At 62.4% G+C, this 46,747-nt stretch carries 45 protein-coding genes and 1 tRNA gene; 14 read left to right on the forward strand and 32 right to left on the reverse strand.

Features of this window, described 5'->3' with window-relative positions; all coding sequences use genetic code 11:
- Window positions 1-88 precede the first annotated feature (88 nt).
- From AC1RQP_RS39670 to rpmH, 5 genes are all read right to left on the reverse strand, one after another.
- Window positions 89-457 (reverse strand): DUF423 domain-containing protein, encoded by a 369-nt coding sequence (locus AC1RQP_RS39670; RefSeq protein ID WP_492943210.1) that lies wholly within the window; start codon window positions 455-457, stop codon window positions 89-91.
- Window positions 457-1,110, reverse strand: a complete 654-nt coding sequence (gene yihA, locus AC1RQP_RS39675) for a ribosome biogenesis GTP-binding protein YihA/YsxC (protein ID WP_492943139.1) — start codon at window positions 1,108-1,110, stop codon at window positions 457-459. The genes AC1RQP_RS39670 and yihA overlap by 1 nt, the downstream gene beginning before the upstream one ends.
- Window positions 1,111-1,265: 155 nt before the next feature.
- The gene (gene yidC / locus AC1RQP_RS39680) at window positions 1,266-3,116 is read right to left on the reverse strand and encodes a membrane protein insertase YidC (RefSeq protein WP_492943141.1); all 1,851 of its coding nucleotides are present in this window, start codon (window positions 3,114-3,116) and stop codon (window positions 1,266-1,268) included.
- 16 nt (window positions 3,117-3,132) lie between these two features.
- Window positions 3,133-3,519 carry a ribonuclease P protein component gene (rnpA, locus tag AC1RQP_RS39685; RefSeq protein WP_061879588.1) on the reverse strand — a complete coding sequence of 129 codons (387 nt, stop codon included), beginning with the start codon at window positions 3,517-3,519 and terminating at the stop codon, window positions 3,133-3,135.
- Between the two features lie 26 nt (window positions 3,520-3,545).
- Window positions 3,546-3,680, reverse strand: a complete 135-nt coding sequence (gene rpmH / locus AC1RQP_RS39690; protein ID WP_008542748.1) for a 50S ribosomal protein L34 — start codon at window positions 3,678-3,680, stop codon at window positions 3,546-3,548.
- A gap of 406 nt (window positions 3,681-4,086) precedes the next feature.
- On the opposite strand from rpmH, the gene AC1RQP_RS39695 reads away from it, so the two are divergent.
- Window positions 4,087-5,529, forward strand: coding sequence for a sensor histidine kinase (locus AC1RQP_RS39695; RefSeq protein WP_061879716.1), 1,443 nt, complete (start codon window positions 4,087-4,089; stop codon window positions 5,527-5,529).
- A gap of 266 nt (window positions 5,530-5,795) precedes the next feature.
- Window positions 5,796-5,872, forward strand: a tRNA-Arg gene (locus AC1RQP_RS39700).
- A gap of 116 nt (window positions 5,873-5,988) precedes the next feature.
- Here the strand turns inward: AC1RQP_RS39700 and AC1RQP_RS39705 are convergent.
- From AC1RQP_RS39705 to AC1RQP_RS39730, 6 genes are read right to left on the reverse strand one after another with little or no spacing between them, the layout of a single operon-like run.
- The gene (locus tag AC1RQP_RS39705) at window positions 5,989-6,798 is read right to left on the reverse strand and encodes an ABC transporter ATP-binding protein (protein ID WP_492943143.1); all 810 of its coding nucleotides are present in this window, start codon (window positions 6,796-6,798) and stop codon (window positions 5,989-5,991) included.
- Window positions 6,795-7,586, reverse strand: coding sequence for a pyrimidine utilization protein D (gene rutD / locus AC1RQP_RS39710; protein WP_492943145.1), 792 nt, complete (start codon window positions 7,584-7,586; stop codon window positions 6,795-6,797). Before rutD ends, AC1RQP_RS39705 begins: the two co-directional genes overlap by 4 nt.
- A gap of 32 nt (window positions 7,587-7,618) precedes the next feature.
- Window positions 7,619-8,416, reverse strand: a complete 798-nt coding sequence (locus AC1RQP_RS39715) for an ABC transporter permease (RefSeq protein WP_063816662.1) — start codon at window positions 8,414-8,416, stop codon at window positions 7,619-7,621.
- Between the two features lies 1 nt (window position 8,417).
- Window positions 8,418-8,804 carry a pyrimidine utilization protein C gene (rutC, locus tag AC1RQP_RS39720; protein ID WP_492943147.1) on the reverse strand — a complete coding sequence of 129 codons (387 nt, stop codon included), beginning with the start codon at window positions 8,802-8,804 and terminating at the stop codon, window positions 8,418-8,420.
- A complete protein-coding gene (gene rutB / locus AC1RQP_RS39725; RefSeq protein WP_239627815.1) occupies window positions 8,801-9,535 on the reverse strand; it encodes a pyrimidine utilization protein B in 735 nt (244 codons plus the stop codon). The genes rutC and rutB overlap by 4 nt, the downstream gene beginning before the upstream one ends.
- A gap of 5 nt (window positions 9,536-9,540) precedes the next feature.
- Window positions 9,541-10,551, reverse strand: coding sequence for an ABC transporter substrate-binding protein (locus AC1RQP_RS39730; protein WP_492943149.1), 1,011 nt, complete (start codon window positions 10,549-10,551; stop codon window positions 9,541-9,543).
- A 142-nt stretch (window positions 10,552-10,693) separates the two neighbouring features.
- Between AC1RQP_RS39730 and AC1RQP_RS39735 the strand changes: the two genes are divergently transcribed.
- Entirely contained in the window at window positions 10,694-11,635 is a 942-nt protein-coding gene (locus tag AC1RQP_RS39735; RefSeq protein ID WP_492943151.1) for a LysR family transcriptional regulator, read from the forward strand.
- 95 nt (window positions 11,636-11,730) lie between these two features.
- On the opposite strand, the gene AC1RQP_RS39740 is transcribed toward AC1RQP_RS39735, so the two are convergent.
- The 11 genes from AC1RQP_RS39740 to AC1RQP_RS39790 form a co-directional block, all read right to left on the reverse strand.
- Window positions 11,731-13,413: a recombinase family protein gene (locus tag AC1RQP_RS39740; RefSeq protein WP_492943153.1), complete on the reverse strand. Its 1,683-nt coding sequence runs from the start codon at window positions 13,411-13,413 to the stop codon at window positions 11,731-11,733.
- 79 nt (window positions 13,414-13,492) lie between these two features.
- Complete coding sequence (locus tag AC1RQP_RS39745; protein WP_492943154.1) at window positions 13,493-13,618, reverse strand: hypothetical protein; 126 nt, start codon at window positions 13,616-13,618, stop codon at window positions 13,493-13,495.
- A 133-nt stretch (window positions 13,619-13,751) separates the two neighbouring features.
- Complete coding sequence (gene mobF / locus AC1RQP_RS39750; protein ID WP_492943156.1) at window positions 13,752-16,397, reverse strand: MobF family relaxase; 2,646 nt, start codon at window positions 16,395-16,397, stop codon at window positions 13,752-13,754.
- Window positions 16,398-16,487: 90 nt separating this feature from the next.
- Window positions 16,488-18,257, reverse strand: a complete 1,770-nt coding sequence (locus AC1RQP_RS39755) for a type IV secretion system DNA-binding domain-containing protein (RefSeq protein WP_492943158.1) — start codon at window positions 18,255-18,257, stop codon at window positions 16,488-16,490.
- Window positions 18,258-18,268: 11 nt separating this feature from the next.
- Window positions 18,269-18,871: a hypothetical protein gene (locus tag AC1RQP_RS39760; protein ID WP_492943160.1), complete on the reverse strand. Its 603-nt coding sequence runs from the start codon at window positions 18,869-18,871 to the stop codon at window positions 18,269-18,271.
- Entirely contained in the window at window positions 18,864-19,712 is an 849-nt protein-coding gene (locus tag AC1RQP_RS39765) for a P-loop NTPase family protein (protein ID WP_492943162.1), read from the reverse strand. Before AC1RQP_RS39765 ends, AC1RQP_RS39760 begins: the two co-directional genes overlap by 8 nt.
- A gap of 124 nt (window positions 19,713-19,836) precedes the next feature.
- On the reverse strand, window positions 19,837-21,030 hold the full coding sequence (locus AC1RQP_RS39770; RefSeq protein ID WP_492943164.1) for a hypothetical protein: 1,194 nt from the start codon (window positions 21,028-21,030) through the stop codon (window positions 19,837-19,839).
- 107 nt (window positions 21,031-21,137) lie between these two features.
- The gene (locus tag AC1RQP_RS39775; RefSeq protein WP_492943166.1) at window positions 21,138-21,797 is read right to left on the reverse strand and encodes a hypothetical protein; all 660 of its coding nucleotides are present in this window, start codon (window positions 21,795-21,797) and stop codon (window positions 21,138-21,140) included.
- A 2-nt stretch (window positions 21,798-21,799) separates the two neighbouring features.
- A complete protein-coding gene (locus AC1RQP_RS39780) occupies window positions 21,800-22,312 on the reverse strand; it encodes a hypothetical protein (protein ID WP_492943168.1) in 513 nt (170 codons plus the stop codon).
- Window positions 22,313-22,338: 26 nt separating this feature from the next.
- Entirely contained in the window at window positions 22,339-23,076 is a 738-nt protein-coding gene (locus tag AC1RQP_RS39785; RefSeq protein ID WP_492943170.1) for a hypothetical protein, read from the reverse strand.
- A gap of 27 nt (window positions 23,077-23,103) precedes the next feature.
- Entirely contained in the window at window positions 23,104-23,559 is a 456-nt protein-coding gene (locus tag AC1RQP_RS39790) for a DUF3846 domain-containing protein (protein WP_492943172.1), read from the reverse strand.
- A 169-nt stretch (window positions 23,560-23,728) separates the two neighbouring features.
- On the opposite strand from AC1RQP_RS39790, the gene AC1RQP_RS39795 reads away from it, so the two are divergent.
- On the forward strand, window positions 23,729-24,295 hold the full coding sequence (locus AC1RQP_RS39795; RefSeq protein WP_492943174.1) for a hypothetical protein: 567 nt from the start codon (window positions 23,729-23,731) through the stop codon (window positions 24,293-24,295).
- On the opposite strand, the gene AC1RQP_RS39800 is transcribed toward AC1RQP_RS39795, so the two are convergent.
- Window positions 24,267-25,298, reverse strand: a complete 1,032-nt coding sequence (locus AC1RQP_RS39800; protein WP_492943176.1) for a hypothetical protein — start codon at window positions 25,296-25,298, stop codon at window positions 24,267-24,269. The two genes, AC1RQP_RS39795 and AC1RQP_RS39800, sit on opposite strands and share 29 nt — an antisense overlap.
- 137 nt (window positions 25,299-25,435) lie before the next feature.
- On the reverse strand, window positions 25,436-26,524 hold the full coding sequence (locus AC1RQP_RS39805; protein ID WP_492943178.1) for a DUF8359 domain-containing protein: 1,089 nt from the start codon (window positions 26,522-26,524) through the stop codon (window positions 25,436-25,438).
- A 405-nt stretch (window positions 26,525-26,929) separates the two neighbouring features.
- Here AC1RQP_RS39805 and AC1RQP_RS39810 point away from each other — a divergent pair, with 405 nt between their 5' ends.
- The 6 genes from AC1RQP_RS39810 (at window position 26,930) to AC1RQP_RS39835 (ending at window position 35,494) form a co-directional block, all read left to right on the forward strand.
- The gene (locus AC1RQP_RS39810) at window positions 26,930-28,144 is read left to right on the forward strand and encodes a DUF3846 domain-containing protein (protein ID WP_492943179.1); all 1,215 of its coding nucleotides are present in this window, start codon (window positions 26,930-26,932) and stop codon (window positions 28,142-28,144) included.
- Window positions 28,145-28,539: 395 nt separating this feature from the next.
- Complete coding sequence (locus tag AC1RQP_RS39815; RefSeq protein WP_492943181.1) at window positions 28,540-29,736, forward strand: DUF932 domain-containing protein; 1,197 nt, start codon at window positions 28,540-28,542, stop codon at window positions 29,734-29,736.
- 151 nt (window positions 29,737-29,887) lie between these two features.
- Entirely contained in the window at window positions 29,888-32,011 is a 2,124-nt protein-coding gene (locus AC1RQP_RS39820) for a ParB/RepB/Spo0J family partition protein (RefSeq protein WP_492943212.1), read from the forward strand.
- A gap of 66 nt (window positions 32,012-32,077) precedes the next feature.
- Window positions 32,078-33,124 carry a DUF7146 domain-containing protein gene (locus AC1RQP_RS39825; RefSeq protein ID WP_492943183.1) on the forward strand — a complete coding sequence of 349 codons (1,047 nt, stop codon included), beginning with the start codon at window positions 32,078-32,080 and terminating at the stop codon, window positions 33,122-33,124.
- 340 nt (window positions 33,125-33,464) lie between these two features.
- On the forward strand, window positions 33,465-34,400 hold the full coding sequence (locus tag AC1RQP_RS39830; RefSeq protein ID WP_492943185.1) for a DUF2493 domain-containing protein: 936 nt from the start codon (window positions 33,465-33,467) through the stop codon (window positions 34,398-34,400).
- A gap of 773 nt (window positions 34,401-35,173) precedes the next feature.
- The gene (locus AC1RQP_RS39835; protein ID WP_492943187.1) at window positions 35,174-35,494 is read left to right on the forward strand and encodes a DUF736 domain-containing protein; all 321 of its coding nucleotides are present in this window, start codon (window positions 35,174-35,176) and stop codon (window positions 35,492-35,494) included.
- A gap of 339 nt (window positions 35,495-35,833) precedes the next feature.
- Here the strand turns inward: AC1RQP_RS39835 and AC1RQP_RS39840 are convergent, their stop codons facing one another.
- From AC1RQP_RS39840 to AC1RQP_RS39850, 3 genes are all read right to left on the reverse strand, one after another.
- Window positions 35,834-36,862, reverse strand: coding sequence for a diguanylate cyclase (locus tag AC1RQP_RS39840; RefSeq protein WP_492943189.1), 1,029 nt, complete (start codon window positions 36,860-36,862; stop codon window positions 35,834-35,836).
- Window positions 36,863-37,404: 542 nt separating this feature from the next.
- On the reverse strand, window positions 37,405-38,676 hold the full coding sequence (locus AC1RQP_RS39845; protein ID WP_492943191.1) for a diguanylate cyclase domain-containing protein: 1,272 nt from the start codon (window positions 38,674-38,676) through the stop codon (window positions 37,405-37,407).
- Between the two features lie 15 nt (window positions 38,677-38,691).
- On the reverse strand, window positions 38,692-38,919 hold the full coding sequence (locus AC1RQP_RS39850; RefSeq protein ID WP_492943192.1) for a hypothetical protein: 228 nt from the start codon (window positions 38,917-38,919) through the stop codon (window positions 38,692-38,694).
- 383 nt (window positions 38,920-39,302) lie between these two features.
- Here AC1RQP_RS39850 and AC1RQP_RS39855 point away from each other — a divergent pair, with 383 nt between their 5' ends.
- Complete coding sequence (locus AC1RQP_RS39855; protein ID WP_492943194.1) at window positions 39,303-39,503, forward strand: hypothetical protein; 201 nt, start codon at window positions 39,303-39,305, stop codon at window positions 39,501-39,503.
- Window positions 39,504-39,518: 15 nt separating this feature from the next.
- Entirely contained in the window at window positions 39,519-39,926 is a 408-nt protein-coding gene (locus AC1RQP_RS39860; protein WP_492943196.1) for a hypothetical protein, read from the forward strand.
- A gap of 214 nt (window positions 39,927-40,140) precedes the next feature.
- Here AC1RQP_RS39860 and AC1RQP_RS39865 read toward each other — a convergent pair whose 3' ends face one another.
- Window positions 40,141-40,347 (reverse strand): hypothetical protein, encoded by a 207-nt coding sequence (locus tag AC1RQP_RS39865; protein WP_492943198.1) that lies wholly within the window; start codon window positions 40,345-40,347, stop codon window positions 40,141-40,143.
- Between the two features lie 1,387 nt (window positions 40,348-41,734).
- Between AC1RQP_RS39865 and AC1RQP_RS39870 the strand changes: the two genes are divergently transcribed.
- The gene (locus tag AC1RQP_RS39870) at window positions 41,735-42,325 is read left to right on the forward strand and encodes a hypothetical protein (RefSeq protein ID WP_492943200.1); all 591 of its coding nucleotides are present in this window, start codon (window positions 41,735-41,737) and stop codon (window positions 42,323-42,325) included.
- Between the two features lie 49 nt (window positions 42,326-42,374).
- Window positions 42,375-42,998: a hypothetical protein gene (locus AC1RQP_RS39875; protein WP_492943202.1), complete on the forward strand. Its 624-nt coding sequence runs from the start codon at window positions 42,375-42,377 to the stop codon at window positions 42,996-42,998.
- A 60-nt stretch (window positions 42,999-43,058) separates the two neighbouring features.
- On the opposite strand, the gene AC1RQP_RS39880 is transcribed toward AC1RQP_RS39875, so the two are convergent.
- The 4 genes from AC1RQP_RS39880 to AC1RQP_RS39895 all read right to left on the reverse strand — a co-directional run bounded on the left by AC1RQP_RS39880 (window position 43,059) and on the right by AC1RQP_RS39895 (window position 46,607).
- On the reverse strand, window positions 43,059-43,298 hold the full coding sequence (locus tag AC1RQP_RS39880) for a PilZ domain-containing protein (protein ID WP_492943214.1): 240 nt from the start codon (window positions 43,296-43,298) through the stop codon (window positions 43,059-43,061).
- A gap of 493 nt (window positions 43,299-43,791) precedes the next feature.
- Window positions 43,792-44,328, reverse strand: a complete 537-nt coding sequence (locus AC1RQP_RS39885; RefSeq protein WP_492943204.1) for a hypothetical protein — start codon at window positions 44,326-44,328, stop codon at window positions 43,792-43,794.
- A 419-nt stretch (window positions 44,329-44,747) separates the two neighbouring features.
- Window positions 44,748-45,764: an IS110 family RNA-guided transposase gene (locus AC1RQP_RS39890; protein WP_492943206.1), complete on the reverse strand. Its 1,017-nt coding sequence runs from the start codon at window positions 45,762-45,764 to the stop codon at window positions 44,748-44,750.
- Window positions 45,765-46,100: 336 nt separating this feature from the next.
- Window positions 46,101-46,607 (reverse strand): IS110 family RNA-guided transposase, encoded by a 507-nt coding sequence (locus tag AC1RQP_RS39895; RefSeq protein ID WP_492943208.1) that lies wholly within the window; start codon window positions 46,605-46,607, stop codon window positions 46,101-46,103.
- Window positions 46,608-46,747: the final 140 nt, after the last annotated feature.

Consider the following 46,747-nt stretch of genomic DNA (forward strand, 5'->3'; position numbering starts at 1 on the left):
CCATCCATCCGGTCTACCGTGTTACCTATCTATCCGGTCTGGACATCGCGCCACCTTCTCCCACAAGGGGAGAAGGAAGAAAGTGGCACTATTCTCTGGAAATCGCCACCGCCGCCACGCTAACCGCCAGCCAGCTCGCGATCATCACCATTCCACCCGTCGGCGCTGCGTAGGGAAACAGCGCGTGACCCGCATATTGCCGCAAGGTGAGGTCGCCCGCGAACAGCGCGGCGCCGATCACGAAGCCGAACGCCGCAACGAGTCCAATTCCGCCGTGCAGAAGGCCGCGCGCGAGCAGCGCGACGGCGGCGAGTATGGCAGTTGCATGAAACAGCAGCATCGCGCTGGCCGATGCCAGCCGGCTCGCATCGGCGCCATGGGCGGAGGCGGCGGCCAGCGCGACCCCGGCAGCGCCCATGAGACCGGCAAGCCCGAGCAGAAGGCGCTTGGCCAGCATCACGAGGCCCGCTCTTCCAAGAGCTTCGCCATCGCGGCGCGCAAGCTCTCCATGCCGGTGGAGCTGCGCGAGGAGGTCGCGAGCACGGTCGGAAACGCGGCCGGATGCTTGGCCAGCGCAGCCTCGGTCTCGGCGATGCGCGCTTGCAGCTCGGCGGCCTTCACCTGGTCTGTCTTGGTCAGCACGATCTGGTAGCTGACGGCGGAACGGTCGAGCGTCTTGAGCACTTCGAGATCGACGTCCTTGAGGCCGTGCCGCGCGTCGACCAGCACGTAGACGCGCGCCAGCGAGGCGCGGCCGAGCAGGAATTTGTGGATCAGCTCGGTCCAGGATGCGACTTGGCTCTTCGGCGCCTTGGCGTAGCCGTAGCCGGGCATGTCGACGAGGCGCAGGTCGCTTTTCCCGGGCACCTCGAAGAAGATCAGCTCCTGGGTGCGGCCCGGCGTATGCGAGGTGCGCGCCAGGCCGTTGCGCCCCGTCAGCGCGTTGATCAGGCTGGACTTGCCGACGTTGGAGCGGCCGGCAAAGGCGATCTCCAGCCCCGCCATCGGCGGCAGCGTGGCGATCGAGGGCGAGGCCCAGATGAACTGCCAGTCGCGGGCAAACAGCTTTCGCCCGGCTTCGATCAGCTTCGCATCTTTGTCGTCGGTCATGCGAAGCCTCTATCCTTTCGTCATGGCCGGGCTCGTCCCGGCCATCCACGTCTTGTTACTGGGCGAGCTTCCAAAACGTGGATGCCCGGGACGAGCCCGGGCATGACGATGTGGAGGCTCTTGCGCCCGCGTGACGGGGCGCGATCGTGAGGGACCTACGTCGCCTTCTTCGCGAACGTCGCCTTGAGATTGTCGAACAGCTCCACCTTCACGCCGTTGCGGCGCATGATGTAGCTCTGCTGGATCACCGAGAGCAGATTGTTCCAGGCCCAGTAGATCACGAGGCCCGCCGGGAAGCCCGCCAGCATGAAGGTGAAGATCAGCGGCATCCAGTTGAAGATGAGCTGCTGCGTCGGATCCGGCGGCGTCGGGTTCAGCTTCATCTGGAACCACATCGTGATGCCCATGATGATCGGCCAGATGCCCAGCGCGAGATAGTGGCCGAACACCGGGATCATGGTCGGATCGAACGGGAGCAGCCCGAACAGGTTGAACAAATTGGTCGGATCCGGCGCCGAGAGGTCCTTGATCCAGCCGTAGAACGGCGCGTGCCGCATCTCGATGGTGACGAACAGCACCTTGTAGAGCGAGAAGAACACCGGGATCTGGATCAGCACGGGAAGACAGCCGGCGACCGGATTGATCTTCTCCTTGCGGTAGATCTCCATCATCTCCTGCTGCTGCTTCACCTTGTCGTCGGGATAGCGCTCCTTCAGCGCCAGAAGCTGCGGCTGGATCGACTTCATCTTCGCCATCGAGGCGTAGGATTTGTTCGCCAGCGGGAAGAACAACAGCTTCACGATCACGGTCACGAGCAGGATCGAGATGCCGAAATTGCCGAAGAAGCGGAAGAAGAAGTCGAGGCCGAGGAACATCGGCTTGGTGAGGAAGTAGAACCAGCCCCAGTCGATCAGCAGATCGAAATGGTTGAGGCCGAGCTCCTTGTTGTAGCCGCCGAGCCCGGCGAACGGGAACACGCCGACGACGCCGGCTTCCTTGGCGCCGGCGAACAGCCGCGCGTTCGCCGTGCCGGTGCCGCCGATCGGGACGGTGACGGGATCGAGCAGGTAGTCGGTCTGGTAGGTGTGGACGTTGCCGACCGGGTTCGACGAGAAGCGCGCCTGGAGCTGGGCATTGGTGTCCGGCAGCAGCGCCGAGGCCCAGTACTTGTCGGTGATGCCGAGCCAGCCATTGGTGGCCTTGAAGTTCACCGCCTTGGCTTCGTCGATCTTCTTGTAGGCGTATTCCTGCAGGCCCTGGTCGCCGAGATAGCCGATCAGGCCTTCATGCAGGATGTAATAGCCCGACACCTGCGGCGCGCCGTGGCGCGAGATCAGCGCGAACGGATAGAGCGTGACCGGCGCGTTGCCGACATTGCTCACCTCGTCCTTGACGGTGAAGAGATAATGGTCGTCGACCGCAATGGTGCGGCGGAAGGTGAGGCCTTCGCCATTGTCCCATTTCAGCACCACCGGCGTCGACGGGGTCAGGCTGCCGCTGCCGTCCTGCTGCCAGACGGTCTGGGCATCGGGCATCTTCGCCGTCACGCCCGTCGCCGCCACCCAGCCGAACTCGGCGTAGTAGGGCTCCGCTGTGCCCGAGGGCGAATAGAGGACGATCGGCGGTGACTTCGGGTCGACCGTTTCGCGGAATTGCACCAGAGCGATGTCGTCGATCCGGCCGCCCTTCAGCGAGATGCTGCCGGCGATGCGCGGGGTTTCGATCTTGACGCGCGGGCCGGCTGCAATGGCGGCCTCGCGGGCGACGACCGGCTGGGCCTGCTGGCCCGCGCCCGGCGTCGCCGGCTGGGTCACGCTGCCCGGCTGCGGCGCGGTGCCGGGAGTCGCCGAGGCCGTCGGCTGCGGCGTGGATTTCTGAAGCTCGGTCTGCGCCTGCTGCTGGGCGCGCTGCTTCTCCATCTGCGGGACGTTGTAGAAATACTGCCAGGCGATCAGCACGAGGCCGGACAGAATGACGGCGAGGATGGTATTGCGATTATCGGTCATCTCGAATGTCTCGTCATCAATCCGGTTTGCGGCTGGCAGCGGGAGCGGGGCCGGGCCTCTGGCCGCGCGCTTTGGCCGTATGCCGCGCGGGCTTCGTGAACGCTATGCGCAGATCGTCGAGCATGGTGGCGAAGTCGCGCGACAGCGCGTCCCTTCGTCCGACCAACACATAGTCATGATGAGGCTGCATCGATACCGGATCGAGCCGCTTCACCAATTCGCGAAGCCGGCGCCGGATGCGATTGCGCTCGGGGGCGTTGCCGTTCTTTTTGGTGACGGTGAAGCCGATCCGGATCGGACCAAAGTCATCGCGGCGACGGCTTTGCAGGACGAACGCGGGACTATTCACCCGCGCGCCATTGGCAACGGCGAGGAAATCCGCCCGCTGCCTCAGCCGATCCATGATGAAATCCCAAAAGGGGGTCCGGCTCAGGCGCTCAGACGCTTGCGGCCGCGGGCGCGGCGGGCGGCGAGGACCTTGCGACCGCCGGCAGTGGCGAGGCGGGCGCGGAAGCCGTGACGGCGCTTGCGCACCAGTTTGCTGGGTTGATAAGTCCGCTTCACGGGTTTTTCTCCGCTGACCGGGCAATTTGCCTGTAGAATTGATGGTAAAGTCCGGAAGATGCGGCCCAAAACGGGCCCTTTCCGGCCCTTAGAGAGCCGCTCCCGGTGTCGCACCGGGTCATCGCGGACAATTCGCGCGGCTTATAAGGGAGCGTCTTCTCTTCGTCAACGCCGCACAAGCGCGCGATTCCGGTGAATATCGCTGTTTGTGCGGGGTTTTTAACCCTTGAGGTGGCGACTCGCGATATCAGCACATACATCCCACCTTGGTAGATTAGCGATCCGTAATTTGACCGGACTCCGGGCGGGCCGCATCCTCCATCAGCCAAGGCCAACAGGGGCGAATTTCGTGGTAGCCACAGATCGCCAGCCGATCCAGGATCTGGATCAGCCGGACCAGCCGGCGATGCGCCCCCGCGGGACGCGCGGGCTCGGGCTGTCTGGCAAGCTGCTGCTGCTGACCATTCCCCTGGTGATGATCGCCGCGGTGCTGCTCTACGTGCCGGCCATCGCCAACTTCTGGGTCAACCGGCTGAACGACCGCGTTGCGGCGGCCAATACGGCGGCGCTGGTGCTGGATGCGGCGCCGCTCGGCATGGTTCCCGATTCGCTGTCGCGCCAGATCCTGAAAAGCATCAATGCCCGTGCCGTCGCCATCAAGATGGGCCAGCAGCGCCGTCTGCTCGCCAGCGACAACATCCCGTCCGCCCTCGAGCATGACATCGACCTGCGCGACATGACGGCCTGGGAGGCGATCACCGGCTCGTTCCGGATGATGCTGGAGACCGGAAACCAGGCTATCCGCATCGTCGGACCGGGGGTCGGCAATGCCCAGTTCATCGAGATCGTCACCGACGAGCTGCCGCTGCGGCAGCAGATGTACCGCTTCTCCCGCAACCTCGTGGTGGTCGCGCTGATCATCGCGGTGCTGACTGCGGGCCTCGTCTATCTCGCGCTCCATTATCTCTTCGTGCGGCCGATGCGGCGGCTGACGGCGAGCCTGGTCGGCTTCCATGAGAACCCCGAGAGTTCGGCCGGGATCATCGTGCCGAGCCAGCGCAGCGATGAGATCGGGGTGGCCGAGCGGGAATTGTCGGACATGCAGCGCGATCTGATGTCGATGCTGCATCAGAAGAGCCGGCTCGCCGCCCTCGGTCTCGCGGTCTCCAAGATCAATCACGATCTGCGCAATCTGCTCGCCTCGGCGCAGCTCCTGTCGGACCAGCTTGCCAGTGTGCCGGATCCGCGGGTGCAGCGCTTTGCGCCCAAGCTCGTGCGCTCGCTCGAGCGCGCCATCGCGTTCTGCCAGTCGACATTGTCCTACGGCCGCGCCCAGGAGGCCGCGCCCGACCGCCGCATGATCCTGATCGAGCCGGTCGTGCTCGAGGTGCGCGAGACCGCGGGGCTCGCCAACGATGCCTCGATCGCCTGGGTCGCCGCGATCGAGCGCGGGCTGGCGGTCGATGCCGATCCCGATCAGCTGTTCCGCGTATTGCTCAACCTCGTCCGCAACGCCGCCCAGGCGCTCGAAAGCCACGCGTCGGGTGAGGGCCGCGTCCAGCAGATCCGGATCATCGGGAAGCGCGAAGGCGCCGTCGCGATCATCGAGGTCTCCGACACCGGCCCCGGCGTCCCCCAGAAGACCCGGGAGCACCTGTTCGAGGCCTTCCAGACCTCCGGCCGCCCCGGCGGCAGCGGCCTTGGCCTCGCCATCGCGGCCGAGCTGGTCCGCGCCCATGGCGGCGACATCCACCTGGTCGAAGGCACCATCGGCGCCACCTTCCGGATCGTCATCCCCGATCGCCCCGTGGAACTGCTCTCCATCCGCAACGAGCGGGCCAGGGCGTAGTCGGCCAGCGGCCGAGCGAACCAGTCATTCCGGGACGGCGCGAAGCGCCGAACCCGGAATCCGGAGGTTATGAGGGCGAGATTCCGCATTTCTCGGTGATCGAGCCCGGCATGGGCCGAGCGAAGCGTCATCGCCCTGCAAAATCTCCCCATCCCGGACCTTGCCAATCGGGACAAGAGCGGTTAGTCAGAGCGCTCTTTCGCACCCCTCCCGGCCCTCCGGGAGCTGCGTCGCGGGTTACGCCCGCTATCGCTGTTTGCGAAGATGCGCCCGTAGCTCAGCTGGATAGAGCATCAGACTACGAATCTGAGGGTCGGACGTTCGAATCGTTCCGGGCGCGCCATTTTCGGCCATTCAGTGCAGAACAGCGTACAATTCTTCGCGCTGAGCCTTTTGCCCGATTGAAGGCCACAACGTTCAAGGTCCGAGTGCCCGGCCCGACACAGGGGTAGGCTCGCCTCACGCGACGCCGGCAGGCTTCTCCAGGTCGGCCCAGATCTTCGCAAAATAATGCTGGAACGCTGTATCGGTGCGCAGCGCGGCGGGATCGCGGCCCTCCCGCGGCAACTCGATCACGTGTAGCGCGCGCACCGTGGCGGGCCGTGCGCTCAGCACCAGCACGCGGTCGGCCATGGCGATGGCTTCGCCGATATCGTGAGTGACGAGGATCGCGCTCTTGCCGCGCTCGGCGATGATGCGGGAGACGTCGGCCTGCATCAGCAGGCGCGTCTGGAAGTCGAGCGCCGAGAACGGCTCGTCGAGCAGGATCACTTCGGGATCGAAGGCGAGCGTGCGCATGATGGCGACGCGTTGGCGCATGCCGCCGGAGAGCGCCGCGGGCTTGGCCTGTTCGAAGCCGGCGAGGCCATAGGCCTTGATCAGCCCCAGTGCGATCTCTCGCGCGCGCGACGTCGGCGTTTTGCGGATCTCCAGCCCGAGCATGACGTTGTCGAGCACGTTGCGCCACGGCAGCAGCAGATCCTTCTGCAGCATGTAGCCGACATGGCCCGCGGCGTCGTCGACGCGGCGGCCACCGACCTCGACATGGCCTCGGGTCGGCCGCAGCAGGCCGGCGATGGCGTTGAACAGCGTGGACTTGCCGCAGCCGGAGGGGCCGACGATCGCGAGTGTCTCGCCGCGGCGCAGCTCGAAATCCACCTTGCGGATCGCCTCGACCGGATGGCCGGCGCCTTCGAAGGTGACGCCGACATTCTCGGCGCGCAGCACGATCGGCTCCGAGCCTGCAATATTCTGCGCGAGCGCGTTCATCGGTCCACCTCCCTGCAGAAATCGAGCAGCGTATCGTTGAAGATATTCGGTGTGACCACGCTGAAGGCATGCGCCCCCCAACCCACCTCGTGCACGCGCGCGCCGGGAATGGAAGCGGCGAGCTCGCGGGTGAGATAGGCCGGCACCAGCGCGTCGTCCTTTGCGGACGACAGCAGCGTGGGTACGTTGATCTCCTTGAGGCGCCGGCCGCCCTCGAATGCCAGGAACATGTCGATGCGCTGGTTCATCGTCGCGACGGAGGGGAAGTGTTTCAGGATGCGTTCTTCCTCCGCGTCGAGATGGGCGATGTTCTCGGAGATCCATTGCGGCGGATAGAGGAACAGCGGCTGCGCGCGCACATAGGCTTGCGGTCCGGACTGGTTGAGCAGCGCTTTCCGGATCTCGAAGCAGCGCCGCAGGAACGGATCGGCGCGGCCCCAGCCGTTGACGATGGTGAGGCTGCGCAGGCGTTTCGGATGACGCAGCGCCAGCTCCATGCCGACAATGCCGCCGATGGCGTGGCCGACGACATGCGCGGCGTCGACGTCTGCATGGTCGAGCACGCTGGCGATGTCGTCGGCCATGCCGGCGATGCTGCGATCGCTTCGTGCGCTGCGGCCGGTGCCGACGTGATCGTAGAGAATGACCTGGTGGCGCTCGGTGAGGGCATCCAGCTGCGGCGCCCAGAACGAGCCGCTGCCGCCCATGCCGGCCGAGAGCAAAACCGGCGTACCGTGCCCGTGAACTTCGTAATAGATCTCGGCATCCTTGCCGCGTGCAAAAGCCATGACGTCCCAGCTATTGAGTGATGAGTTTCGGATCAGGACAGCAGGCGCCGCTCGATCAGGTCGATCGCGGCGTACATCAGCAGCGCCACCGCCATCAGCGCCGCGATGCCCACCCACACCGCGTTGAGGTCGTAGAGCACGCCGGCATAGTAGATCATGTAACCGAGGCCCTCTTTCGAGGCGATGTACTCGCCGACGACGGCGCCGATCAGGGCAAAGCCGACATTGAGGCGGAAGGCCGCGACGATCCACGGCATCGCGCCGGGCACGATCACGGTGCGCCAGGTCTTCCAGCGCGAAGCGCCGAGCGAGCGCAGCAGCTTGACGAGATCGGCGTCGACCTCCTTGGCGCCCTGGAGTGCGGTGATGACCGCAACGATGAAGGTGATGATCGCCGCGATCGCGATCTTCGAGGAGAGGCCGATGCCGAACCAGACGATGATCAGCGGTGCCAGCGCGATTTTCGGCAGGCCGTTGAGCGCGATCAGATACGGCCGCAGCACCGCCGCGCCGGTCGGGAACAGCCATAGCGACAATCCCGCAGCGCTGCCGAGCACCGTGCCGATCAGGAAGCCGGCGATGGCTTCCCATGCGGTGAGCCCGGCGTCGCGGAGCAACTCGCCACTGGCGATGAGCTTGCCCGCTTTCGCGATGATGCCGCTCGGCTGGCCGTAGAGATAGACGGCGATGAAGCCGAGGCGGATTGCAAGCTCCCACGCCGCCAGCAGTGCGACCAATAGTGCGATCTGGAGCAGCGCAATCCGGGCTGCGGTGGGCAGCTTGAACCGCGCGCCTGTCACTGCGGCCTGGCCTGCATCGAGCACGGCCACCTCACGCCCTCTTGTGCGCGATCGAGGCGATCTCGACGAGGCAGGCGGGCTTCACGAGGCCGCACTGGATGCAGTACCGCGCCGGCTTCTCGCCGGGAAAATATTCGGCATAGACCTTGTTGACCGCCGCATAGTTCGCCCAATCAGTGATGAAGATCGAGTTGAAGGTAACGTCTGCAAGGCTCGACCCCGCCGTCTCGAGCACGCGCTTGATGGTCTCGAGGACGTGCCGGGTCTGGCCGGCGGCATCACCTTCATGCACGACGTCGTTGTTCGAATCGAACGCCAGCGTGCCCGAGACGTAGATGACGTTGTCGGCCATCATGCCCGGCGAGTACGGGGCGATGGGCGCGTGGGTGCCCGGCGGAATGATGGCGCGGTCGGTCATGGCGTGTCCTCTTTTGCTGGAACGGCCTCGGTCTGGGCAAAGGCGCGGCGGAAATCGCTCGCGGACGAGACCCAGCCGAAGAATGTCTCGATGTTGAAGATGGAAGCCTTCTGGATGTAGTCGGGACCGGCCTGGTGCGTTGCGTCCTCCAGCATCACGCCGAAATATTCGAGATGGAAGCCGTCGCGCAGGGTCGATTCCACGCAGACATTGGTGGCGATGCCGCAGAACACGAGATTGCGGATGCCGCGGGCGCGCAACATGCTGTCGAACTGGCTGTTGAAAAAGCCGCTATAGCGCGTTTTGGGTACCACGATGTCGCCGGGCTTGGGCTGCAACTCGTCGACCAGCGCATAGTCCCAGCCGCCCTTGGCGAGCAGCCTGCCTTGCAGCTCGGGCCGTTTGCGCATCGTCTTCAGCGCGTTCGACTTGTGCCAGTTCGGCGAGCCCGGCCCACCGGCCTCGACATAGTCGGCGTCCCAGCCGTTCTGGAAGAAGATCACGGGAACGCCGGCGCCCCGCGCGACCGCCACCACGTCCTGGATCGCCGTGATCGCGGCCTTGGCGCCGGAGATGTCGAAGCCGGCGAGGTCGAGATAGCCGTTCGGCGAGGCATAGGCGTTCTGCATGTCGACGACGACCACGGCCGTCTCGTCGACCGCGAGCCGGAGCGGCTCGGGCCGCGCCGGGAGCGTGACAAAGCGCTGCTCGCGCGCGTCGGAGGTGTTCACGATCATCACGCGAGACCGAACTGCCTGGTCGCCTGCTCGGCGAAACGGTTATCGACCATCTGCGCATAGGGGAGTGCGGATTGCACTGCGCCGCCGCCTTGTTCGAGCCGCATCGCGCGGTCCCATTCGTCGGCGGAGATGGTCGGGTTGCGCGGGATCGCGGTCTTCGAGCCGAAGAAGTTCTTCGTTGCGCTGGCGACGACAGATGGTGTGACCTTCGGGAAGTATTTTTCGGCGACATCGGTGAAAACGGCGTTGTTCTCGTGCATCAGCTTCTGCGCTTCTGCGATCGCATTGCAAAAGCCTTGGATGGCGGCCGGGTTGCTCGCGATCGTCTCTTCCGTCGCCATCGCGGTGGTAAAGCAGAGCGATCCCAGCGCATCGGCAAAGGACAGCACCGGAACGAGGCCGAACTGCTCGGCGGCGATGCTGACGTCCCATTCGAAGGCGGTAGCGATGTCGGCGCGGCCGTCCTTCACCGCGGCGGCCTGCGCGCCCGGCGGCAGTTCGAGGAACGTGACGCCGGCCTCCTTCGGATCGAACTTGCCGATGGTCTTGATCGCATAGGTCGGCACCTGGATCGTCGAAGAGGGGAATTTCAGCGTCGCGATGGTCTTGCCGCGGAGATCCTCGATCGTCCTGATCTTGCTGTCGGGTTTCGCAATGCCCCACATCGACACCCCGCCGACGATCTTGGCGATGTTCTTGATCTTGCCGCCCTCGCGCACTGCATTCACCGACATGCCCGGGCTGGTCACCCCGATTTGGCCGCGCCCTGAAAGCAGAATCGGCACCGGCAGCGCGATGCCGCCGGCGGTGGAGAGGTCGGCATCGAGGCCATGCTTGGCGAACAGTCCCTTGTCAGCCGCGACATAAAGCGAGTTGTACATGCCGAGCCGCAGCGCTTCGGTGATTGCCACTTTGCCGGCTGCGAAGGTCGGGGTGGAGAGGCCGGTCAGTGGCGCCGTTGCTGCGCCCAGCAGCGAGTATTTCATGAGGTCGCGTCGGTTGATCACGTCCCAATCCTTTTGCTTGTTGGAACAGTGGGTTAGTTCCCATTGTGCCCAATTTCTGATCGTTCCCGGTCTTCGCACAAAATCCTTGCATTGGAGATTTTCATTAGCAATCAGGAATAGAGAGATATATTTATAAGCAAATATGATAGATCAGCTCGACCTGAAGCAGCTCCGCGTTTTCGTCCGCGTTGTTGAGACCGGCAGCTTCAGTGCCGCGGCACGGTCGCTCGGCATGTCGCAATCCGCTGCCAGCCAGTTGGTGCGCCAGCTGGAAGACGGCCTGCGCGTGCGGCTGCTCGACCGCACCACGCGAAGGCTTCAGCTCAGTAAGGTCGGCGCGGACTTCATGCCGGGCATTCAGCGCCTGCTCGCCGATCTCGATCGACAGCTTCAGGATCTGCGCGATTTGCGCGAACATCGCCGCGGTCACGTCACGGTGGCCTGCGTGCCGTCGGTCGCGCTGCGGCTGATGCCGCGCGTGCTCGCCGCGTTCCAGCGCGAGCATCCGATGGTCGCGGTGACGTTGAAGGAGATCTCGCGGCATCAGATCTTCGCTGCGCTGCGCGGCGGCGACGTCGATCTTGGCATTGCCAACGTCCCGGGCGACGATCCCGAGCTCGATGCTTCACGACTGCTCGTCGACAATTTCGCGCTGGTGATGCGCCGCGATCATCCGCTAGCCGCGCGGGACGCCGTAAGCTGGGCGGAAGCCTCGAAGGCCGGCCTCGTCGTGATGGCATCAGGCACCGGAATCCGGCTCGAGATCGAGCGCGGCGTCGCCGATCTCGGTCAGGGCATGCCGATCCACGAGGCCGAGCATCCGGCGACGCTGCTGGCGCTGGTCGAGGCCGGCGTCGGCGTCGCACCGTTGCCGAGTCTCGCTTGGCCGGAGGCCAGCCATCCCGTGCTCACCTGGCGCAAGCTGGTCGAGCCCGTGATCGAGCGCGAGCTCTATCTGATCTGGCGCATCGGCCGCGATCTCTCGCCTGCCGCGCGCGCGCTCCAGCGCGGCATTCTTTCCGGGGCTCAGGAGATTCGCGAGCGTACGGTCTCGATGACAGTCACGGACAACATCGGTCGGTAACCGTCGAATCCAAAGAGGTTGAAAAGCCGAACGCTTATGTGCTTAGTCCTTCCCGACGGTAACGAGTCGACGCAAAATCAATGATTTAGCCCTGACTACGAAGCTGAGGGTTGGACGTTCGAATCGTTCCGGGCGCGCCATTTGCGTACAAAACCTCGAACATTTCCGTTCTCGGTCTGTTTGCCGGTCAAAATGGCCGCCTGGAGGATATCCTTGCTGCCGATGATCCGGATCGTTTGGTCGTCGACCTCGACCGCATCGATGATCGAGTTGATATAGCCTTTGCGGGTGTTGGTGTCGCCCGCATCCAGCTTCGCGTTCATCAGTCGCGCGAAAGCGTCGATCTTCTCTGCATTGACGGCGGCCGCCATGCCGCTTTGGGCGCGGGCATGATTGAGGGCCGCCTTGGCCCGGTCCCGTTGAGCTTTCAGAGCGGCGGTGCGCTCTCGCAGGATATCGTCGAGCTCGACGATGCCGTCTTCAATCGAGCGGTAAAGCCGCTTCATGCGACCTTCGCAATCGCTCAACTCCTTCTGCAGAGCCAGCAGCCGGCCATCGACGGACGCGCTCTTTGCCGCCTGACGCTCGATCAGCGACTTGAGGAGGTCGGCGATGCGGTCAGGCGCCAGCACACGCTGCTTGAGATTGGTCAAGACGATTTCATCCAGGGTCGCCGCCGGAATGTGGCGGCCCTTGCAAACCGACTTCCCCTTTTGCTGGCAACCCGCACACGAATAGTACGAGTACGAGCGCCCCTGTCGATTGGTCGTGCCCGTCCGGGTCATTCCCGAGCCACACGAGGCGCAGACCGCGATGCCGGTCAGCAGTGAAGGACCGTTCACGACCCGCGGCGGCGTGGTCTTGGGATTGCTGCGAGCGAGCTTCGCCTGCGTCCGATCGAAATCGCCTTGCTCGATCAGGACCGGGACGGGAATATGGATCACTGTCGACGGGTCGTGTTTCCTGCCGTCGCGCGAGCTGCGCACGCCGTAAGGCCATTGTCCGGTCGCATAGCAGGTGTTGGTCAGGATCTTGTGGACCGGCCCGACGCCGAATGTCGCGCCGCGGCGGGTGCGGTAGCCGTGGCTGTTCAGCCACTTCGTCGTCTCCTTGACGCCGAGCGGTCCGGTCGCGCCGTCGCCGTCAAGATAAAGCTTGAACATCAGCCGAACGGTTTCGGCTTCGACTGCGTCAGTGTCGAGCTTCTTCTTGATCTTCTGCCCGCGCCGCTCAGCCTCAACGATCCGATAGCCGAGGGGCGGCGTCGCACCGTTCCAGAATCCCTGTTTTGCCGATTCACGCATAGCGCGTGTTGTATTCTTGGATATCTCTCTGGATGTGTGTTCGTCAAAGGCTCCGATGATCTGACGAACGAGGATTTGACTGGGATCGTCCCCCGTCGGCTGCGTGACCGAGACCACCTCGACATTGTGCTTACGCAACTTCCGGATGGTCAGCTCCATCTCGGCGACGTTGCGGAAGAAGCGGTTGAATGCATAGAAAATGATCGCGTCGTACGGATGATCATGGGCACATGCGCGCTCGATCATGTCCTGCAACACCGGCCTCCGATCGTCGGTCGCGGTCTTGGCCTCGACAAACTCCTCGACCACGATGTAGCCGTTCTGATCGCAGAAGCTTGCCGTAATTTTGCGCTGGCTCGGAATCGACGCTTCATTGGCATACTGGCGACCGGTGCTAACCCTATAATAGGTCGCAGCGCGCTTTGTCGCCTCAGTCTGCTTTAAAATCGAATTGCGAAAAACGTGCTTGTTCATGGGAGAACTCTACTGACACTCTAGGTTGGCGCCGCTCGCAAGCTCGATTGGTGAATCTCACTTGATACGTTGTCAACTGCTATTTTTCGGAAGAATCGGTTACAACACCAGCCAGCAAATCCTGCAGCTCGCGGCCAAGCAAGACTTCAATCGCGCGCAACTCGCGGTCCAGGATCGGCGGTGAGGGTGGGAGATCGAGTGCCACCTGAAAGTCCTCAGCTTGCGGCTGTCGGCGTCCTCTCTTCTTCGCCACTCCATGAGGAGTAGCCGCGGGAGCGTGAACACATGCGCCGTCCGCCCTCGTCCGCAGCTTGATGCGCGACCGCGCCGCCATAGGCTTAGAGCTCATAGCTGAGCTCCTGCCGATGATGCCGATCCTTCTCCGTATGCCGCTCGAGCGGTCGCGAACTCCCGATGACGTCGAGGGTGGAAATCTTGGGCGAGGCGCGCGAGAGCCGTTCGGCGAGCCAGTTCTGGCGCTGGCTCGCCGAAAAGACCATATCGTCACGCTGCTGATCGAAGGGCAGCTCGGAGGCGAGGCGTCGATCAATGCTCTTGGCATCGACCACCAGGGTTGTCCGCTCCCGCGCACGGCTTGCCGCCACGTAGATGTCATGACGATTGTAGCTGTGATCCAGAAGCGCGATCGCATAATCGACCGTGAGGCCCTGGCACCCGTAGACGGTCGAGGCATAGGCCCACCCAAGACGGGGGTGTCCCTGCGCGTCGGCAAGCTGCATCGGATCGAAGGCAATTCGCCGACCCTCGATGTTGGCCTCGATGATGAAGCGACCTGCATCTCCAGGGGGCGTTGCGACTTCACGGACCTTGATGACGGTTGCGGTCGAGCCATTGACCACGCCAAGTTCATCATCGCGGACGAGGAACCTGATCCTGTCCCCGGCCGCCAACGCAATCTGAGTCGAGTGGCCAGACGGTGTGGCCGCGGTGAAGCTAACCTCGGGGCCCCTGACGATGCCGCTGGTCTTGAGGCGCTCGCGGGCGGCCTGCGAGATCGCGGCCGCCGCCGCGTTAGACTTGGCGAGGATCAGGATCGAGGCAGTGGAATCACGTGCATGGACTCGCTCCGCCGAATCCAGCACCTCGGTGATCGCTGCTTTGGCGCCGTCCGCCTCGATCAAGAGGCCCCGATCTGCGAACGCCTCGAGCGCGGAAGCTGACTGCCCGGTGCCGAAGGCTGTGATGGCTTCCCGCGCCCAGGCCTCGCGCTGGCGAACAATGTCATTGACGCGCGCAGCTTCAACCGCGCGGGCCACCAGATCGAGACCAGGGCCCGCGCCGATCGCCTGCAACTGCCGGCGGTCGCCGACGAGGATGATCTTGGCGCCGGCTCTGGTGACGGCGCCAAGCAACGCGTGCATGTCGCGTGAGGAGAGCAAGCCGGCCTCATCGGCGATCAAAACGGTCTGCTCGTCGAGCACCTTCTCGCCGGCTTTGAGCCGCGCGATCCAGGAGGCCGTCGCCCGGGCTTCGATTCCGAGGTCGTTCCGGAGCATGTTGGCGATTCGCCACGCCGATGCGGCGCCGATCACCCGGCATCCCGCCTTGGCGTATCCCTCCACAACCGGTGCAAGGAGCGTCGACTTGCCCACCCCGGGGGCGCCTTCGACGACGGCGACCGCCGAGCTTGTCGTTGCGGCGAGCGCCGCCTCCGTCTGCTCGGCCCTGAGCCCCAAGGCTCGGCAACGGTCCCTCAGCAAATCCGGATCGACGGAGCGCCAGGGCTGGTTTGCGAGACGTTGCGACTGTTCGACGACCTCTCGCTCGATCGCGAGCATCTCCGGAGTCGAGTAGCAGGGCAGGCCAAGCGCATCATGCCCAATTTTCAGAAACGCTCCCTGGCTCAATAGGCGGGTGAGCTCGGTTTCAGCGCGCTCGACCGGCAGGCCGGTACCAACCAGGGCGGCTGCGACCGAGCGCAGCAGCTCGCGACGCTCGATGACACTTTCATGTTCGGTGAGGCTGGCCGGCAGGGCTGCCAGCCTCTCCATGAAGACCCGTTCGCCCGCTTCCTGATCGATCGTCTTCGATGGGTCCCGCAAGTTCTCAGCGAATGACTCCGTCTCCAGGCCGAACGACCGCGCGGCCTCACGCCAGACGTCCTCCCGCCCGAGGCTTACACTCTCGCGCTTGCTGCTTCGCGTTGCCTTGGCGATGGCGGCCGCCAGCGCAGTCGCTTGGCCGCTGGTGACGCCATGTTCGGCAAGTTCGTTCTCGATCTCCTGCCGACGAGCGCTGAAATACTGGATCGTCGCATCCTCGACGCCGGCGATTTCAAACACGCCGTTCTTGCCGACGCGGTCGATCGCAAACCCACTCTGCTCAAGCTCATGCGCCAGCGCCGCGTGATACGTTGCGCCAGCCGTCATCTTGAAGTCGCGCATGATTTTCGAATGGAGCCCGCCGACAGTACCATCGCTTTGACGTGTTGCGATATTCAAACACACGCAGTGCGTGTGTACATTCGGATCGGCGAACACGCGTCCGTCGCTATGCCGAGATTCTCGGCTTTCCCCGTGCCGGAACGTGCCCGAGGTCAAGGCCACCTTCTCAATGAAGCCCCCATTGCGGCCCCGACGGGCCCAGACGGCCTCGCGTTCCAGCATTGCGAGCGTGGCGCGAACCGCCTTCTGCTGGGCCGCCTCGATCAGGCGTTTTGTATCGGAGGATGCGAGGCCCCAAACCAGGCTGACCGAACGCGGCGCGCTCAGCGTGATGTCGAAGGCCGGCGTACGCTCCTTGTGGCGACGGACCTGTTCGAGCAGCGACACGCCATTTTCATCGAGCGCATGATACAGGCGATCGAAGGTGGCGCGGTCGACGGACGAGCCGTCCACGAGACCAAAATCCCCGGCAGGCGCGTACCAGATGCCGGTCGGCTCTCCACTGCCGGCGTAATACTCGGTCTCACGCTGACGCGTGTAGTAGGTGCTGCTTGCCGCCGGATTCCAGGTCGCAACCACGAAGAAGGCCCCCGTTTGGAGGCCTTCCAATTACACCCGAGTAGGCTGACAAATTTCGGGAACGAAGATTGAAGCCGTCTTCCGCTCTTTCTACCGCCGGCGACGCCAAATGGTCACCGGCCAGGTCAGGAGCGCGGGATCGCCGATACCGACGGCGATCGCCTTGACCGTGTTGCCGAAGACGCCGAGCTCAAAGGCCAGGCGCTCGGCGCGGACGATCGGCACTTCCTTCTTGGCGCTCGCCTTTGTCTGCGACGTTGTCCTGCCCTGAGGCCCCGTCGTTGCGGTCGTGGTGGTCTCTTCCACTTCGACGATCCGCTTGCCGATCATGTGCTCGGAGAACTGCACCGTGCCGCCATCGAGATTCTGCTGGCAAATGATTTTGGTGCGGAAACGGCGCAGGATGCTGGTTGCGACTTTGTCGCCATAGCGCTCCTGCAATTGCTCGACCTCATGCAGTGCAGCCGCCAGGACTCCCACACCTTTGTTACGCCCGAGATCGACGAGGTCCGGGAAGCGCCGCAAGCGGCCCAGAGAGGCCAGCTCATCGAGACAGAGGAAGACGCGGCGGGTTTGCGAGTTCGGGAACGACTCGTCGTTGACGTGAGCAGCGATGGTGTCGACGACAGCGCCGATCCAGGCGGCGGAGAGCTCGGGATAGCGGCCAGCACGCTGCACCACAACGGTCCGCGGCTGAATCGGGTTCGCTCCGTCGAGCCACTCCCGGAACGAGAACTGCCGGTTTGCGGGAAGATCGCGCCAGTTGTCCGCGAGCGGCCGCAGGAACCGCAGCACCGCGGCGCGGAGCGACAGGAAGAAGCTCACGGTCGTCCGCGACAATCCTCCGGTCTCCGGATCGACTTCGATCAGCTCGGCTGCCGGCGGGTACACGGCCTGCAACTGCGCCTTGAGCTCCACCGGATCTGACAACGTCGCCTCATAGAACTCGGGCATGCCCCACGCCGTCCCGTGACGGCTCTGGCACAGCACGGCGCAGCCCGCAAGCAGGGTGCCGCTGCCGGATTCCCAGATGGTTTCGTCCGTGTGGGGCGCGAGCAATGCACCGAAAGCTTCGGCGTCGCTCTTGGTCAACACGTCACGCCCGACCGCCCAGGCGTAGCCGCCCGGCCGGTGCCCGTGCAAGGCCGCGAAGGCTGCATCAGGTAGCGGCAGGCCGCTCAGAATCTCGCCGGTGGTGTCATGGATGAGCACGCGAACGTTGCGGTTGGGCACGCGGTACATCGCAGCAAAAATCTCCTGCAACAGGTGCAGAATGATGCGTGTCTTTGCCGATCCGGGTGCCCCGAGAAGGAGCACGCCGCGAATCTCCCGCAAGCGCGACAGGACCACACCGGGCGCAAGCGCAATCCCGAGGCCCTGCTCCCGATCCTCTCGGGCCATGGAGGCCAAAGCGCTTCGCCGCGCATCTCTGCCTTGCTGGAGTTGCTGGCCTTCATAGTGCTTACGGGTGTCGACGATCGCTGCCTCGCGCATCATGATGCGCGAGACGGTGAGCCAGGCCACGATCCAGGCCAGCAGGCAGCCGGCGACACGGATGTAGAACTCGAAGACCATGCCGGTCGCGCTCGGGATACGCCAGCCAGTGGTGAAAGCCGCGAGCACATGGGTGTAGGCCGGAACGGCCGTGGGCCATTCGGCGAGCACGCCGGGATACGATCCGCTTAAGGCCTCCCACAGCAGCGGTCCGGACCCGGTCCACGGCGCGTCTGCGTACCAGCCGACGGGCGGTACGATCCAGAACGCCGCCCACACGGCGATAACCAGCATGGTCATGCCGACGGGAAAACGTACGCGCTTGGTCGCCGTCAGGTCGCGCTTTTCGTAAGCCGCGAGATTCATGTCAGTGCTCCCTAGAAGAGTTGGCCGCGATGCCGCCAGACGACGAGCGTGGTCTGGGCGGGAATGTAAGTCCCATTGATGTGCTGGTTGGCTTGCCGCAATTCCGCCTCGCTCATCTCGAGCAGGTCAGCCGCACGCTCCCACGCCATGTCCCGCACAGGCACATAGGTGCAGCCGTCGACCCAGCCGCTGAGCCGCGGGCACCCGGGCCAAGTCGAGGCTTGTGCGCTGCGCACCGGCGGCTTGCGGTACTGCCACCAATCAATGGTGGGGCCGGCCGCAAGGCTCGCGAAGAGGACGGCGAGCCCCGTCAACACGCCGAGCACCGCCGCTCGCGCGGCCGTCGGGATCGCGATCGCGCGGAGTCCAGCGCAGGACTTACCCGGCGCCACCGACACCGCCTGCGGCTCCGGCAGCTGATGCTCCGGCGCCACGTGGCGAACGAGCTCGGCATACTGCCGATCGGTGAGCTCCTGCAGCTCCGGGCGCGGGAGGCGAACGAGCTGCTCGGGCGTCATCGCCTTCAGCCGGTCCATACGCGCCAACTGCTCCGCACTCTGCTGTGCGCGCAGGGTGCTCACATCCTTCAGGAATGTCTTGAGCCGCTCAGCCATGACTGCCCCCGAGGAACGGGAGGTTGCGCGTCAGCTCCTTGTGAATCTTTCCGCTCCAGTCCGCGACGTCGTTCACGAAACGCTTTGCGTACGACAGCGGCAGCCTCGTCCGCATCATGGCTTCCCGGAAGTGGTCGTGACGCCAGGACATGATCACCGGCGGCGACTCACCCAGCATCTCCAACAGGCGACGCGACTGAGGCCTCAGTCGCGGCAGGCGGATGTGGGTATAAGTGTCGAGGAGGCGGTCAACGCCTTTGGTCAATTCCTCCGGCATGTCTCGCGAGGCCTTCTGCGGGCAGCCGTCGCGCTCGTTGAGCACAATCACGATCTGAGCCGAGGGCAGGATGCGCTCGAGCCTCGCTGCTTGCCCGAGGACCTGACGGACCGATTCTGCCGTGGCGACCATGACCAGGAAGACCACCACGTTGAGACCGAGCGCCGAAATGTCGTCGTCGACGTCCACTTCCGCGATGAAGGCGTTTGCGAGCTCTGTCAGCGCGCCGCCGACCTCGAGCAGCACGGACGCATTGGTTTGCGGCATGCCGGTCAGTGCTTCATGGAACGGGGAGAACACCGGCAGGAGGTCGCGCTCGCCATCGGCATCGGCATCGAGCCTTGCGGCATGCAGGCTCTGGACGTCGGGGCCCAGGAAGCGCTGGAGCTTGCCCTGCTCGTCGAGCTCGAAGACCTTGAGCGTGAGGTCGACCAGCGAGAACGCCATCGCGATCAGAATCGCGAGGAGCGACTTGCCGACGCCACCGACGTCGCCGTCGACGATGCAGGTCACGGGCGGGGTAACCGCCTTGACGGGGTGGATCGGAGATTTGGTCTTGGCCATGTGGCTCCCTCTTCATGGACGGAGCCGAAACGCGAAGGGCCCCGCCGGTTGCGGAGCCCTTCTATTAAGGCCAGTTTGGCTGACAAATTTCGGGAACGAAGATCGCCGTCGAAAATACTAATGACTACAATACCTTGCTGATCCAGTACTCGCGGCCGTCCGCCTCCGCAATGCTGAAGAACTCCTCCCATCCGGCGCGCGTCCTCACCCGAAGGGCGAGATCGTGGAGGCAGCGCGCGGCCTCAGCCTCCGCGTCGACGGCGACCTTGCCTTCGGCTTCATCGGCCTGCGTCATGAAGCGCTTCAGCGCCTTGATGTGCTTAGACCCGAACATGACGCCGACACCGCGTTCGACGCGGCCCAGGAGCATCGCGCAGTCAAGTTCGCTCTTGTAGAAGAGAACGTTGGCATAGATCCCGGACGGGTTGAGATCCATCGCCGCGGCCGCTCGCATCAGCTGCGCCAGCGACGGCCCGCCCTGCTTGTTGTGCGCCAGCTCCTGATGTTGGGCCGGCGCACGCTCGCGCAGGAATTCCGCTTGCATCTCATGCTGCTTCCCCGGATTCGCCTTCGCGAATTCGTCGCTTTCCATCATCTTGCGGAGCTCGGCGGACATCGCGTGCTGAGCCTTCAGGAGCTCCTCGGTCTTGGCGTAGATCGCATGAACAGCGCTCACGAGCTCGAGGTGTTCCGCCTTCATGAGCACGGGTTTGGCGCCGTTGCGCAACTGCTCCAGCACGCCGACGTAGACCGACTTCATGGCCTCATAAGCGGTCAGCCCCGGATACCATGCCGCGATGCGCCTCTGGCCAGCATCGAAGCAGTTCCTGGCCGACAAGTTCCCGAGCAGCGGCTGCAGGGTCTCGAAGATCTCGCCGCGCCGGGTCTCAACCGCCATCTTGCGGCCTTCCTGATGATCCTCGCAGGCCCGCAGTCGCTCGGTCACCATCGCCACGGTCATGTAAAGTCCGTCACGGGCGCGCTCTTCGAGCCCCGTCACGTCCTGTCCGCCGTGCGGACGCTCGGAGGTCTCGTGCAGCTTCGTCACCTCCATCAGGACGAACTCACCGGCAATGAACTTGTCCCGGTCCCGGCAGACTGGAAGGACGGCATTGAGCTCGGCCAGTTTGGTCGGAACGATCAGCAGGTCATCGCCGCACTCGTCCCGAAGCCGCTCCAGCAGGCCCTTGTTGGGCATGGGGATACCGCGGGGATGCCGCTCGATGTTGATCAGCAGGAACGGCCGCGGGTTGCGGCCGAGGTCTTCGAGCGCCTCGTTCAGGGTCACGAGGCGAATGCGCAGGTCTGTGTCGGACACGTATGATCTCCGTTTGTTGTGGAAGTCCCAATCATGGCCGGGCAGGAGGGGAGAAATTTCGGGAACGAAGATTTTGATCTTGGCAGAACTCGGATTTCTGATCAGAGCTAGACCAGGAGCGTGCGAGAGCCGGCGTGCGCCGCCAGGAATTCCGCCAGTGCCCGGCGACGCTCCTTGACCGGGTAGGTCCAAACCGCTTCATCAAGACGTTGACGCAATCCCCGCCACCGCGGCGACCACAACATGCAGCTCGGGATCACGTGGTGATCGTCAATGAGGAATCTGTTGGTGTCACAATAGTGAACGCACCGATCGAAATTCGCCGCGATGCAGCCAGCAAGAGCGCCGATGCGCACAAGGTGGTCTCGCTTCCATCCAGCGATGATCAGCTCGGCGGCGGCCAGGCCGAATATCGCCTGATGGGCGGCGATGTCGGCCCGTGCACGCGCCGGCCTTGTCTTTCCGCAGAAATGATGTTCTCCCAGCAGGCCGGCAGAGGCCACGAAAGACCGCCGCGCGGGATCTGACGCGAGCTGCTTTGCTGACATATCATCCGGCACAAAACCAGCGACCGCGCGGGCGGAGCTCGCGTGAATGACGAGGTGTCCCCTAACCATTCCGTCGGCATTCGCGGCGGTATAGTGGCTGACCTCATGAAGGATGGTTCCATGCTGGCCATCGAGGAGAGCGTCGGCCAGATCCGGACGGCGGTGCAACAGGTCGCGGTCAAGCTGCAGTATGGTTTCGTCAAGCGGCATCGGCATCAAGGCTAGTGGATGCTGTCGGTCGGCGCGGAGCCGAGCGGCGTATGCACGTTGAAGGGAAGGTGGCCGAGCGCCAGTACCGCGTTGCCCATGTCCCGCGCGTCCGTCCGCTCGCGGAATTCGAGCTGGAGGCTCCGGCCGTCGCGCGAGCAGTAGAGCTGGCCGACGACGCGGCGATGGATCAGCAGGACGAGGCGCGGCTGCGTGAAGAAGCCGTCCACGACCTGGAACCCTTCCAGCCGGAGCTTGCCGCGACGCGACGCCTTCACGATCTTCGACGCCAGGGCCGGCGGATCGATGACCGTATGGAGCGGCAATTTGAAAGCAGCCGTCAGATCCGGGCTGAGCACGTCCACCAGCTCGGTGTGCTGCACGGCGCCGCTCGACATAACGCGGAGCTGCGAAGCGATGTCGGCGGTGTCCACGAGAAAGCTCATCGTCGCGTTGAGATCCATGGCGGCCGATTCCATGAAGGCGGCACCGGGGATGAAGTGGTCATTCGGGTCGTTCGTCGACATTTCCGTACTCCTTACTGGTTTTAGATCTACAATTTGTTCGCGGCCGTCAGTGCCATGCGCATGACGGCGTCTGCATCGTGCGGCATGATTCCGAGCACGCGGAAATTGCCGCAGCCATCGTGCGTGAAGTCGACCACGGCGAGCTTCAACCCAACGTAGCCCGGCGTGATCGGCGTAGCGGGAACGATCGGCGCCTTCTCGGGCTCCTTCTTCGGGTCGACCAAGAATTGCCAAACGCGCTGCAGATGCTCGTCCCTCTCCGATTTGGTCTGTTCCCGCATGATGCGGCGGTACTCGCGGCAGGCCTTTTCGATCGGGTGGCGCTTCAGCCAGTCCGGAAACGCTTCGGGTGCCACCTTCTGATTGACCGCAAGAGCGGCGACCTGCGCGTACTTGCAGACTCGGTCGCGCAACCAGGGATGCGCGCTCCGGGTGAACGCCCGAAAGACCGGATAGCAGTCGTTCTTCGTGCTGCCGTGGACCTTGATCTGACGCTCAGCCAGGAACTGAGCCTGAGAGCCGGTCGCAGCGATCGCGCAGTAGGCGGAGTAGATCACCGCCACGGTCTTCTCGGTAGGAACCTTCCGGCCAACCTTCTCGAGCTGATCGCGCAAGACCTCGTTGCAGGACTGAACCGCGCGGTCCGCATCCGCGATCATCAGTTTTGCTGCTTGAGCAACGTTTTCGGTGTCGTCTCCGTCAGGGCCGACGTCTTCTGCATCAACGCCGTCACGGGCGTGCTGGACAGATTCGGTGAAATCCATGATTCTTTCCTCCTTTCTGTTTGCGGCCTACTCGAGCTCTTCGTCGCGCTGCCGGCGCAAATACTCGAAGAACTCGTCCGCCGTTTCGAAAGTCGTGCACTTGGCCGTCAGGAGCTTGTCGACATCGATTGCGATGCCGAAGCGGACCTTCTTTGCGATTTCCTCGACGGTCGAGACCACGTCGGTCATGCGCGGACGCTCGGGGCCGACCAGGAGCCCACGGCCTGCGAAGGAGCGCCTGCCCAGCGCGAAGAACGCGGGATTGCGCTTAAGCAGCGCTTCGTCGTCGACGTAGAGCACGTCGCCGGTCCTGAGTTCGGTGCCCCAAGCGATGTTGCCGCGGACTGCGGCTTGGAGCGAAGCCAAGCGGTGGTCGACACCATGGGCCTCGACAACGCGCCGAAACGGGTCGATCAGGATCGCCCGTAGCGGTACGCTCAACTGAGGCCCGATCTTCGCAATTTTCGTCGAATTTGATGTCATGCTTTTGCTCTAAGTTCGATTGTTTGAGGCATAGACGTTGGAAGGGGGTGACGCCGATGCAGCAGGTACGTGCCTGCTTAGGAGCCCAGAGCTGGCGCGTCTCTCCCACGACGTGGACTTGACAGGTCGGCCAAATTCTGCCGTCGGCCCAGCAAAACGGAGCGAGACTGTGGGAACGAAACTTCCGCTGTATGGATACATTGACCCGACCGCGAGCGGAGAGCGGGGACGAGCGCGGCGCGCGAAGGACGTCGGACTCGTCGCGAAGTTTCTGGACTACATGACTAGGCCAGATGTGCAGCGGCGCCCTGCAGATTTGATACTGGAGGATTTCAATTTGGGCGTCGATCGCTGGACCCGCGACACCCGCCATGAGGTCAACTCGTCGACGCGGCCGGAACTCGAAGAGTTGATCAACGGGATCCGAGGTAACGGGACCATCGTCATCCCTACAGTTCACGATCTTTGCGAGAACAACAGCAAGAAGGCTGTCGATCTCGTCGAACGGATTCTTGTCGAGAAGATTACCGTTCTCGCCATGAAGGACGAAGCGTTTCCACTGGATCACTACATTGGCGAACTCCGTCAGGACGGGGCTGTCTTTCAAGCAATGTCGACGAATGTGCTCGAGGTCCGACGGCAACTGGAGCGGTTTGTTGGAAACCGTAAGAAGATGAAACTCAAGGGCAAAGGGGCCCTTGCGCCAGCTAAGCGCCTTGGTTTGGCGGCGCCTTAGGCGCCGAAATCCGATGAAGCGGGGCGCCATCTACGGGCCCACGATAGTGCGTGCTGATGAAGATCACTTTACGCTGTTCGGACCTGGGTCCGTAGGGCTGCATCTTGAAATGGCCGCTCACCGAGATCCGCCGGGTGAGCTCCCACCCATCCGACTCTCCACCTTGCGTCCTGCCGAACTTGTTCGCGGGAGCCTTGAGACGTTCGACTTGAAACAGCGTAAAGCGCTTCCATCCGCGACGCGCGCGTCGGTCCATCCGGCATCGCATCGTGTCGGCGCCCGCTCGCAGTCTCTCGCGATCACGGGGCACCGCCACCACCGAATACGCCAAGGCCAGCCAGATGAGGCTCTCGACCTTGGCCGTGAAATCATCGGGATCCCAGTTCACGTCAGCGAGCTGGCCCAGGAACGACGCAGCGAGCTCGTCGCAGCGCACGGGCCCGTACCCAGCGGTCCACTTGATCGTCCCGAGCGCGACCCGCCCGACGGGACCGAGCTTGACAAAGATGCGCAGCCGATCCGTGTCGGACGGCGCCCATCCCTCGCTGGGCTCTGGTTCGTCGTCTCTTGGAATCCGCGTCACAAGGATTGCCTTGACGTGCAGCATCGGACCAAGGCGGATCGCCTTATCGGCGATATCGATATAGGCGGAGATACGCTCTTTGAGCAGTTGATCGGCCGTGCGCACGACCTCGGGAGAGGCGGCAGCATTCTCGAAGAGGGCGGCCAGGTCGGCTCCGATCGCGCAAGCGTAAGGGCCAGCACCTTTCAGCTCGTCAGGCCGACGAAAGAATGGCCACAGTGCCGCGGCCACTTCGTAAGTTTCGTCGCAGGGAATTCCAAGTTCGGCAGCTGCAAATAAGCGATCCGCGGCCCCATCCGTCATCTCTCTAACGATCTGGTAGTCGCTGGTATTGTCCGTGATCCCGGACACCCTGTTTGCAAGCGCCAGCCTCAGATTGCGCCCCGTATGCGCGGTATATTCGTCTAACCAGGTGAGCATCGCTTTTGTCCGCCGTTGACTGGCGCGGACAATTCGCGAAGACCTGCTGTTGGTCACTCCAACGTCGTAGGCTTGACAAACGCTCGAAACGATGCCTAGCGACGGGACTTCAGCAGATTCTCACAAGGTTGGCGATGTTACGGCCCAAGGAGGGAAAGTGCATCATCATCACGCGGCTCCAGTCGCCACTGCTCGAACGGAGAGACTATACCCTCGCGGCGGCATCGTGCCTCGATGGCAGCGATGCTTGTCCGAACAAGATCGTACGACGTGCGAAATTCATAGCCCTGCCTTAACGGCAGATAGCGGTACCAGTTCAGGAAAACGCGCAAGATTGCCGCGCACTCGTCCGTCGTAGCATCGATGCACTGCTTAATATCTGTGAAGATAGCTGCGGATCGCAGTATTTCTTGCGATAACTTGGGCCGGTTGAGTGCCCGCTTTACTCGGGTGGATAACTCTCGCAAGCATGCCCTTATCTGAAAATCAATTGGATCAAACTTCGGGGGGCAATCCTCGAGTATCCGGATGTCGTAGATCGGATGGCGAGCTGCGGCTCTTAGGATGCCGTCAATTCTTCCTTCAATCGCTGCAGCATTTATGTCCGATGTAGTGAGCCCGTTCTCGTCGGCTGACGAAACTGGATCGAGCGGCAGCGCCGAGCCGAATGCTGCACCAGAGTTCGCTAACTCTCCGAATAGGTGAGAACGCTTGCCCCGGAGATCGCGAGGTGTAACCCAGATTGGTTCTCCGCCGCGGACGAACAGATGCTCGCCATCAACCATTATCAAATTTTGTGCTGCACCTGCGGCCATCGTTTGCATTTCCTGCTCTGTGGATCCGACAATTTGTCCGACAAAGAAGGGGTCGAAATCATTAATGGCCTTTCCCGCCCAGAGCACATCAATGCTGATCGCTTCGAGAGCCGCCGGGATGCCGTTCTCTAAAGCGTTAAAGAAGAACTGTTTGTTCCAGAACGGAGGTCGAAACACGATCGGCCACCACAACGCGCCACCGAGACGAAATATATCTGTGACCAAGCGTCCCCTTGCGGCCTCCCGTTCGATCCTGAAAGCCGGCTTCATGACCGATTTTGACACGGATCGGAGCGCGATTGTTTCCGTTCCGGGACACCAGCGCGTGCGAACTTTGCGGTATCCCTGCGGGATATAGCTGAGTTGATACGCGAAGAAGACGTTCACCAAGTGGGCGCCAATATTGTCCATCGAGAAAACTCCGCGTGGCCAGCGAATCCGCTTTGCCGTACCAGATGCTCGACGCACGGGCCCAGTCGTTCGCTTGCTCCATTGTGATCTACACTACGCGAATAAATGATTTCTTTGCCTGTCGCGGCTTGCGACTGCCTCGCTTCGACTGGCAGTATTCGCCTCCCCTGTCAGTTACTTTGGTTGATCGATCCCTAACGTGCCACTCCCGCTGTTCCAGCGTCGGGTGCGATGGACGACGTTCGCTGCTATTGCCGCTCGATCGTACAGGGCAAGGAATGCATGGATGTGCAACATCCTTACCTCGGAGTGCTCAACTGCAATCGGTTGAAATTGATGTATTCGTTTCATTTGATCGGAGGCTTCCTCAGCTAGGCAATTGCCCAGCAATGTGAGGAAAGTAGAATGACAACTTGGTTGGACCGTTTTGTATTGGATGCTGGCCGCGAAGTGACGGCCGCTCTCCGCGCCAGCGGTAAGGGCAACTCATCTCAAGCCAAGAACCCATTGGTTGCCATGATGGCGACGGCATACCAAGCTGCTGTCATCCGCGCGCAGTCGCCCGGCGGGGTCGATATCAATACAGAGTTCGATGCAACGATCGCGCGTTGGTTTCTCGATCGGGGTGGTCATTGTGACCGACACGTCGCGGCATTCCAATTCGGAACAGAGGCTCTCGACAGCCTTCTCAAGCTTCGGGTTACGAGAGAAATGGCCGGCAAGGCCGAGATATTTAATGCCGGCTATCTTGCCGTGTATTTGGATTTTGTTGACCAGGCATTGATGATTGGGAAGACTCTTGAAGTGTCGGCCATCGCGCTATTGACGCAGACGAGCCCCGATGGACAGCTCAGGGCGCCGCGTGTTTTCGCGGTCGTGTCGCCGCCTGGCGAATTCTCCCGTCGGATTCTAACTTGGATGTGGGGTTCCCCCGACGAGGTCCTTGCTACCGATACGTTGCCGCCGCTTGCAGGTCCGCCGAATCAAGAGCCGGTAAGCGCGGAGCTATTGCGAGCGGCCGGCACGACGTCGGTTGAGCTCGCTCGGACACTTCAGCAAATCGCTGTTGTCACCTCCTGGCATGCGGCTTGCGAGCATGACCGCGGCTTTGCAAATCATCTACGAAAGGTCGTTATCGGGACCGCAGAGGAACTCCAGGACGCCGATGAGTTTCTTCCGCCCGGGTCGACGTTCTTCAATGTACCACGGCTGCCTCCCATCTGTCGGCCAACCCGGTCGGTCAAGCCAGGCTCTGTGCACAAGCTACGGATTTATCCGGCAATTCTGATCGACCCATACCACCGCAACGTAAAGGCAATCGAGGTGACTAACAGATTGGAGTCGCTGCAGGGCGCGATCGGCGGCTGCATCCAATTGGCTGCCGAATTTTCAGGCGGAGATATTCTGTATGTCGACGAGGAAGGATTGTTCACCCATCGACTATTCTTCGAGATCGACGGCCAGAGCTTTCCCGGACGCGGATTGATCGTTGGCTCACGAGGAGATGAATATGAGACAGCCCCCGTGAACTGCTGCATCGAGGACGTCATTCGACGCGTCAAGTTCAGCGAGCCGGATCGAAGATTGGGGATCAATCGCGTTCTGGTCGTTCCGGCGTGATGTCGAAGGATTTCTGATCAGTTTCCAGTCCGGGGCCGCTCAAGCCAGCCTGAGAGGCTGATGGCGCTCGCACGATACATTTTCGATAACGAGCGCCAGCGCTTTCCGCTTAGCTGACTGCACCGTATCCAGATCTGCAGTTGTATCCATGATCCGCCTGAAGGCCGCGCCAAGCGGGCGCTCTTGCTGCGCTTTCGCGCGGATCGTGCCGCGAGCGTTTGCGGCTTTGTTCGGCGCTGGCTCTGCAGGAGCGTATGCGGATCCGAAACTGCCAGTTCTATTGGGTGCGTCCGACAGTTCCCGGACGCCATCAAAGAGTCAGAGGATGGCCGGAATTTCCGTGACGGGTTGAGAGCCGAGAGGAGAGTCCCGCGGCGCCCGTCATGGAGATTCCCATGACCCAACTGAATGTTCTTGATCCCACGCGCGGCGACCGTGCCGGCTATAGGGTGGATGTGAGCCGTGGCGAGCGCGTCGGCCGCGTCGCTTCGGAATGGTTTTCCCGCCCCGCGGACGAGCGGTATTTGTCCCTGTCGGAGCTTCACGCCGCGGTGCGCGGCCGTGCTGAGCGGAGCCGAACCCGGACGGTCGAGAGCGCGGCGATCCGGGTGGAAGCCAATCGTGATGACGCGGAGCGGCTGACGTTGGTGCTCCCAGGTGAGTCCTCGCCTCTTGCGCCGACGCACTGGAGCTTCGGTCAGCTCGCAACAATGGTGGGCGCGCCATCAGCGTATCTGCGGCAACTTCCGGCACCACTCGCAGCCATCAATTTGCAGTACGGTTTGACCTCGAATCGCGCGGAGCTGATCAAGACGCTCGAGGTCGGGGACGGACGTGCTGAACTTCGAGCGGTCACCAGTCCCGACTATGGGCGCATCTTCGATCAAGAGCTCGTGGTCGCCGTGCAGCGGATTGCCGGCAACGGCACCGGTGATACGCGCTGGAAGGTGCCTGGCGTGCTTGACTGGTCGACTGGCATCTACAACCCGCGGGTCGACATCACGAAATCCACCACCACGCTGTACGCCTCCGACCGCGACGTCTTCCTGTTCCTGGTCGACGACCTCAACCCGATCGAGGCCGGTAAGCTGCCTGACGGCTCGCCCGACCTCTACTTCCGCGGCTTCTATTGCTGGAATTCCGAGGTCGGTGCCAAGACGCTCGGCATCGCGAGCTTCTACCTCAGAGCGGTCTGCCAGAACCGCAATCTCTGGGGTGTGGAGGATTTTGAGGAAATCACCATCCGCCATTCCAAATACGCAGCGTCCCGCTTCGCCCACGAGGCGGCGCCGGCGCTTACGCGCTTCGCCAACTCCTCGCCGATGCCCTTCGTTAATGGCATCAAGTCGGCGCGCGAACGCGTCGTTGCGCGCACGGACGAGGAGCGCACCGATTTCCTGCGCAAGCGTGGATTTGGGAAATCTGAGACTGCGAAGATCATCGAGACGGCGCTCGCCGAGGAAGGCCGCAAGCCAGAGAGCGTCTTCGATTTCGTGCAGGGCATCACGGCTGTTGCGCGGGACAGGCCCCATCAGGACGCCCGGCTAGATCTCGAGGCTCGCGCGAAAAAGCTGCTCGACCGCGTCAACTGACGCGCCTAAGCAGCGGAGCCTGCGGCTGGGCAGAACCAGCTCCGTCCTCTCCGCCTCGGCGCCGCCCTCAGAGGAAGAGGGCGGCGCTTCGCTTCGTGACGGGTCAGAAGGTCGAGGGAGGTTCTTGACCGCCCGTCGCGGAGAAACTTCGATGGCAAAATCTGTTCGGAAGATCGTCCTGAGCCAGTCTCGCGACATTCCTTTCAACCGGCTGGTGTTGAGCCAGGCCAATGTCCGCCGTATCAAGGCGGGTGTCTCAATTGAGGAGCTCGCGCAGGACATCGCTCGGCGCACGCTGCTCCAGAGTCTGACCGTCCGCCCGGTTCTCGACGAGGGCGGCGCCGAAACCGGCATGTTCGAAATCCCGGCCGGTGGGCGGCGCTATCGCGCGCTCGAGCTTCTGGTCAAGCAGAAGCGGCTCGCGCGCAACGCACCGGTCCCGTGCGTCATCCGGACCGATGGCCTCGCCGAGGAGGATTCGCTCGCCGAGAACGTCCAGCGTGCGCCGCTTCACCCCCTCGACCAGTTCCGCGCGTTCCGCGACATGAGTGAGAAGGGCTTGAGCGAGGACGAGATCGCTGCTGCCTTCTTTGTCAGCGTCCAGGTCGTCAAGCAACGGCTCCGGCTCGCCGCCGTCTCGCCAACGCTGCTCGACGTCTATGCCGAAGACGGCATGAGCCTCGACCAATTGATGGCGTTTGCAGTCAATCCAGACCACGAGCGCCAGCAGCAGGTATGGCAGGCGGTGCAGCGCTCACACAATAAGGAACCGTATTACATCCGGCGTCTGCTCACTGAAGGCGCCGTGCGCGCCTCCGACAAGCGCGCCCAATTCGTCGGAATCGAGGCTTATGAGGCCGCCGGCGGCGACATCATTCGCGATCTTTTTCAGCAGGATGACGGCGGTTGGCTGCAAGAGCCGACGCTGCTCGATCGGCTCGTCGCCGAGAAGCTGGAGCGCGAGGCGGGCAACATCCGCTCCGAAGGCTGGAAATGGGTCGAGGTTGCCGTCGATTTTCCCTACGGCCACATCTATGGTCTGCGCCGCATCTCCGGCGAGTCCGTCGTGATGACCGACGAGGAGGTTGCGGCGGCTGAAGCGCTGCGCGCCGAGTACGAGCGTCTCGAGCAGGAGCATTCTGACGTTGACGTCCTTCCCGAAGGGATCGATCAGCGCCTTGGCGAGATCGAGACGGCCCTTGCCGAACTCGATGAGCGGCCCGTCCAGTATGATCCTGACGAAATCGCGCGTGCGGGTGCCTTCGTCAGCATCGACGCGTCGGGCGCGCTTCGGGTCGAACGCGGCTATGTCCGTCCCGAGGATGAGCCGGCAATTCCGGAGCCGGAGGGGAAGGCTGACGCCGAGCGGAGTGCCACCCCAGCGGCGACCTCTGCCTCCGGAGATACAACCGAAGGGCAGACAGGCACCTCGGCAAGTACCGAGGAGCCCGATCAGGAGGAAGGCATCAAGCCGATCCCAGACCGGCTGATGACCGAACTCACAGCGTATCGCACCCTGGCCTTGCGCGACGCGCTGGCAGGGGACCCGGACGTTGCGTTCCTGGCGGCACTGCACGCGCTTTGCCTGAAACTGTTTTACCGCTACACGCCCGAATCCTGCCTCGATATCGACGCCAAGAGCGTCGTCTTCGGCAGCCAGGCGCCGGGCCTCGGCGATGCCACGATCGCCAAGGCCGTCGACGAGAGGCACCAGCACTGGTCGGAGCAGTTGCCGCGTGAATCAGCCGAGCTCTGGGACGCACTCGCGAATTCCGATCGTGACAGCCGCGATGCCCTGTTCGCGCATTGCATCGCGATCAGCATTAATGCGGTGTACGAGCCCTGGAACCGGCGGCCGCGTGCGCTGGGTCACGCCGACCGCCTTGCCGAGGCAATCGGGCTCGATGTCGTTGCCGCCGGCTGGTCGCCGACCGTCGACAACTATTTCGGGCGGGTGACCAAGGCGCGTATCCTGCAAGCCGTCCGCGAGGCCAAGGGAGAGACTGCGGCTCAGCTCATCGAGCACCTGAAAAAAGGCGAGATGGCGGAGAGGGCGCAAGAACTCCTTACTGGCTCAGGTTGGCTTCCGGAGCCGCTGCGCACGCCTGGTCGCCCCTCCAGCGCAACATCGCCCGCGCCTGAATCTGGCCCGATCTCCCCATCCGCTTCGGGGGAAGACGCACCAATGAACAAATGCGAAGCCGCCATGCCAGATGCAGAGCATCCGCTCGAAGATGCAACTCTCCCCGACGAGCCGCTTGTCGCGGCCGAATAAACAAGCAGAAACGTCGAACTCGAAGGCCCGCCGTCACCGGCGGGCCTTCTTTTTTGGAGATCAATTATGTCAGCCCGAGCATCCGATCTCGCCCGCCGGCTTGCCGAGCGGGCCGAACTGGTCTGCCGGCACTATCTTTCGAACGGCCGCCGCGTTGGCCGCTATTGGGTCGTCGGTGACGTTCACAACACGCGCGGCCGGTCCATGTTCGTTCGGCTGCGTCCACGTCATGGGGGTAGGGGAGCGGCCGGCAAGTGGACGGATGCCGCGACCGCCGAACACGGCGATCTGCTTGACGTCATCAGGGAAAGCTGCGGCCTCGTTGAATTCCGCGATGTCCTTGCCGAGGCGCGGCGTTTTCTCAGTCTGCCGCAGCCCGAAGTGGACTCCAAATCGCCGCTCCCACCCGCTGCCATCGGTTCGCCGGAATCGGCTCGACGGCTGTTTGCCATGTCGAAGCCCATTCATGGCACGCTTGCCGAAACGTACCTCCGGACGCGCGGCATTGCGGCCTTGCATGAACTCACCAGCCTTCGCTTCCATCCGCGCTGCTACTACAGGCCGGATCAGCACTTGCCAACGGAGACCTGGCCCGCCGTGATTGCCGCGGTCACCACCCTCGATGGAGTCATCACCGGCGTTCACCGCACCTGGCTCGACCCCTCCGGTCGCAGCAAGGCGCCGATCGCCACGCCACGCCGCGCGATGGGCCTCTTGCTCGGCAACGCTGTCCGATTTGGACAGGCCCATGATGTCCTCGCCGCCGGTGAGGGTATCGAGACTATGCTCTCCTTGCGCTGTGCCCTGCCGACCTTGCCAATGGCATCAGCGCTATCGGCCAACCATCTCGCGGCTATGTTGCTTCCACCGAACCTGCGCCGGCTTTACATCGCCCGTGATGCCGATGCTGCCGGACGGACGGTCGCAACCGCTCTGGCGCGGCGGGCAGAAGCTGCCGGCATCGAGGCGATCCCACTATCCCCCCGGCTTGACGATTTCAACGACGATCTGCGCACCTTTGGCGTTGATGAGCTGCGAGCAACCTTGCGCATTCAGCTTGCGCCTGCGGATGTCGTCCGCTTCATGCCGTCAGCGGTCGCGATAACGGCATGAGCGCCTGCTCTTCGCGATCGGAGTCGACAGCCCGATCAAGGCGAGGCGTCGTTGTGAGAGGGCCGCGCCCGGCCTTCTAGAGGGCGATCGGACGGCGGGCGGGCCGGACCGGCAATGGCAGGATCGCGGCTATTTTCCGCCGGCGGTGGTCACCGTGCAGATCAACAGCGATCGGTCAATCCGCCTTTGCATCGCGAAACAAAATAGCCGCGCCCTGCCATCCTCCGCTGTCGCTTCGGCCCTCCGCGTTGCTTCGGGTTCTGGTCCGGCCCGCCCGCCGCCTGAGTGATCGCCACGAAGGCCGCGATGGTCGCGGCCGATCCACGGAGGACCTCGTCCCATGACCGATCGTGACGACACCGAATTCGAACCGCCGCATGGCTCATCCCAGCTTCACCACGTCCTGACCGAACTGCAACTCTTCGGTTACCGACCATTCAGCGATGAGCCCGATCCAAGGCCGCTTCCCGAAGGCAAGACGATTGCAGCGGCCGTTGCCGATATCTTCGATGCCTTCGTGGCAACCCTGAGCGACAGCCGCATGGAGCCGGACCTGGAAGATCTGCTCTGGTCGACGGTCAATCTGTTCCATCGAGCGGTCAACCGGATCGAGCGCCAGCTCGACGAGAACGAGCAAGCTCAACGCAGGAGCCAACTCGAGCAGGACGGCTCTGAGGTGCGGTCGGTTGAACTCGAGCGACTTATCCCGGAAGGACTCTCGTTGATCGAACGTCGCAACTGCATGGAGCTCTTCCGCGAACAGGCCATGGCACAATTCGAAACCCACACAGGTTCGCTGTGGCGCCCGCGATCCGGGTCGCTCGTCGACCATCGCTCGGTCACTTCGGCGGTGATCGACTCCAGAGACTTTCTCGCCGCAAAGCGTCGTGCCGAGACTGAGGTGCTCGTTCCGGTCGGGCCCAAAGTCGCACTGACCGGAGGCCTCGACTTCGATGACCATCATCTGATCTGGGATCGCCTCGACAAGGTTCACGCCAAGCACAACAACATGGTCCTGTTGCATGGAGGCTCGCCGAAGGGAGCCGAACTGATTGCGGCCAAATGGGCGACGAACCGCAAGGTTCCGCAAGTCGCATTCAAGCCGGATTGGTCGAAGCACGCCAAATCCGCACCATTCAAGCGCAACGATCTCATGCTGACGATGATGCCGATCGGCGTCATCGTGTTCCCGGGAACGGGAATTCAGGACAACCTCGCTGACAAGGCGAGGCGCATGGGAATCCCGGTCTGGAAATTTGGCGACGGCGGCGCATAGCGCCGCTATCGAGCCTCGCGCCTCATGCCGTGGCAACTGCAAGGACGCTCCGAGAAACTCGCGTGCGTTGCTAACTGTGCCGACCATCGGCATCACACGAAACCTCCGCCTGCATCCAGACGATCTCGCCTTGATGCCACCGTGGGATTGCCGATTACTGTCTCCGCAGATTGCGCCCGACGAGACCGGTGCGGGCTTGAACGAGTCTTCGATTGCGCTCGCGGCCGCAACCAGAGCAGCGTATAACCTTCGCCTCATCGATTGTCGTTTCGATCGTTACGCGCGGTGATGTCCGGTCGATCCGACGCAGGCCTTCCTCGCAGCACTTCGTAACCACCATGCCCAACCCTTCGGCGCGCTATGTGCTAGATCGGAGCCTGTTTGCAGGTGCGTTTTTGCTTGGCGAATGCTTCGTCCACTCTGCATGTGCTCTCTCTTCTTCCACCTGAAAACGAACCGACCTCTTGTATCGTACGACCGACGGCAGTCACGTCTCCTCTCAATGTTGTTCAGCACGCGAACACCTCGCCTCTTTGATGGCTTGATCTGGCCGAAGACCGGCTGTGCCTCGACCGTCTGAGCCGCAACGCCGTTGATGCGACTTTCTTCCCCTGGGCTAAAGCCCATTCCTCGCGAGACAAGAAAGTCGCTTCACCGGCGTCCTCCGCTGTGCTGCGGCCCGCAAGCGGGTGCGTCGCCGATCGTCATTCGGCCTGGTCATCGCCATCGAGGCCGCGGTGGTCGCGGTCCGAAACAACGCAAGGAGACTTGATATGGCTATCATCGGTTCGTTCAAGAAGGTCGGCAACGATTTTCAGGGAGAGATCGTCACGCTGAGCTTGCAGGCCAAGGGCGTCCGCATCGTTGCCGAGCCCAATCGCTCCAACGACAATGCTCCGAGCCACCGCGTGTACGTTCGCCGAGCTGAGATCGGGGCAGCGTGGTCGAAGCGCTCCGAGGAAGGTCGCGACTACCTCTCGCTCAAGCTCGACGACCCCTCGTTCAACTCGCCGATCTATGCCAACCTGTTCGATGACGAAGGCGGCGAAGGTTACACGCTGCTCTGGTCGCGGCCGCGCAAGAGCGCCGACTGAGAGACGCTCAGTCAAGCCCGCCCGGCTCCGCCGGGCGGGGTTTCTTTGATGCGGCGATCGCGAAAGCGATCCACGCGGCGGCTTCAAGTCGCCGCCCGAGCGCGGGACCACCGCGCGGCGCAAAAGAGTTGGCGCAGTTGCGAGCCGCTCGGGTTGCTCGAGCCAGGTTTCGGCGAGCGCTGCGTTTGACCGGAGTGCGTAAAAAGGGGAGCCGGCGATCGGTTCTGTTCGGCATGGCGCTTGCCTCTGAGTGCCGTGTAGCTGCTCGACGAACTGTGGCTTCCGCCGTCGGACGATCCGGGCGAACTCCCCTCGACGATTGTTCTGATGCCGATGTGATTAGTCATCGGAAGCGATCGTGCAGTTCCGACCCGATTGCTTCGCCCGATAGAGCGCCTGGTCACATCGCTCAATGAGGGCCTCGAAGCTCTCGCCGGGTTTGAATTGGGCAACGCCGGCCGAAATCGTCACTTGCCCGATCAACTCGCCCGTTGCCCGCTTCTTGACGTTAGCGTTGGCAATTCTGGTGCGCACTCTTTCGGCGATCTCCTGAGTGATTGTGAGCGGGACGCCCGGCAAAATACCGATGAGTTCTTCTCCGCCGTAACGGGCTGCGAGGTCGCCGTCCCTGATGCCCTCTTGAAGGCACTTTGCGACCAGCCGCAAAACCTGGTCGCCCAGTTGATGTCCGTAGGTGTCGTTGAACTTCTTGAAATGATCTACGTCGATCAGGAACACGCTCAAGCAGTCGCCGCGCTCCATGGCATTGATTTGGGCGGTGCGAAGGAAGCTCTCCATTGCCCCGCGATTGGCAAGCCCGGTCAGAGCGTCGGTACGCGACCTGAGTTCCGCCTGTTCGAGTGACGTCCGAAGCTCGCCAAGCTCGCCCGACGCTTCGACGAGCTTCGCTTCCAGCGCAGACGCACGTTCCGTCGCTCTGGTCAATTCGTCAGTCAACCGCTTCAGGGCAAGTTGTGGGTCATTGGCCGTGCGAAGCGTCCGCCCGACCTCGATCAACTCCTCGGAATGCGCTGCACTATCGGCGATCGCGCCTGCAACGTCGTTTCGTACATTGACAAGAATTGCGTCGAGCTCGCCGGAAATGGTTTGGGCAACCTCTCCGACTGAGCCAGTCGACTTGAGGAAGGTATTGTAGAGTTCGCGATTGAGAGCCTTGTCAAACTTGCGATCGTTCGAGCGCAGGATGTCGATTGTCTTGCGCAGCGCGGCCGAGCGGCCAAGAACGTAAGCAAACCAGACGGTAAAATTTGGAGGTGTCGCCGGTACCTCCAACTCGGCCATGAGTTGGAGGGCATGACTGGAGACGGAAGCCGCGTGGTCGGGTTCGAGGTCGTCCAGGCTCTGCATCTGCGAGCGCCTCCCTATGATGCGCCGGGTCGGTCACTCGCGAGAGACGCGCGCGCTGCGCTTCCCGGCATTCTCGCAGTTCAGACGAAGGAAGTGAAAGAAACCGATTATTTCAAGCCGTCGGATGTAGCTCTAGGATGACTGGCTGTTTTCGGCAACACGTTGCGAAGGAATGCCCACAGGCGGAGAGAGGTTTCGTGCCGAAGACCTCCCGCCACGGCGCCAAGCGGAAATTTAGTTCTTCTCGACGCGCTCCCGATCAGTCCGCCGCCTCAGGCGAACCCGACTGACATTTGGAGACTAGCCGCAGGACTGTCCGGCATTGGGGCACTCGAATGATCGGATTTCGTAACCCGGCGTCACTGGCGAGACATCGCGCAGTAGCCTGCCGACGCTGCAAGAGTGCAAGCGGGAGCTTCAGCCATGGACAGACCCTTTGGTCGGCGAACACGACCTCACCATGTGACCGAGCGGTTAACGAGCTTCTAACTTCGCAGACCGTACTGCAACGGGAGGACGAGCGCAGATCGATCGACAACTGGTCACGCTGCGGCGCTTTGGCGAGTCGGCTCGGCAGCACTTCGCGCGAGAAGCCGGCGTAACCGCACTAGGTCGTCTTCGGATGCAACTTCACAACGAGACCCGCCGGCGAACTTGGCCTGATAGAGCGCGGCGTCGGCGGCCCGCAGCAAATCGGCCGCTCTGTTCCCGTGCTCGGGGGCCATCGCGATGCCGACGCTCGCGCCGACGCGTGCCCGCGCACCGCAGTCTAGATCATACGGAGCTCCGATCGCCTCGACCAGGCGCCGTCCAAACGCCGTTGCTTGTTCCTCAGTGCAGCCCGCGGCGAGCACGCCGAATTCGTCACCGCCGAGGCGCGCCGGCAGGTCGCCTTCCCGCAGAAGACCCCGCATGCGCTCGGCCACGCTCTGCAGCAGTCGGTCGCCCGCGGCGTGACCGTGCGTGTCGTTGACCACCTTGAAGTCGTCGAGATCGAGATAGAGCAGCGCCAGCGTCTCGCCTCGGCTGCCTCGCGTTGTCAGTCGCTTCTCAAGGGCGCCAACGAGCCCCGCTCGATTGGCAAGCCCGGTAAGCTCATCATGTCGCGGGCGCCGATCGTTCTCGCGTTCGGCACGCATCGTGGCGATCAGCATCCGGTTCAACTTGAAGCAGGCCATGGTCATAGCCACCAGATACATCGGGATCTGGAACAAGAGGACCAGCATGAGCGGCTGTCCAGCCATCAGAGCGCCCGGAATCGTCGGCCCCAAGCTCAGCACGATCATGGCTCCGCAGAGCCGCGGCGCACTGAAGTTGCGGAAGCAGATGCCGCCGACCATCGCTCCGGCCGATACACAGGCGAGCGTTGCCGCCACCCAGTCGCCCGTCGCGAGACTAATCAGCGCCCCATAGCCGACACTGCCGCTCCAGGCAATCGAAAGCACCAGGTTCATGTCGGTCGGCGTAGCGTCATGCCTCAGCGCCCGGCGACGGGCGACGACCAACACAGTGAGCCGCGTCAGGCAGATCGCAATTTCGATCGCGAGCCACGCGATGAACAACGGAGTCGGCGAGCGCGTGGCAATAGCTGCAGCAACCAGAAGGGTATTCAGGAAGCCACCGATGAAGACCGGCAGCGTGCCGTACAGATTGCCAATCAGCGCGACCCGAATGTCCTCGGGCACGTCCGCGCCGCAGTCGGCGAGCCATCGCGTCACGCGCCAGCGCGGGAGGCTGTAGATTCTCGAATCCGACTGCATCAGCGTGCTCTCGGGCTTCCTGTCGACAAAGTTTCTTGCGGCGATGGTCGCCAAATCGAAGAACTGAAATTAGTGCTCGACGATGGTCGCTTCCGGCTTCGATTTCGCTAAACGAGACGCGCCGACTTTAGGCAAATTGCTTGTTTGCTTAAGAAGGGTTGAACTGGCGATCGATGATTGCAAGTCCTGCGACCCGGCCACACCCGCTTTTGGCAGAACTCCCGTAGATTCACGGAATCCAAAATGCACCGAAAACGTGCTTAACTTTCCCTCAGCACCGGGGCTGGCGTATTTCATTATGATTTATATTTCTAGCCGGTGGGCCGCAGGCCGTTGGTCTGCGGCCATTCTGCTTTAGCGCGAGGACCGATGCACCGGCGGCATGCATACCGCGCGGGGCGGCTGTCCGCCTCCGAGGCGCTGCAGCCCACGTGCTACACGGGCGCAGTGTACGGCGTCTCCGGCTGGGTACGCTCCTTCGCTGGGCCCAGTCTCGGCGATTTCGTCAGCTTCTCTCCGCTTGCCCTTGGTCGAGGCGACGCGAAGTCCAAGCTCAGCGGTCGTTGCAACGGCCGGCCGGAGGTACTAAGAATTCCAGAAATTTTAACGACAGTTTTGCGCTCTTGAACGCGACGCCGAAAGCGATTTCCTAAGGTAAGATTTTCCGCTGGGGATCTCTCATGTTTGATGCCGCTACCACCGCGCTTTTGCGCGCGGTCCTCGATGAGGTCTGCGAAAACGTTTCGCGTCACGAGACGGGTGCCCGCACGCATGTCGCCTCGAAGATTCTGGAAGCCGCCACTAATGGGGACACCTCGCCGGACCGGCTCAAAGAGGTCGGCCGCGAAGCTCTCTCAGACGCGCCGACCATGTGGCGATAGTCGCAAGAGGCGGGGATGAATTTCCAGGTCACAGTCCTGAAGATCCTGGTGAGCTATCCCGGCGGCTTCGCGGGGATGACGGACCTCAAGCGTGACATGGCGATTCTGGCAACCAGCGGCCCCGATTGGGCCGAGCGTACCAAACGCTTGGCTGCTCGCGTTCCGGATCTAGACATCTTTTCGCAAGGATTGATCGAGCGCATGAACGGCGGGTGGCGGATCACCGACAAGGGGCGCGCGGTATTGGACGTCATGGAAGCCCGTCATCCAGCTCCGGAGACCGCGACCGTGGCAACTCATGTTGACGCGTCCCATCCCGCGACATCCCCGCTGCCGCTTCCGGTCATGGCGCGCCCGGGTAAACGCAACCGTTGCCAGCGTCGGCAGGCCGCTCGCGAAAGGGCGCGGGCAAAAGCTTCCTGAGCTGGCTCTTGCGCTGGATCGACCAATGGGAACGACCATCAAGCAATGACTGACAGCCAAGCTGACGGCGCGTGCAAGATCATTTTGTGAGGCGATCTCGAAGCGACGCGATCTCCAGATGCGTGACGGCATCGGGCGCCTGCCTTTACCGGAGACCTGTCACATCATGTCGACCTGCCTCATCTAGGCGCGGACGAGCGGTCGGTCAGCAACATCACCCCTCTTCGGGACCCCGCACCACGTGAAGATGAGGGTTGGGGATCGGCAACGCCCTCTCGGTTCTCGGGGCAGGCTCCGGCCGGATGCCTTTGAGTGCGTATTGCTCCGCGAGCTCTAACAAACGCCGCTTGGTGAACGGGTCGACGCGTTCGGCGATGTCGCGCACGCGCTGCGCCAGCCCGCGGTAAAACTTATGCTCCATGACGCTACCACCTCCACAACAAGAAGTAGTGGCAGTTGATTACAACGCGGCGGTCGAGGTCAATATACCTGCGCCGGACCGGCACGATTTTCGCGGCGTATCAGTCGGGCTCTAGAAGAGCCCAGCGACAGGTTGGGAGCCTGTAAGGAAGTGCCGAGAAGGCATGCTTACGGCTTTGAGCCAAGGTCCTACGGCCCCGGATGCCGAGCGCGAGGCCAAGCAGGAGCAGACCTGCTCCGAAGGTCGCCATGGCGGCGAATGGTCCGGCCGCAAGTCCAGCTCCAACGACAGCCACGATGAAACCCGCCACCATCAATCGTGCCGCGATGCGCGCCCGGGGGGCGGCCATCGATCTTGCGACATCCAGCCTTCGCTGTGGGGGGCTATTGGATCAGGAGTGTGAGCACCATCACCATCGCAGCCATGCTGACAGCCGTCGTCGCAAGAAACGCGCGACCGATGATGGGGGACGGGGACCCGAGTGCTGACTGCTGATCATCCTTCATCGTGGGGCAATGCGCGTAGAGCCTTTGTTCCCTCAGCGATAGTTTTCATGCGTAATAACCCTGAGTTGCAGTGGTTCGCTGCGCTTCGATAGGCTCCGATCACGTCTACTGCGTTGGCAGGGGCATTGGGAGTGACCGGTCAGCGGCCGCGGGCGCTTTTTGAGTTGTGCTGGAGCCAGCTTCGTCGTCGACCTAGTTATTCTGATACGCTCCAATCGAGGAGACTGCATGTGCACCCCGCCTCGATGCGTTCAGTGCGACGTGAGCCGTAGACTGATCCTGATCGAACCGATCGAATTCACGCCCTCCTACATGCTCAGCTCCTACGAGCGCCCCAATTGCATGACAGTCGTTCGGCAAGTTGAGCCTCTGCCGAGCAAGACAAATGGTAGGGCCGAATAGATAGGCCCGGCACGGGGCTGCAAACCCTACACCGGGAGACAGTGCAGTGATGAGCTGGGCCGGCGCAAATGGTTTCGTCAGCAGAATGCTGTTGGGCACACCATGCGACGGCCATTCGTGCGCAGACGCGGCCGTCGTGTAGATGATAGGAAAAGCAGGCTTTTTTTCGCGCACTTGTCGGGCAATCTCCCAGCCGCTAAGCCGACCCCTGAGATTGACGTCAGCAACAAGCGCCCTGTACTCCTTCACGCGTCGCGAAAGAGCGTGAGAGCTTCCTCGGCCGAAGACAAGATTTCAGGCGCAAATCCGCTCTCGGTCAGGGCTTCATCCAGTATCGCCTGTAGTTCATATTCATCCTCAACGACGAGAATGATCGGACGCTCGGTAACGGCTCCCCTTCCCCGGCCTCTGGGTTCCAATCTGTTACAAACTGCACACAAGGATTTTGTTCCAGCAGACAGCTAAGTATAATTCGATCAATGGAACACGACGTCCGCTGCAGTACGACCAGCTACATTCGAGAGAATTTCGATCTCCATTTGATGACGGGCCGCTATTCGACCGTCCTTGTCCAAGAACTTGCGGAGATGTTCGAGCGCCGTTCCGGCAACATGTTCGCGCTCCTTGATGAGATCGCCGCGCTGGAGGGAGCGCCGAGTGCGCGCCCAAGTCTAACTAAGCCTCCCACCATGTTTGTACGGCCGCCGCTGACGGGGCTTTGGCACAAGCACTACAATCAGGCGTCATTCCTGCATCAGAACGTCTGGAACCACTGGCGGGCGAATGACTTTGCCGTGCATGCCGCAAAGAACATCGGTCAGGCGGCAATTCCCGACGACAAGCTCATCGGCGCGCTGATCCACGAATTCGTCATCGGTGGCTATCGAGAGCGCAGTGGATCTCGCCGCCTGACAGGTCAGTGGATCGTGTATGCCCGGCGGGACGATGTGAATACTTATCTGACGCTCGGGACCCATGGCGACGACGCCGCCATTCGCCGAAGAGTGCTCGCCTGCGCGAACGAGTTCCCAGAACTCGATCTGGACGGGCGGCGCGGGCCCGCTCGGTAGCCGACCTGGGAAACGCACCAATATTGCCTCACCTTCGAAGAGACAGCCAATGAGCTTGGATTCTCTGACCGCCGCCATCGATCGCTTTTTCCTGTTGTACTTCAGCCACAGCGTGGCGCCGGATCAGGATACGCTCCTCAATCTGCTGAACGGGCTCCATGGTCTGAACGACAAACTCCAAAAGGATGTTGGACGAAATCTGTTTGCGTCGAGCAATTTCATCGCACTCAAAGCCCTCAGAAATCTCTTTCATCACCACGTCGAGCTCGTCCATAACATCAAGATCATTCCAGTCAGCGATCTCCCGCCAATGACCACCGATTTGCTGGTTGTCTGTCTGGTGCCGGCAGACCTGATCGAGCAGGCCGCAACGGAGACCGATTGGAGGTACCGCGAACAGGTCCGGTCGGCGTTCGCAGCCTTCAAGAGGTACGGATCGATCGTCAATATTCAGCCCTGCCTGTTCAACGTTGCGGTGGATGTTTTCGAGTTGGTTGCCGAATTGAACGTGATGCCATCCTCGGATGCATATATGGCCTTCGAACAGTCGTATAAGTTCGAGGAGGCCAACGGGCACGATCACCGGGTGAGCGGGGACATCTGGTGCAGCGCCGGCTCGGTCACAGAAGTGATGCAGAAGATCTTCCGCTCGGCCTCAACGAGGAGGACCTAGCTTCGCCGGTTGAGGCCAGGCTTGATGCGCCGTCTGTTCGTGCAGTGGCGTCTGCCGGTCTCATTCAAATGTAACACCAATTCGCTTTTCTTGACGCCAGACCACTCGACAACGTTGATGCGCGCGCGTTCCAGACAGGAGCAGATTGAATTCCGCCGGAATGCCTAGCGGACTGGCCACGTCGAGCGCCGCGCCCGTGTCGGAGATGTTTCGTACGACGCAATCGATGGCGCCGCCATTGAACTCGATGATACCGGACTTCAGCACACGCTGGCGCGGTGCTGCGCGCTGGTTGTGCAGAACCTGGAGCGGCACTTCGGGCTGCGGCTTCTCGGACAGCCTTTGCTGGGCGAGCCTTTCCGCGTGCTGGGCCGCCGCCGCAATGTCCTGCTCCGTCAGTGTCGGTCTGATCCTGGCCCATGCAAGCTTGAACCGCACCTGACCGTCCCTGAAATCAATGGCGACTCCCCTGCCGCCGGGCGTGGGATTCTGACCATAGACATTGCATCCCCACCACCAGTGACGAGTGTGCGGCTGCTTCAGGATTCTTCCGATCGAAAGTCCGCGCCAGACCACTTCATAGTCGTCAACCTGGACCTCGCCATCGACAACCATAGGGCGGAGCCCGATCGTCTCTGGATCCTCGGACATTCTGAAGCAGGCCTCTGACGACGTGATTCTGACTGAGTATTGCAATGGCAATGTCAGCATCAAGTCAACGGAGCCCCTCTAGTGATTGGAGGAATCAGCTCCGGGCATACACCGCTCTTCCTCCTCAAAAGAGCGGCCGGAATTAAACTTCCGATCGGCGACGGACCTTCAGAGCCCTGTCCATAAAGGTCAATACGTCCTTGTTGGCCCGCTGTGCCCGCTCTCCATCGGTCAATCGCGGCGGCGAACTCGAAGTCCGGCGATCGGTCGGGGCATCGATGACGTCCTGAGGCGGTGCCGCTCGTCTTTTTTGCCGCAACGGAGCGCCTGAACGGCGGGTTGGTTTTCCCGGCGCCTTCGTATGCGGTTGGATCGCTTCCGACTCAAAGCCTTGTTGCCGGCGCTGATTGTCTTCCCCTGGGTCCTTTTCAGTTCGCGCGCGCCAGACTGTGGACGACAATGTCCCGACGCTGAGGGGCTGTCCTCCTTTACCGCTCACGCCGGCGGCGGTCAGTGCGCCGATCATGTCACGCCAGCTCATGCCGCGGCGTTCGGCAGCGTCGAACCACCACAGGTGGCTGGCGACAAGCCGCGACAGCCGTTTCCGTCCCCCGTTAGGCAGGTGGAAGTCCTCGGTCATCGCCTTCAGCCCCGCCTCAAGCTCCTTGTTATTCGGCATGTCGACTTCTCCGCATGTCAGGAGGATCTAAGTAGCGGAAGAAGCCTCTGCAAGTCTCTGCAAAGCTCTGCATCCCTCTGCGGAATGATGCAGCTTTTGGAGGATCACACCTGTGCATCTGTGGATGACACCCACATGGCCCGAGCTTTTCTGACGTTATAGCATTTGGTCGTTGCGGTCATCTGTCCGGCCTTTGCTTGCGGTCTCTCATCACCGCATGGCCTTGATGGTTGTCCGCTGATCGGGCCCCAATCATCGTTGACGGACTCAAAGTCCGTGCACAGGTTCGGGGTGTCCTGATCCTCGGTATGTCGACCGGATGCCATCACGTCGTCATTGCCCTTGCCAAACTTGGTGTTCGTTAGTTTGTACGGTAGCGCGGCGGTCGCCGCTTCACTTCATCGCCAAGCCATCTTTCTCTACGCGATTCCGAACGGCCGTTCTCGGAAGGTGCCGCCGCGCTGCATGATGGCCCAGACGATACGTGCGAGTTTGTTGGCGACCGCAACGGTGACTACGCGCGCTGGCCGCCGGGCCAGCAGCGCGTTGACCCATCCGGCCAGTTCGGGCTTGTTGCGGACGTAGCGAACGACGGCGGTCGCGCCGAGCACAAGCAGCCGCCGCAAATATGGCTCTCCCTTCTTGGAGATCCCGCCTAATGCCATCTTGCCCCCACTGCCATTCTGTCGCGGCACCAGCCCGATCCAGGCCGCGAAGTGACGCCCCGACTTGAAGGCGCTGGCATTCGCGACAGTCGCCACCAGCGCAGTCGCCGTGATGATCCCAACTCCGGGGATGGTAGCGAGCCGCAAGCTCAGTTCATTGGCGCGATGGCGAGCCAGGATCGTCCGCTCGATCGCTTTGATTTTCGACTGCAGATCCTCGATCTGCATCAGGATCAGTTCGGCGCAGGCTCGAGCCGGCTCCGGAAGCTCGCCGTCCTGGGCAAGAGCCTCGAGCTCTGGAACACGCCATACCCCCTTGGGAGCGATCAGGCCAAACTCGGCAAGCTGACCGCGCAGCGAGTTGACCAACATAGTGCGCTGGCGCACGAACAGATCTCGGGTACGATGGAGCATCAAGATCGATTGCTGCTCGGCGCTCTTGATCGGCACAAACCGCATCGTCGGCCTTGTGACAGCTTCGCAGATGGCTTCGGCGTCGACTTCGTCGTTCTTGCCGCGCTTAACATAGGGTTTGACGTAAGCCGCAGGCATCAGTTTGACCTGATGACCCAGTGCGGTCAGCTCTCGGCCCCAGTAATGGGCCGTGCCGCAAGCTTCCATGCCAACCACACAGGACGGAAGCTTGGCAAAGAATGCGATCAACTCTGAACGGCGGAGCTTCTTACGAAGAACGGCTTTGCCTGCAGCATCGACGCCATGCGCCTGAAAAATGTGTTTGGCGAGATCGAGGCCGATAATGGTAGGATGCATTGTGGATGACTCCCCTCCTAGTTGCTATCAGCAACATTCTGGCACACTGATGCCGTGGAGTGGGTGTCATCCACACAATCATCGGTGGATGGCGCCCGCATGGCAAGAACTTTTTCGACGCTTTGGCGACTTGGGGTCGGGGTGCGGTCATCGGTCCGGCCTCATCGAAGCGGATTCCTTGTCCGCGGGCCCTAATGGTAGTCCGCGGATCGGGTCCCAGCCACTACTGACGCGCTCGATGCGCATGCACAGGTACGGGTTGTCCCAATCCTCGGTCTCGACCGGTTGCCATTACGTCGTCGTCGCTCTCACCAATTCGATCATCCCACTCGGCAGCTAACTTTCTTTCGCTTTCCGGCCGCTTCCGCTTATGCGATGGCGGAGGCTTCCTGACGGAACGTCTCGCCGCGGCTCATCACCCCATGCGATCCTCGCCATCTTGATGGCGACCGCGATCGTGACCACGCGCGCCGGCCGCCTCTGAAGGAGTGCATTGATCCAAGCTGCGAACTGGGGCTTGTTGCGACAATAGCGGATCACGGCGGTGGCACCGAGCACGAGGAGCTTGCGCAGATACGCATCGCCTTTCTTCGAGATCTTCCCCATATGGACCTTGCCGCCGGATCCGGACTGCCGCGGCACCAAGCCGATCCAGGCCGCAAAATGCCGTCCCGATCTGAAGACCTTGATGTCGCCGATGGTGGCAGTGATAGCGGACGCCGTGATCACGCCGATTCCAGGGATCGTCTGCAGCCGTAGGCTGACGTCGCTTGCGCGATGCTTCGTGCGAATGGCCTTCTCAATAGTCCGGACGCGTGTCTGCAGATCGTCGATCTGGCCCATGATCAGCTCGACACAGCTGCGGATCGCATCGGGGAGGACGGATGGAGTCGCGCCTTGGGCAAGCGTGCGCGTTCCAGCCGATCGTGATCACCGATTCCAGGCGATCGTGATCACCCATTCCAGAGCATCGTGATCACCAC

The sequence above is a fragment of the Bradyrhizobium sp. GW821-FHT13H06 genome, assembly GCF_058803975.1.

What these genes read in the sequence shown, in the direction of transcription:
- AC1RQP_RS39670 (WP_492943210.1), bottom strand. Translation starts at nt 457, where the DNA reads ATGCTGGCCAAGCGCCTTCTGCTCGGGCTTGCCGGTCTCATGGGCGCT.
- yihA (WP_492943139.1), bottom strand. Translation starts at nt 1,110, where the DNA reads ATGACCGACGACAAAGATGCGAAGCTGATCGAAGCCGGGCGAAAGCTG.
- yidC (WP_492943141.1), bottom strand. Translation starts at nt 3,116, where the DNA reads ATGACCGATAATCGCAATACCATCCTCGCCGTCATTCTGTCCGGCCTC.
- rnpA (WP_061879588.1), bottom strand. Translation starts at nt 3,519, where the DNA reads ATGGATCGGCTGAGGCAGCGGGCGGATTTCCTCGCCGTTGCCAATGGC.
- AC1RQP_RS39695 (WP_061879716.1), top strand. Translation starts at nt 4,087, where the DNA reads ATGCGCCCCCGCGGGACGCGCGGGCTCGGGCTGTCTGGCAAGCTGCTG.
- AC1RQP_RS39705 (WP_492943143.1), bottom strand. Translation starts at nt 6,798, where the DNA reads ATGAACGCGCTCGCGCAGAATATTGCAGGCTCGGAGCCGATCGTGCTG.
- rutD (WP_492943145.1), bottom strand. Translation starts at nt 7,586, where the DNA reads ATGGCTTTTGCACGCGGCAAGGATGCCGAGATCTATTACGAAGTTCAC.
- rutC (WP_492943147.1), bottom strand. Translation starts at nt 8,804, where the DNA reads ATGACCGACCGCGCCATCATTCCGCCGGGCACCCACGCGCCCATCGCC.
- AC1RQP_RS39735 (WP_492943151.1), top strand. Translation starts at nt 10,694, where the DNA reads ATGATAGATCAGCTCGACCTGAAGCAGCTCCGCGTTTTCGTCCGCGTT.
- AC1RQP_RS39740 (WP_492943153.1), bottom strand. Translation starts at nt 13,413, where the DNA reads ATGAACAAGCACGTTTTTCGCAATTCGATTTTAAAGCAGACTGAGGCG.
- AC1RQP_RS39755 (WP_492943158.1), bottom strand. Translation starts at nt 18,257, where the DNA reads ATGAATCTCGCGGCTTACGAAAAGCGCGACCTGACGGCGACCAAGCGC.
- AC1RQP_RS39760 (WP_492943160.1), bottom strand. Translation starts at nt 18,871, where the DNA reads ATGGCTGAGCGGCTCAAGACATTCCTGAAGGATGTGAGCACCCTGCGC.
- AC1RQP_RS39765 (WP_492943162.1), bottom strand. Translation starts at nt 19,712, where the DNA reads ATGGCCAAGACCAAATCTCCGATCCACCCCGTCAAGGCGGTTACCCCG.
- AC1RQP_RS39780 (WP_492943168.1), bottom strand. Translation starts at nt 22,312, where the DNA reads ATGTCGACGAACGACCCGAATGACCACTTCATCCCCGGTGCCGCCTTC.
- AC1RQP_RS39785 (WP_492943170.1), bottom strand. Translation starts at nt 23,076, where the DNA reads ATGGATTTCACCGAATCTGTCCAGCACGCCCGTGACGGCGTTGATGCA.
- AC1RQP_RS39790 (WP_492943172.1), bottom strand. Translation starts at nt 23,559, where the DNA reads ATGACATCAAATTCGACGAAAATTGCGAAGATCGGGCCTCAGTTGAGC.
- AC1RQP_RS39800 (WP_492943176.1), bottom strand. Translation starts at nt 25,298, where the DNA reads ATGCTCACCTGGTTAGACGAATATACCGCGCATACGGGGCGCAATCTG.
- AC1RQP_RS39805 (WP_492943178.1), bottom strand. Translation starts at nt 26,524, where the DNA reads ATGGACAATATTGGCGCCCACTTGGTGAACGTCTTCTTCGCGTATCAA.
- AC1RQP_RS39810 (WP_492943179.1), top strand. Translation starts at nt 26,930, where the DNA reads ATGACAACTTGGTTGGACCGTTTTGTATTGGATGCTGGCCGCGAAGTG.
- AC1RQP_RS39815 (WP_492943181.1), top strand. Translation starts at nt 28,540, where the DNA reads ATGACCCAACTGAATGTTCTTGATCCCACGCGCGGCGACCGTGCCGGC.
- AC1RQP_RS39820 (WP_492943212.1), top strand. Translation starts at nt 29,888, where the DNA reads ATGGCAAAATCTGTTCGGAAGATCGTCCTGAGCCAGTCTCGCGACATT.
- AC1RQP_RS39825 (WP_492943183.1), top strand. Translation starts at nt 32,078, where the DNA reads ATGTCAGCCCGAGCATCCGATCTCGCCCGCCGGCTTGCCGAGCGGGCC.
- AC1RQP_RS39830 (WP_492943185.1), top strand. Translation starts at nt 33,465, where the DNA reads ATGACCGATCGTGACGACACCGAATTCGAACCGCCGCATGGCTCATCC.
- AC1RQP_RS39835 (WP_492943187.1), top strand. Translation starts at nt 35,174, where the DNA reads ATGGCTATCATCGGTTCGTTCAAGAAGGTCGGCAACGATTTTCAGGGA.
- AC1RQP_RS39840 (WP_492943189.1), bottom strand. Translation starts at nt 36,862, where the DNA reads ATGCAGAGCCTGGACGACCTCGAACCCGACCACGCGGCTTCCGTCTCC.
- AC1RQP_RS39850 (WP_492943192.1), bottom strand. Translation starts at nt 38,919, where the DNA reads ATGAAATACGCCAGCCCCGGTGCTGAGGGAAAGTTAAGCACGTTTTCG.
- AC1RQP_RS39855 (WP_492943194.1), top strand. Translation starts at nt 39,303, where the DNA reads ATGTTTGATGCCGCTACCACCGCGCTTTTGCGCGCGGTCCTCGATGAG.
- AC1RQP_RS39860 (WP_492943196.1), top strand. Translation starts at nt 39,519, where the DNA reads ATGAATTTCCAGGTCACAGTCCTGAAGATCCTGGTGAGCTATCCCGGC.
- AC1RQP_RS39865 (WP_492943198.1), bottom strand. Translation starts at nt 40,347, where the DNA reads ATGGAGCATAAGTTTTACCGCGGGCTGGCGCAGCGCGTGCGCGACATC.
- AC1RQP_RS39870 (WP_492943200.1), top strand. Translation starts at nt 41,735, where the DNA reads ATGGAACACGACGTCCGCTGCAGTACGACCAGCTACATTCGAGAGAAT.
- AC1RQP_RS39875 (WP_492943202.1), top strand. Translation starts at nt 42,375, where the DNA reads ATGAGCTTGGATTCTCTGACCGCCGCCATCGATCGCTTTTTCCTGTTG.
- AC1RQP_RS39885 (WP_492943204.1), bottom strand. Translation starts at nt 44,328, where the DNA reads ATGCCGAATAACAAGGAGCTTGAGGCGGGGCTGAAGGCGATGACCGAG.
- AC1RQP_RS39890 (WP_492943206.1), bottom strand. Translation starts at nt 45,764, where the DNA reads ATGCATCCTACCATTATCGGCCTCGATCTCGCCAAACACATTTTTCAG.
- AC1RQP_RS39895 (WP_492943208.1), bottom strand. Translation starts at nt 46,607, where the DNA reads ATGGGCCAGATCGACGATCTGCAGACACGCGTCCGGACTATTGAGAAG.